Source organism: Cupriavidus taiwanensis, assembly GCF_900250115.1.
Classification (GTDB): domain Bacteria; phylum Pseudomonadota; class Gammaproteobacteria; order Burkholderiales; family Burkholderiaceae; genus Cupriavidus; species Cupriavidus taiwanensis_B.
Genome location: NZ_LT984805.1, coordinates 557,523 through 599,597 on the forward strand (window position 1 = coordinate 557,523; position 42,075 = coordinate 599,597).

A 42,075-nucleotide genomic window follows, 5' to 3' on the forward strand; every position below is an offset into this window, starting at 1 on the left:
CCGACATATTGGCGCGGAAGAACACGCCCAGCGAATCATTGACCTCCTGCAGCAACGTAATGCCCACGCCCACCTTGGCATGTTCCGCGCGCACGTCGGCAACATCGGGCGTCACGTTGTTGGCCTGCCCGAATGCGATGGCATCGCTGAACTTGCCCATCTTCGCTTTATTGCGCCAGAGCAGCAGGCGCGCCGCTCCGGGACGGCCAGCGAGGGTATAGCGCTTTTCAAGCTCCAGGATGTCGCCGTAGTGCTCAAACATCCGTGTGTCGAGCTTCAGTCCGTTGGATTCGAGCGGTTGCAGGAAATGACCAAAGCGCGCCGACCAGCCATCGCCCACGTACTCTAGCGACACGCCCCAGTTGTAGCCGCGCGCATCGGCGGGATAGTCGAACGAGCCATGTGTCAGCGATGACCAGTTCATGAACTGGGTGCGCGGGTCGGAGCCGTAGGGGTTCAGGTCGAAGACGTCGAGCACGCCGAAGTTGCCAGCGGTCAGCACGACGCGCTGTTTGTCGACGGTTCGCGCAAACTGGTTGAAGTCGGCATCAAGCTTCTCCTCGCCACCACCCAGGCCCCAGGTCTGGCGCACGAAGGCGCGGGCCCGGTAGAACGTAGGATTGGTGCCCGACGATTTGGCCAGTTCCCCGTTGGTCAGGCCTCCGAGACCATGCAGGCCAGAGAAGGGCACACCCTGCGAGACTTCAGGATTGAAGTGAAACTCTGCCCCTTGCCATAGGCGCAGGCCCAGGTCGAGCGTGCTGGTGAACGAATAACTCTTGGCCCGTTCCGTGCCGAGGCTGTGCTCGCCGGAATAGGCCGCGCCAAACGAAGGCTTGCGCTGCCAGATGTAGGTGGCTTGCCCGTGGAAGGCAAAACGGTCCTCCATCGGATCTGCCGTCGCATTGCCGGGGGCAGCGCCGGAAGCCGGCTGGCTTTCACCGGCGTTCTGGGCATGCGCCGGTGCGAGACCAATGGCTAGGAGCACCACGGTCAGCGCCGCGAGCGTGCGGGCCGACCAACGAGTGCCCTTCAAAAGGGTGAGGGCGGAGAAGGCAAACTGAAAACAGGTAATGAACGACATGAGACCTCCCTCACGCGCTTCTATGGCGCGTGTAGGCTCGGGGCGACTACCCGAGAGGGCCAAAGAGTGAGCGCAAACGTCACCCGCATCTGCCTACTCGGTAGATCGCTAACAAGAAAAATCGGGAGGTGGCCACACAGGAGAATCTGCATGGTTGCCACTACCCGCCGGTAACGGCTAGGCAGTGGCGAGATGTCGCCTTGACTGACTAGCCGTTCAGTGATCGGCGTGGCGCCGACTAGAACAACAGTCCATGGGGAGAACCCTTAGTGATGACCGGGCGCAGCATACCAAAATGTTTCATGGGACCGCAATGGATTTTCGGAGGCCCATAGAGGCGACTGCGGTGTTTCTGCGACACGTGGTTTTCGTCGGCGGAACCGTCAAAATGCGCCTCACCCGGCGGCGGACCAAATCAGTCACTGACTCTCTCGATGCCGGCGCCTACGCGACGCCAGCGGAAACCCCGGCTAGGCCTTGGCTAGGCCGATCCATTCGAGGCCGATGGAAAGGGCCGAGCGCCTCACAAATGACAGGGGCGATCAGCGCCTACTGTGGCAAAGCGGGCGTGGTGGATGGTTGACACTGTTGCTCGCCCACGGTGTGCGCATGCCGCCGATCGTCCTCGGCGTGCAGGTAGATGCCAGTCGTCTCAATCGAGGCATGCCGCAGGTTCTTCTGGATAAAACGGATATCGGTGCCGGCGTCGGCCTGGTGCGAAGCCGCAGAATGGCGCAGCCAGTGCGTCGAGGCACGCGTCAGCGTCACCGCGCCGGCCGGATCGCTCGCCTCCAACACGGCGGCCGCCCGCCGGAACACCTCCTTCGCGATCAGATAGACCGCCGTCGGCGTGAGGTGCCGCTGCGCGTCGCCGGCGACGCTCAGAATGGCCGGGCTCAGCTCACCGGGCGCGGGCATCGGCGGCAGGCCGTGGAACGCGCGATAGCGAGCAAACTCGGCCATCAACGCGTCGCTCACTGGTACCTCGCCCTCGGCGCCACCCTTGCCGACAACGTACAGCCACCAGCGCCCCCGCCGCTGGACGAAGTCGGCTGCCCTCGCGCGGGCGGCTTCGCTCGCGCGCAGCGCTGTATGGTAGAGAAAGCGCATCACCCAGCGGCTGCGCTCGTAATGCTGGCACTCGCGCGGCGTGCCCTGCGGCCAGCCCTCCATCGACGCGAGCACCACCTGCCACAGCGCATGATCGAGATAACGCTCGACGCGTCGAGCGCGCGAGCCACGCGTTGAGCGGCTGCGGCGCAGGGCAAGCGGATTGCCCGCGAGGTAGCCGGCCGCGACAAGGTAGTCGAGCAGTCCGGAAAGGATGCCGAGCGCCTGACGGCGGCTGCGCTCGGACAGCGGCCCATCGAAAAGCCGCCGCGCGCCGCCGCGGCGCGGCAGGGCCGGGTCGGTCCAGTCGGCCGTCGGCGCGGCCAGAAACTGCTCATAAAGCAGGAAATCCTCGCGCGTGAGGCTCGACATCGGCTTGCCCAGCGTGCGTGTTGCCCAGACGAGCAGCCGCACCACTTCCTTTCGGTAGCTGCGCAGGGTGTGCGGCGAACTGGCGTACTCGGCAAGCCACAAGCGTACGGCCTCAAGGTCGGTATCGGCCGTGACCTGCCGGTTGGCGGCGCGCGCCCGGTTAGTGCCGTCACGGCCGTCCAGTGCAGAGGGCAATACGATCGGCAGGACTGATTCGTGTGCTGGAGCGGGCAAGTTCATGGACTGACACGATTTTGCGGCGGGGTTCCGCATCGTACACCTACGAAGCTTACGATTATGCGCGTTATCGTAAATTTCTGGCGCTTGTGATTACGTATATAACGTAATACGATCATATGCATTATTCAGAATCCAGAAATTCCACCTCTCAGCCGCTTCCGCCCATGAGCCGTATCAGCGATACCCGTCTACGCACCCGTGAAGCAGCCGCGCGCCTGGTTGCCGCGGGCCGACACCCGCATGAGCTCACCGTCGACCTGATCTACGCCGAGATTCGCCAGGGCAGCCGCACCACCATCAATGACGAGCTGAAGCTGTGGAAGGACGAGCAGGCGCGCAACGACGCGCTCTCTGCCGCATTGCCGCCAGCCGTCGCCAACGCCATGCTGTCTGTCTGGGCGTTGGCCGTCGCGCAGGGAGAACAGGTCTTTGCGCAGCGCAGCGGGGAGTTTGAGGCCGAAGCGGCCGCCGCAACCACGCGCGCCGAATCGCTGCAGGTCGCCAATGCGGGATTGCAGGCGGAAGTACAAACGCTTCGCACTCAGGTTGACGACCTGCAGGCGCGGCTCGCCACCGCGCTTGCCGATCACGCCAGGGGCCAGACCCAGCTGGACGCAGCCATCCGCCAGGCCGAAGCAGCCGTGGCTGAGCGCGATGCCGTGCGCGCGCAATCGGACCAGGCCCTGCACGAAGCGCAGTCCACCCATGCCCGCGAACTGGAAGCTGTGCGGGCTGCCCGCGCCGAACACGAGGCCGCCCTGCGGGCGGAGGTCGACCAGGCCACCGCCCGGCTCGAAGGCGTGCAGAAGCTCGTCATGCTGCAGACCGACGAAGCGCGCGAAGCCCAGCGTCGCGCGGAAGCGGCCGTTTCGAAGACCCGGCAACGAAACGAGCAACTTGTGGCCGACGGGCAGCGTCTCTCCGCCGACGCTGCTGAACAGCGGCGGCTGGCCGAACGGCATGAAAAACAGCTCGCCGGTGTCATGGAAGAAACGCGCGAACTGCGGCGCGAGCGCGATTCCCTGACCCAGCAGGTAGCCCTGTTGCAGGGCCAGCTCAAGGGCCGCGACGAATCCGCGCCAGCGCGTACAGCCAGACGTCGCGCCAGTTGAGCCAAACAGCGAACAACGGCTTTCGGAGTACCGCGGAGTGCCTCAGCGCCCGCGCTACAATCGGGCCTTCGGTCCTCGCCTGGCGGCGCTGGACCGATGCAGTGCCATGAGCAACCGCCCGACAGGAAACCGAGCCTCATGAACACGAACGAACCGCAAACACCGGCCTGGCAGCCGATCGCTGCGCTGCCGGTCATTCTTGATCTCGCCGGCGCGCAGATTGAAGAGGTACAGGCTACCTTCGACGCTCTGACCCGGTGCCGGTCGCGACCCCATGTGCTTGACGACGCCACCCTGGCCCGGACGCGCCAGGTCTACGGCGAGCAACGGGATTTTCTGCCGATCCAGCGCGAGCAGGTTACACGGTGGCGATCCGGGCCGCTCACACCGCAGGAGCGCGAAGAACTTGCTCATCTGAGCGCGCGGATCGAGCGGCTGGCGGCGCTGCTCGACGATATTCTCGCGCTGACAGACGAGCTGTCGCACGGCACGATCGACCGGATCCTGGGCATGAGCGATGCGGACCTTGCCGCTGCGGTGTTATCGGGCTCGCTCAGATTGCCGCAACGCTGACACGCGGAAAATGCTGCAACGGTACCGGCTGGCTCGATTCGCGCGGCACCTATGAACCAGATTTCCGAAACCGCGTACCCGTTACTGCCAGCGGAGATTGCGGCAGACGAGTTGCGGGCAGTCTTCACGCCCAGCGCCGCCGAAATCCGCTTCGTGTACGGCCAGTTCCGGCAGGCGCCAACACGCGTGCTGATTCTGACGCAGCTCAAACTGCTCCAGCGTCTGGGATACATGCCGCCAATGTCAGACGTGCCGCCCGAAATCGTCGACCATATTTGCTCGGTGCTCAAGGTCCGATCGCCGCCCCGCGCAACGATCAAGCGCTATGACAGGTCGGGCAGCAAGTCTCGGCACCAGAAGGTACTGCGCGAATTTGTCGGCATCCGCGTTGTTGACGCGCTGACCCATGAATGGCTTGCTGTCGTGGCGGACATCGCCGCGCGCACGAAGGCAGAGTTGCCGGACATCGTCAACGTGCTGCTTGAGGAACTCATCAGGCAGCGCTACGAACTGCCGCCGCTGGCCACACTCTCGCGCATTGCTGCTTCCGCCCGCAGCCGGCTTCACGAGGCCATCTACCAGGCCTACTCGGAGGCGCTGGACGAGCCGCTCAGAGCCCGCCTCGACGCTCTCTTCATCAACCGGGCGGGACGCACGCCCTGGGACGAACTGAAGCGGGAACCAAAACGGCCAAGGCCGCGCGAGGTGGCAAGCTTCCTCAAGCACATCCAGGCCATAACCGAGTTGGCCGACGGCTTGCCGCCCCCGCCGGACATTCTTTCAGTCCCCAAGCGCATGCAGCTCGTCCTGGAAGCACGAGCCCTCGACATCCATGAGATGCGCGTGCTCAAGCCGGCGAAGCGCTACACGCTTGCCGTGCTGTTCATCCTCGCGCAGCTGCAGAAGGCACTTGATGACGTCGCGGAAATCTTCATCAAGACGGTCCGCAACCTGGAAGGCACGGCGGATCTGCGCATGAAACAGTATCGGCTCGCACACGCTGACGAACTCGAATCGCTTGTCAGTCAGTTTCGCGATGTGCTCCACATCCTGCAAGACGATGAGGCTCCAGCCGCCGAGCGCATCGCGCGCATGAGGGCATCCCTCAATGACGATCCCAGCAGTGCCCTGAACCGATGCAACGAGCACATCGCATATACCGGCAATCACGCCATCCCGTTTTTGCTGGCCCCATACAGGAATCTGCGGTCGCTGCTGTTCCAATTCCTCGACATCCTGTCGCTGCGCTCTAGCTCGCAGGACGATACCCTGCTCGACGCGCTCGCTTGGATCCAGCCATACCGGGCGTCACGTCGCGAATACCTGCTGCTGGGCGACGCGGACCTCGCCGAGCTGCCGCTCGACTGGATCCCGGAAAAGTGGGAGAAATTTGTCTTCCCGGACGGGCGGTCCGCTCGACTGCTGCACCGGAAATATTTCGAGTTGTGCGTGTTCAGCCAGCTCAGACGTGAACTGAACTCCGGCGACGTTTATGTCGAGCACAGCGACCAGTATGACGATCCCCGTGAACACCAGATATCGTGGGAGGAGTTCCGCGAGGAACTGCCGCGCTATGCCGAATTCGTCGACTTCCCGGTCGATGGCCGGGCCTTCGTCCAGCAACTGAAGGACAAACTCAGCGCATTGGCAGACGAGGTCGACGCTACCTTTCCGGAGAACGACTACGTCGAGATTGGCGACCAGGGTCTGATTCTCCACAAGCTCGAGAAGAAGCCCGACCCGCCAAACAAGATGTTGATCGACCAGGCCATCACGGCGTCGATGCGGCCGGTGAGCATCCTTGACATCCTGACCGAAACCGAACAGTGGCTCGATTTACACCGACTGTTTGGCCCATTATCCGGCTTCGAGGCAAAGATCGACGAGCCGCGCAAACGCTTCATCACAACGCTGTTCTGCTATGGGTGTAACCTCGGACCGGCACAGACCGCGCGCTCGGTAAAGAACCTCAGCCGCAAGCAGCTTGCCTGGCTGAATCTGCGCCACGTGACCGAGGAGCGCCTGGACAAGGCCATCGTCAGGGTCATCAACGCATACAACCAGTTTGCGCTGCCGAAGTTCTGGGGCTCCGGCAGCCGGGTTTCGGCCGACGGCACGAAATGGAATCTCTATGAGCAGAATCTGCTATCCGAATATCACATCCGGTACGGCGGCTATGGCGGTATCGGCTACTACCACGTGTCGGACAAGTACATCGCGCTGTTCAGCCACTTCATCCCGTGCGGCGTGCATGAAGCCGTCTACATCCTCGACGGGCTGATCAAGAATACCTCCGATGTGCAGCCGGACACGGTTCACGGCGATACGCAGGCGCAGAGCGCGCCGGTCTTCGCACTCGCACACCTGCTCGGCATCAAGCTGATGCCCCGCATTCGCGACATCAAGGAGCTGCGCTTCTACAAGGCGGACCGGCGCCGTCGCTACAGGAACATCGAGCCACTGTTCCGCGGCAACGTCGACTGGGCCCTGATCGAAAGGCATTTTCCGGACATGCTGCGCGTTGCCATCTCGATCAAGGCCGGCCGTATGACGCCATCGACGATCCTGCGCCGCCTCGGCTCCGAGAGTGTCAAGAACAAGCTGTATTTCGCGTTCCGCGAGCTCGGCCGGGTGATCCGCACCCTGTTCCTGCTGCGCTATATCAACGACCCGGAAATGCGCCGGACGATCCATGCCGCGACGAACAAGAGCGAGCAGTTCAACGATTTCGCGAAATGGCTGATGTCCGGCGGCGACGTCATCGCGGAAAACGTCCGGCACGAGCAGCGCAAAGTCATCAAGTACAACCAACTCGTCGCGAACATGGTCATCCTCTACAACGTGCAGTGGATGTCGCGCAAACTGAAGGAGCTGCAAGTGAAGGGCCATCCCGTCGACGCCGAGGTGCTCCAGGCGCTGTCGCCTTACCGGAAGGACCACATCAACCGGCTCGGGTCCTATTTGGTGGATCTCCAGCGGAAGGTGCCGCCGCTCGATACGTCGATCGATTTCGTTTTCGGATCGGCGGCGTAGTGGGAGGTTGGCAAGAATGCCCGCGACTTCCGCGAGCGCGGCGCGCCATCGTCGTGCGAGACAGCGCCATCGACGCATGTCGAAGGCTTACCCGTCGTGACCCGCTCCTGCAAGCGGGCAACTGACGCAGACTCTTGGAAAACCACCGACCTGAACACCGTGACGAATCGGCTCGACCTCTTCGAACACAGCCGCGACGTCATGCTACGCAATGACGTGCTGGCGGCGCTTGAGCAACGCGACCACCGGCGGACGTGAGGCGCCGCTTCGGCTGACCTCGGAATATCCGATCGACGCGCTCGCGCCGACCATCGAGATACTGGTCGACATGCCCTCGCTCATGCTCGACATGCTGAGCCTGGAACGCGAAGGCCGGCAGCATGAACTCCTCGAACGACGAAAGACCTTCCGCGACCTGCACCCGGGGCTCTTCAGTGCCTACATCCGTATGCGATAGCGGCAGTCACGCCAAGTGTTGCCCACACAACCGTGGCTGGCTCGACGCAGAGACATTTTTTCTTTACGGATCAGATAGTTAAGCCAACTTTGGCGAAAATTTCACGAATCCCGGCCGACCCTCGTATACCATCACCATCCTCGTGGTCACTGAACCCCCACGGTCGTTCATTGCTGCCCGTCGGACCAAATCAAACCACGTTTAGCCGTGTGGCATCCCCAGTCGGAAGCGGTCCCGGGCACCGACTTCCGGTCAATGCATGTGTGTCTGCGTCAACCACGACGCCTTGGACCGCTCTGACCTTTGGGCCGTGCTTTTGACTTTTTCTTTGACTTTGTCATCGGCCCATGACGCCAACGAAGAAAGGCGGCAAAGGCGCCGAATAGCAATAGCAGCCCGACCGTCAAGACACCGATGGTGACCGCTACCTCATTGGAAACGTGATTGTGGTTCATGGGACGCTATTCCCCTTGCGAAGCGGCAAAACGCACAGGTCGACCCTCAATCCAAGACGCTTCCGAGGGCCATTTCGCGAAGCAACTCGCCTTTTGATCCGTATAACGCTTTAAATCAAAAGGCGATCGGCGTCACCATTGCTCCGTGCCCGCCTCAGCGCACCCCGGTGAACCCGTGGTGGTGGAAGGTTGGGCGCGCGTGACAGAATATTCTGAAGCCGGGCCCGGATGCCGGAACCCGGCTTAGTCACGGCCAGATCAGGCCGGCTGTCTGCCAGGCACTTCGACCACGGCCGCCTCCTCTTCATCGCGGCGATGGACATAGCGATAGAGGGCCGGCAGGACCAGCAGGGTCAGTGCCGTGGAAGACAGGATGCCGCCGATCACCACGGTGGCCAGCGGCCGCTGCACCTCCGCCCCCGTTCCCGTCGCGATTGCCATGGGCACGAAGCCCAGCGAAGCTACCAGCGCCGTCATCAGCACCGGGCGCAGGCGCGTGATGGCACCGACCCGCACCGCCTCGTCCAGCTCCCGGCCTTCCTCGCGCAGCGTGCGGATGAAGGAGAGCATCACCAGGCCATTGAGCACCGCCACGCCGGACAGGGCGATGAAGCCCACTGCCGCCGAGATAGATAGCGGAATCCCGCGCAGCCATAGCGACAGGATGCCGCCGGTCAGCGCGAACGGAATGCCCGTGAAGACGAGCAGGCCGTCCTTGAGATTGCCGAACATCGTAAACAGCAGCAGGAAGACCAGCAGCAGCGCGACCGGCACCACGACCTTCAGCCGCGACGTGGCGGACTGAAGTTGCTCGAAGGTGCCACCCCACGTGGTCCAGTAGCCGGCAGGGATCTGCACCTGCGATGCGATCTTGTCTTCCGCCTCGGCGACGAAAGAGCCGATATCACGTCCGCGTACGTTGGCGCTGATCACCACACGCCGCTTGCCGTTCTCGCGACTGATCTGGTTCGGACCCGGTGCCATGTCAAAGCTTGCCAGCTCGCCGAGTGGCACGTAAGAAGTGGCCTGCGAGGCGACCTCCTTGGGCAACGGCACCGGCAGGCGCTTGAGTGCCTCGATGTCCTGCCGCACCTCGTCTGGCAGCCGGACCAGGATATCGAAGCGGCGGTCCCCTTCGAACAGCAGTCCGGCTTCCCGGCCGCCGATGGCGGTGGAGATCGTCTCCTGCACTTCCGACAGGCTGATGCCATAGCGCGATACCTTCTGGCGGTCGATGTTGATGGTCAGCATCGGCAGGCCGGTAGTCTGCTCCACCTTGACCGATTCGGCGCCGGCCACGCCCTGCAGGGCCTTGGCGATGCCGGCTGCGGCCTTGTTCAACTGGTCCATGTCGTCGCCGAACAGCTTGACGGCCACGTCGCTGCGCACGCCGGAAAGCAGCTCGTTGAATCGCATCTGGATCGGCTGGGTGAACTCATAGTTGTTGCCCGGCACCTTGCTCACGATCTCCTGGATGGCGGCGAGCACCTCGGCCTGGCTGCGGCGCGGGCTCGGCCACTGGTCGGCCGGCTTGAGCATGACAAAGGTATCCGCGACGTTGGGCGGCATGGGATCGGTGGCAATCTCGGCCGTGCCGATCTTGGCGAAGACGCGCTCCACCTCGGGTACCTTCCGGATGTGCTTTTCCAGCTCGCCCTGCATTGCAACCGCCTGGCTCAGGCTGGTGCCGGGGATGCGCAGGGCATGCACGGCGATATCGCCCTCGTTGAGGTTCGGGATGAACTCCGTGCCAAGCCGGCTGGCCACGGCTACGGAGAACAGGACCAGGACCGCGGCGAAGACGGCGACGATCGACGTATTGCGCAGCGCGGCGTCCAGGGCCGGCTCATATTTCTTCCTGGCCCACGCCATCAGCCGGTTCTCCTTCTCGGAGATCCGGTCGCCCATGAAGAGCGCCACGGCCGCGGGAATGAAGGTGACCGACAGGATCATCGCTCCCAACAATGCCAGCACCACCGTGAAGGCCATCGGGTGGAACATCTTGCCTTCCACGCCGCTGAGCGCAAAGATGGGCAGGTACACGATCATGATGATCAGCTGACCGAAGATCAGGGCCCGGCGGGCTTCCTTCGATGCATTGAACACTTCGTGGAAACGTTCGGTCCGGGTCAGCGGCCTGCCATGCAGGGACTGGGCATGCGCCAGGCGCCGCACGCAGTTCTCGACGATGACGACGGCGCCGTCGACGATGATGCCGAAATCGAGCGCGCCCAGGCTCATCAGGTTGGCACTGACCTTGTAGCTCACCATGCCGGTAAAGGTGAACAGCATGGACAGCGGGATGACCAGGGCCGTGATGACGGCCGCCCGCATATTGCCGAGGAAGAGGAACAGCACCGCAATCACCAGGATGGCGCCTTCCAGCAGGTTCTTCTTCACCGTGGCAATGGCCTTGTCCACCAGCGTGGTCCGGTCGTACACCGGTACTGCCTTGACGCCGGCCGGCAGGGTCTTGTTGATCGCGGCGATCTTCTTGTCGACGGCCTGGGAGACCGCGCGGCTGTTCTCGCCGATCAGCATGAAGACCGTGCCCAACACCACTTCCTGGCCGTTCTCGGTCGCCGCACCGGTGCGTAGTTCCTTGCCGATGGCGACATCGGCCACATCCCGGATGCGAATCGGGATGCCTTTATTGGCACCGATGACCACATCACCGATATCCTCGATCGAGCGGACCTGGCCCGGCGCGCGCACCAGGTACTGCTCGCCGCGGCGCTCGATGTAGCCGGCGCCGACATTCATGTTGTTCTTGTCGAGCGCCGCCACCAGCTCGGCCAGGGACAGGCCGTAGCTCGACAACCGCTCCAGGCTGGGTGCTACCACGTACTCCTTGGCGTATCCACCGATGGTGTTGATCTCGGTGACGCCCGGCACGGTGCGCAGCTGCGGCTTGATGACCCAGTCCTGGATCTCGCGCAGGTCGGTAGGCGTATAGGGCTTGCCATCCGGTTTTTTTGCGCCCTCGGTGGCTTCGACCGTCCACATGTAGATCTCGCCGAGGCCGGTGGAAATCGGGCCCATCGTCGGTGTCAGGCCGACCGGCAGGGATTCGCGCGCTTCCTGGATGCGCTGGTTGACCAGCTGCCGCGCAAAGTAGATATCGGTGCCATCCTTGAAGATGACGGTGACCTGGGACAGGCCATAGCGCGACAGCGAGCGGGTCTGTTCCAGCCCGGGCAAGCCCGCCATCGCGGTCTCGATCGGGAAGGTGATGCGCTGCTCCGCCTCGAGCGGCGAATAACCGGGCGCGGCCGTGTTGACCTGTACCTGGACGTTGGTGATATCGGGTACGGCATCGATCGGCAGGCGGGTGTAGTTGTACACGCCCAGCGCGGCCATGCCGAGCACGACCAGCAGCACCAGCCAGCGCTGCTCAATGGCAAAGCGAATGATACGTTCGAACATGCTGGTCTCCGGTATCAGTGCGCGTGTTCCGCGCCCGCCTTGCCGAGTTCGGCCTTGAGCAGGAACGAGTTGGTCGCGGCGTACTTCATGCCGGCGCGCATGCCCTCTCGGATCTCGGTCCGTTTGCCGTCCGAGTGCCCGAGCTTGACCGGTTGCGGCAAGAATCCGCCCGGCACCGCCACGAACACGACGGGCTCATCGCGCACCGTCTGGATCGCTTCCGTAGTCACGGTCACCGGTGCTTCGGCGACGCCAGCCGTCAGCGAAACGGTTACGAACAGGCCGGGACGCCAGCCCATCTTGGGATTGTTCAGGGTCACGCGCGCGCGCGCCGTGCGGGTCTGCTCGCCCAGCAAGGCGCCGACATAGGAAACCTTGCCTTGCGCCTTCTCCTCGAAGGCCGTCGAAGAGATCGTCACCTGTTCGCCAACGCGGACATTGCCAAGGTCCTTGGGGGAGATGACAAACTCGGCCCACACCGTGCTCAGGTCCGAGATGGTGAAAACATTGGCGTCTTCCTTCACGGCCTCGCCCAACGCCAGATGCTTTTCCACGATCACGCCGTCGAACGGCGCGCGCAGCTCGAACCGGTTCAGGCCCTTGGACGCAGCCGAAGCGCCGATGGCACTCAGCTTCTGGCCGGCGTTACGCACCGCGATCTCCGCTTCCTGCAGCGCGGTCCTGGCCTGCAGGTAGTCCTGCTCGGCGGAAATCCGCTCTTCCCAGAGCTTCTTCTCACGCTGGTAGGTGGTCTTGGCCAGTGCAAGACGCTGCTGGGCCGCGAGCAGTTCGCTGCGCTGCTCGGAGAGCTGCGTGCTCGCGATCACGGCCAGCACTTCGCCCTTCTTCACGGTCTGGCCCAGGGATGCCGGCACGGCCTCGGCCACGCCCGCCAGGCGCGGCACCACGTGGGCGGTGCGGTCCTCGTTGAAGCGGATCTCGCCCGGGAACTGCAGGGTCGAGGCAATCTGCGCCGGGCCGGCTGCCTGGATCGCGACGTTCGATGACTTGAGCTGGCTCTCGCTCAGGCGAACGACATCCTCGTCCTTGTTGAGTGCGACGGTCAGCTGAGCACCAGCGGCGCGTACCACGATATCGGCCTGGAAGACATGGGGCTCGCCGATGGCGGTGGTACTTTCCAGATAGCCGTCCTTGGCGACGAACGCCAACGCTTCGGTCTCGCCCGTGGGACGCTTGAGTGTGCCCGTCGCCGCAAGGTCTTTTGCAGCGATAGCCTTGTCCTTGCGCGTGCCCCACAGCCGGAGGCGAGCGTCGTCGCCATCTTCGGCGAGGAGGGTTTCAATGGTCAGGTCCTTCTCGGTCTGCAACTGGCCGCCGTGAGGCCCCTTCGGGCCGGCTTCATGATGCTCTTCGTCGGCATGGCCCTCGGCGTGGTCGTGTCCTGCCTCCTTGCCGCCGTCGTGGTGTTCCGCGTCCGCGTGGCCCTTGGCCTCCGCATGGTCGCCATGGCTGTGCCCATGTTCGTCCGCGCCACTGCCGGACTGGCCGCTCGTCAACAGTACGCCTCCGGTTGCCAGCGCACCAATGACGACGATTGCCGCGATGATGGACTTTTGCTTGGTAGTAATTGACATGCTGCGGTAGTCCCTTTAGCGACCGAGGATGCGGTCAATGTTCGTGGCGGCCTCGTAGGTGCGGGCCAGTACGCCGAGATAACGGATGCGGGCCTGGAACAGGGTGCGTTGGGCGTCCAGTACGTCCAGGAAGTTGAACTTGCCGGCTTCGAATCCCTTGGTGGCCGCGTCGTACGCCTGCTGGGCCCCGGGCAACACGGTCGTCTTCAGCGCCTGGGCGGAAGCCCGTGACACCGACAGCTGGTTTGAAGCCTGTTGCAGGGCGTTGTTCAGGCGGATCTGGCTGGCAAGGTACTCGTCCTGCGCCTTGTCGGCGCGGCGGATGGCCTCGTAGAGATTGCCCTGGTTCCGGTCAAACAGCGGCAACGGGATGGCGACGCCAAGTACGGCCATGTTCCGGTTGGCTTCGTTGTCACGCTTGGCGCCGACACTGAGCGTCAGGTCCGGGTATTGGCGGCTGCGCTCGACCCCGACCAGTGCCTGTCGTCGGTCCAGTTCCAGCCGGTTTGCCAGCAGGGCCGGCGACCTTTCGAGTTCCGCGCGCAGCAAGTCCGGCGCCGGTCGCGTCGGCAGGGCATCGAGGTCACCGACCGCCTCCGTGAATTGCGGGCTGGCGTTCCCCCACAAGGTGGCAAGCGCCTGCCGTGCCGTCTGCAGTTCCGCGGTGGCCTCGGCGACTTCCAGTTCGGCGTTGGCCTGTTCGACACGCGCCTTGGTCTCATCGACTGGCGAGATCTTGCCCGCGGCCACACGCCGGGCAGCGGCCTGGGCACCCTTGGCGGCGATGTCCGCCGAGCCGGTCGCGAGCTTGACCCGCTCCTGCGCAATCAGGACACCGAAGAAGGCCGCGATGACCGATGCGCGCAGGTCGGCGCGGAGACTGCTCAACTGCGCCTGGGCGACGTCCCGCCCGCGTTCGGCGGCCGCAATTCGGGCCGAGCGCTTGCCGCCGAGTTCTAGCGGAATGTTGACCTGTCCGGTCGTGGTGCGCGTCGCCTTGCGCGTGTCTTCCATGACCGCGGCGATTTCCGGGTTGGGAATCACCCGCGACTGCATGATCGCGCCTTCGTTTGCGTCGACCTCCTTGGCCGCCGCGGACAGTGAGAAGTTGCCAGCTGCCGCCAGGGCGAGGGCGGTCTCGAGCGTCAGCGGCCCAGCGTCATCGCGCTGCGCTGCAACGGCACCGGTGGTGGCAGGCAGGGCCTGGCCGAGGGTAAGAGTAGGGCTGAGCGCGCATGCCGCCAGCCCGAGCTGCAGGAAAAGTCTTCGCATCGAATTGCACCACGGAAAGTACCAGGGGAATTCGGCGAGACGAGGATCGTCAGGAAGAGATCGTCTCGCCGGTCAGGCGAGACGGGGCCATTGGGGGCGGTCCGGCGCCCTGGCGTTGTGCGAGGTGAAATGCGCCTGCACGACGACTGGCGCCATTTCGACACGCTGCAGGGATTCCAGGCCAGGATTGGCGGCCCAGGCGAACGGCACGGATGCCATGTGGCAGACGCCACAGTCACTATGTATACCCGTTTTGTTCTGCTTTTCGACCTGTTCAAGGTCCGACTGGCCCTGGTGCTGATGCTCGTGGTGCCCGAAGTGCCAGATGCCCGGCACCGTTGCCTCATGCTGGCAATACGCTGCCGCACCGGCCCAGGCAAACTGGAACGGCAAGACAAGCATGAGGAAGATCAGGAACAACCGGCGCATCGGGGGAGCGGGCTTGGAGACGACGCAAGTTTACCCGAAAACCGCCCCGTCGCTTGTGACGACTTCATTACGTGTGTGTCAGAAAATGACGGCGCACGCCGCTCTGCAGGAGGCAGCCTGCCCTGCGCTCCGCCCCTTGGCAACTGGATCGCCCGTAAGCAAGAATGGGAAAACTTACCGGTGCTGGTCTAGTCGGGGCCGCCGATTCTGTCCACGAATGGCCTACCGCAGCGCCCACAAGGTAGGTGCGGTTCTTGCGTCCTGTTGAAAGGGAATCTGCTTTTCGATGGATCATTATCGCTAGTGGCAACCCGGCCAAGATCCGACCTCGGAATACCCTCGCCCTGCGAGTGGCTCGCGCAAAGACGGCAGGTGATTATGCAGTATGCCGGGTCCGTGATTTTGAAAACAACCGGTGAACGCGCAGAGGAGTGCAGGATGGGCACGGGGCACAATCATAGTCACGCGACGCGCAACGAGCGCGCCTTAAAGGTGGCGCTCGGTCTGACGTCGGCGTTTCTATTGACGGAACTCATCGGGGGCGTACTGACCCAGAGCCTGGCACTCATTTCAGACGCTGCCCACATGTTCACTGATGCAGCGGCGCTCGCAATCGGGCTGGCTGCGATTCAGATCGCCAAGCGTCCGGCGGATGCGCGAAGGACCTTTGGATACTATCGCTTCGAAATTCTGGCTGCAGCATTTAACGCCGTCATGCTGCTTGGCGTAGCACTGTACATTTTGTATGAAGCGTATCGCCGCCTGAGCGATCCTCCGGAAGTGCAATCTTTGGGGATGCTTGCGATTGCCACGGTAGGTCTCGTGATCAATCTAATCAGTATGCGCATGCTTTCTGCCGGAAAGGAGCAGAGTCTGAATATCAAGGGCGCCTACCTTGAGGTTTGGAGCGACTTGCTTGGTTCCCTCGGCGTCATTGCCGGCGCTCTGATTATTTGGCTGACCGGATGGGGATGGGTCGATTCGGCGGTCGCAGTGCTCATCGGACTCTGGGTGCTGCCAAGGACCTGGGTGCTCTTGAAATCGAGTCTCAACATTCTATTGGAAGGGGTTCCGGAAGATATCGAACTCGATGAAGTAAAACAAGTGCTGCTTTCAGTTCAAGGGGTGCACAGCCTTCACGATCTGCATATCTGGGCGCTATCGAGCGGGAAAATCAGTCTAACCGTCCACCTGGTGATTCCACCCGAAACTGATGTGGAACGCAAGATTCTACCTACCGTACGCGAGCTCCTTGCCGAGCGATTCGACATCACCCATATCGCGATCCAATGCGAGCCGACACCCTGTCCTCAGGCGGAAGCCTCGTTCCATTTGGTGGCCGCATCGGACGAGCACGCTGATGCCTCAATCAACAGTAATCACAGTGACCTTGGGCGCCCGCGGGCGGGACAAGCGCATCGAGAACTTTAGCGCCATGGCGGATGCCGTGATCGCGACTTGCGTCCTATGCGACACTCGGTGCTTATTTGGTTTTTGCAAATCTTCAGTAATCGCTTCCATCACCCGCGCAGGCTCGCCCGCCGACGCAAACAGCGGCGCGCTTGCATTTGGGAGAGTGGGCGTCCGCTCTGGCCGGTGCGAAGCCCTGCGAGGCTTTCCCGTTCAGTCGTCGCGCCGAGCAGTCCTGCCAAGTTCAAACCACTTTGGCGACGGACTGCTCCACTTGCTGAATTGCCATGAGAACGACGATGGCTCCTACACCGAGTGCCGACGACAGCCAAAGTGCCTTGGCGTCGAACGCATCAAGGCAAATGCCGAACAGCCATGGCGCCAATGCCTGGGCGACGCGCGCGGGGACCATCAATACACCTTGGCGGTGCCCGTAGCCGCTGGGTCCGAAGATGACCAAAGGCAGTGTTCCTTTAGCGATGGTCAGGATACCGTTGCCAGCGCCATGCAATACGCCGAACAATGCGGCCGCGGGTGCGCCTACGAGTCCAAAGGCCAACGCACCGATAGGGTGTAATGCTGCCGCTATGCGCGCGGAGAGCAAGGGATGGATCTTTCTCAGAAGCCCGAACTCAAGGATTCTTGCCCCGACCTGCGCAGGACCGATCAAGGCACCGACCATCACGGCCGTTGCCACAGTCGCGCCCCCGGCCTGCAGGAGGCGTGGCAAGTGTGCAGCCATCGCGGTGCTGATGAACCAGGTCGCCGCGAACACGAAAGCCAACGCATACGAAGCGAACCGCTGCTTGTCGCGCTCTGCCACGCTTGAAGGATCGCGCTTCGCCGGCACAACCTTATCTTGCTTCGCATCTTCGGAGACAAGTCTCTGCGGCGTGCTGGCATTCAGCAACAAGCCGAGTGTCAGGTGTAATCCCGCCCACGCAAGACATGCCCCGCGCCATCCGATGTGGGCTTCCATGAAGGTCGACAAGGGCCAACCGACCGTACTGGCAAGGCCTGCAATCAGCGTAATACCGGTGATGGCGCCCCGAGAGCGGTTGCCGTATAGGACCACAAGCGTGGCGAATGCGGCTTCATATAGCCCTGCGCCCATCCCCACACCCAGGACCAGCCAGGCAACAAAAAGGCCCATTGCGCCCTGTGCGAAGCCGAGCCCAGTCAGGCCGAGCGCAAACACAATGCTGGTGGCAACCAGCACAGAGCGGCCGCCCGACCGATCGATCATTCTGCCTGCATACGATCCAATTACTGCCGACACGATAAGCGCGGCGCCAAATGCTGCAAACACCGTCGAGGTGGAGACGCCGAGATCCGTCGCCATTGGCGTCGCCAGCATGGCCGGCAGGTAGTAGGTGGATCCCCACGCGAGTGTCTGGGCGATTCCCAGCCTCGCAATCACGCCGGTGCTCGGCTCCATAGCCATTCCTTGGCTTGTTACTCGACTTCGCCGCTGTCGGTATCGCTGACCTGAGCCTCCTGCTCCTGACTCATCGCGGCCGCAACGAGCGTCGTGGCAGTCGCCGGCGCCGCCTCCTTGCGCTCGCTGTAGCGGTCTGTCAGGTAGTCGCTGCGATCGCGCACGAGCAGCGTGAACTTGTATAGCTCCTCCATGACGTCGACCACGCGGTCATAGTAGGAGGATGACCTCATGCGGCCGTTCGCGTCGAACTCCTGGTACGCCTTGGCGACCGACGACTGGTTGGGGATCGTCACCATGCGCATCCAGCGCCCCAGCACGCGCAGAGCATTGACGGCATTGAAAGATTGCGAGCCACCGCAAACCTGCATCACAGCAAGCGTGCGTCCCTGGGTCGGGCGAATCCCGCCCATCTCCAGTGGCAGCCAGTCGATCTGGTTCTTGAAGATCGCGGTCAGCGTGCCATGCCGCTCGGGACTGCACCACACCTGGCCTTCGGACCACTCCGAGAGCTTGCGCAGTTCGGCCACCTTGGGATGGTCGGCAGGGACGCTGTCGCAGATCGGCAGGCCATGCGGGTCAAACACGCGAGTCTGCGCACCGAAGTGCTGCAGGATCCGTTCGGCTTCCTTAACGAGCAGGCGACTGTACGAGGTCTCGCGCAGTGAGCCGTAGAGCAACAGGATGCGCGGTGGGTGGGCATTGACGTGTGCCGGCTCCAGTTTGTGCAGGTCCGGGGTGTCGAGCACAGCCGGGAGGATGTTGGGCAGATCACTTGTCATGGCACCCTCCGTCCTTGCTCGTCGATCACGACCTCGCCATCTTCCTTGGTGAATGCGGCTTGTTGTGGCGAGGGCAGGATGTCGAGTACGACTTCCGAGGGCCGGCACAGCCGCACGCCCAGCTCGGTGATAACAAAGGGCCGGTTGATCAGGATCGGCTGGGCAAGCATCGCATCGAGCAACTGGTCATCCGTCAGCGCCGGATCGGACAGGCCCAGTTCGGCGTAGGGCGTGCCTTTCTCGCGGATGGCCTGGCGCACCGTGAGGCCGGCAAGCCGGATCATCTGCTGCAGCGTCTGCCGGTCCGGCGGCGTATTCAGATATTCGATGACATTCGGCTCGACGCCCGCATTGCGAATCATGGCCAGCGCATTGCGTGACGTACCGCACGCAGGGTTGTGATAGATCGTTACCGACATGCCAACTCCTTAATGTGCCTTCGCCTCATACCAGTGCTGGGACCGGTTGACGATGCTGACGACCAGCAGCATGACCGGCACCTCGATGAGCACCCCTACGACCGTGGCCAGCGCCGCTCCCGACTGGAAGCCAAAGAGGCTGATCGCGGTGGCGACCGCGAGTTCGAAGAAATTGCTGGCGCCGATCAGGCTGGACGGACCCGCCACGCAATGGGCCACGCCAAACTTGCGGTTCAGCAGGTAGGCCAGCCCCGAGTTGAAGAAGACCTGGATCAGGATCGGCACCGCGAGCAGCGCGATCACCAGCGGCTGGTCGATAATGGCCTTGTCCTGGAATGCAAACAAGAGAATCAGCGTAAGAAGCAGCGCGGTGATGGAGTAGGGCCCCAGTCGCTGCACGACACGCTGGAAGTAGGCAACGCCGTGGCCCAGCAACATCTTGCGCAGCAGTTGCGAGATGATGACCGGCACGACGATGTACAGGGCCACCGACGTGAGCAGGGTGTGCCAAGGGACAGTGATCGACGACAGGCCCAGCAGCAGCGCCACCACCGGCGCGAAGGCAACGACCATGATGGCGTCGTTCAGGGCGACCTGGGACAGCGTGAAGTACGGATCGCCCTTGCAAAGCTGGCTCCAGACAAAGACCATGGCCGTGCATGGCGCGGCGGCCAGAAGTATGAGGCCGGCCACATAGCTGTCCAGCTGGTCGGCAGGCAACAGCGGCGCGAAAAGGTGGCGCACAAAGATCCAACCGAGCAGCGCCATGGAGAACGGCTTGACCGCCCAGTTGATGAACAGCGTCACGCCGATGCCTCGCCAGTGCGATTTCACCTGGCCCAGTGCGCCAAAGTCAATCTTGATCAGCATGGGGATGATCATCACCCAGATCAGGATGCCCACTGGCAGATTGACCTGTGCGTATTCCATCCGTCCGATCGCCTGGAAGACATCCGGCAGCATTTGCCCCAGTGCGATACCAGCGACAATGCACAGCGCGACCCAGACGGTCAGATAGCGCTCGAAAAAGCTGATGGCAGGTTTGGCAGCGGGCTGGCTGGTGGCTGCTACGTTTTGGCTACTCATGTTCAGTTCCCCGCCAGACGCTGCAGCGTCCCCTGCAACTCGGCGTTGCTCATGTCCTCGATCGGGAGCAGCAGCAGTTGCAGCATCCGGTAGGCGATCGCCTGCCGGGTCAGCTCGAATGCCTGGCGCTTCTTCTCATCGCCGCCTTCCGCATTGGACGGGTCAGGGTAGCCCCAGTGCACCTTCACCGGGCTACCCGGCCAGTACGGACATTCTTCCTCGGCCGCGCTGTCGCACACCGTGATGACAACGCGCATCTGCGGCGCATCGGGGTTGACGAATTCATCCCAGCTCTTGCTGCGGAAATCGCCGACCTCGACGCCGGCGTTTGCCAGCACCTCGATCGCGAACGGGTTGATACGTCCGCTCGGGGAGCTTCCGGCGCTGTAGGCACGCACATCCCGACCGAACTGCCTGGCCAGGTGATTGAGCATGCCTTCGCTCAGAACGCTACGGGCGGAGTTGTGGGTACAGAGGATCAGTACGTTGGTCGTCATGGGGGCAAAAACTAGTTCTATTGGGAGCGCTTCAGCGCGTGCCGATGTCCCGGATGGCCTTCTGAAGCGCGATGGCGTCAAGCTTCGGCAGGGGCAGGGACAGGAACAGTTCAATACGACGCTTGAGCGAAATGACTGCGTCGTTGATGGCCTGCTGCTTCTGGGCGTCGGTGCCCTCGCAGGCGGCCGGGTCGGGGACGCCCCAATGTGCTGTCATGGGCTGGCCAGGCCAGATCGGGCAGACTTCTCCCGCGGCCTTGTCGCAGACCGTGAAGACGAAATCGAGTGTTGGTGCGCCGTCTCGGGAGAACTCATCCCAGCTCTTGCTGCGAAACCCGTTGGTCTCCATGCCGTGGCGCGCCAGCGCTGCCAGTGCGAGGGGATTGACGACACCCGTGGGGTGACTACCAGCCGAGTAGGCGCAAAAGCGCCCCTGGCCCAAATGATTCATCAGACCTTCTGACAGAATCGAGCGGGCCGAATTGCCAGTGCAGATGAAGAGGACGTGGTAGGTTTTTTCGCTCATGACGCGCCCTCAGCAGCAAGACGGCGTGGCATTGACGGCGATGCCGATCGGCTTCCCCTTCGGAGCACGCGGCGCGCAACAGGCCGATTCCTGACCGTCCGCATCGGGCTTTCGGGATTCTGCGTACACGGGCACATCGCCGAGGGTGTGGAAGTGCTCCCACGCGATGCCCTGCGGGTCCGTCAGCCAGTACTTGTCGCTACGCGCATAGCAGCACGTGGTTTCGCCTTCGTCTTGCATCGCCATGTCCGCGGCTTGGGCCCGCTGCTTCAGCTCCGCGAGTTCTGCGGCGTCGTCAGTCTGGAAGCCCAGGTGGTCAACCCCGGTTTCTGCGCCGCGCGCCGAGATGGCAAAATTCACACGGGGGTCTTCAAGCATCCATTTCGCGTAGTCGTCCTTCACCACCGACGGTTCGGCCGCGAAGAGCGCTGAATAGTAGCGAATGCTCGCAGACAGGTCTGCGACGCTGACATGTACGTGGAAGCGTTTCATGATCGGGACTCGACGGAACAGGTGGACACAGGGGAGCACGGATTGCCGCTGCAGCAGTTCTCCGTGAGGTAACCCAGCAAGGCGTTCATGGTTTCGAAATGAGCCATGTAGATGATCGAGCGGCCGGCCTGCTGGCTGGACAGCAAGCCAGCGCGGTGCAGTTCCTTCAGGTGGAACGACAACGATGACGCCGGCATTTCCATCAGTTCGGCAATCCGGCCAGCCGGCAGCCCGGCGGGCCCGGCTTGCACGAGCATCCGGAAGACAGACAGGCGTATCGGATGCGCGAGCGCGGCAAGCGATTCAAGGGCGTGATTGGTTTCCATCATTCGAATATAGTCGAATGATGGAAACCAATCAAGTGAAGTTTATGTGATGCGTTGCCTCGAATCTATGTGTCCATTAGGCAGTATGCGACCGAGGACACGTCCCGCCAGATCGGTCTCCGCCATGGCGCTGGGTGTATGAATCCACAATCACTCATGCGCGCGCGCTGTCCGAACTCAGGAGCCTATTCCTATGTGCGGATGCACTCATTGTTAGTCGCCGCAGCACAGGCACTGTTCGTCCATCGGTCTACAACTGAAGAAAAAGCGCAGGAGGGCGAGATCATGTCCACACGTGATATTCACGTATTCCACGAAATTGCCGGCTGGGCGCTATACGTTGAAGGCCAACGCGACGCGATTAGCCACTATACAACCCAGCAGAAGGCCGTTGCCGCCGGGACGGCCAAAGCGCAACGTGAACACGTTGATATTTTCGTCCACCCATGCCATGAGAGAAGAGGCACGTGGATTCGCCACATCCACGATTTGCGCGATACCGATTAGTGATCCGGCGGGTGGGGCCGACCACCGGAAGGCTGACGTGCTTCCTCGGTGGGAATTTCCGATCCCGCAGTTCGGGGTAGTCGTCCTTTTTGTGCAAAATCTTACGGTTTCCCCGCAAAGCCTTTCTTTATAAGGCGCTCCGGGCAAAGCAGACAGCTGCCTGCTGCCCTCAAGTGACTTCGGGAGTACCATGTCCGCCCGCGATTTCGGATCGTGTCACCTGGATGGGGGCGGAAGATGCCGGGCTTGGAATTTCGCTATGTGGGAAAAGACAGTTTGCCTTCTCGATTGTCGGAATTCGATGTCGAGTACTATTTCGCGCTGACCGACAGCGACGTTGCCGCAATCAACCAGAAATTTCGGCGTGCCGGCCGTGCCGGAGCCGCCATCCAGCTGGCATTTCTGCGGGCAAGTGGCCGTACCCTTGACCAACTGAACACACTCCCCCGTCAGCTCTTGCGCTACGTGGGCGAAAAGCTGGGGTTACCAACTCCGACGATCGCCTCGCTGCGCACCATCTATCAGCGATATCCGACGCTGTATGAACACCAGGTCTGGGCCTGCCAATACCTCGGCTTGACACGAATCGATGACGATCACTGGAGAGGCCTCGGAGCTTGGATGCGGCAAGATGCCGCCGAATCGCTTTCCCTTGAGGAGTTGATCCAGCACGCCCACTACTGGCTGTATGAGCGACGGATTCTGATTCCTTCGACACGAGCGCTGCTGAGCCTGGCTCGCTCAATTTGGGCGGGCATCGAGCGAGATTTGCTGCTGTCGATTGAGGCGGTCGTCCACCCTGGCGCAGATAGCAGGAGCCGAAGCTGCCGTGTTCGCCCAACATGCAACAGCGGGAACGACCGTGCTGGAATGGCTCAAGACCCCGCCAGCACGGCACAGCCCCTCAACCATGAATGAGACGCTGGCCAAGATCCGCTTCCTGAAGAGCCTCGGCGCGCATACTTGGGCGTTTGATGCCATTCCGATCGAGAAGCAGCGCGCCTGTGGCCAGCGTATCCAGGCTCGCCGTCCCGCCAAAGTCCGCGAACTGAAGACCTCCACGCGTACGATTGAGCTGGTGTTTTTCCTGCGTGTGACCTTGCTGGAGCTGACGGACGCGATGCTCTACCAAACCGGACGGCGCGTCTCCGACCTAGTTCGGCAGGCCTACAACAAGACCACGACGAAGCAAGCGCGCTCGGCGAGCGAATACCGGCAGCAAATGGTCGAGATCAAGGCCCTGGTTGACGATACCCGCCGCTCGGCCGAAGAACGGCTGGCCGACATCGGCAAGCTGCTTGAAGGCCTATCGGCCAAACCGCCGGCAAGCCACGCCGCCAGCGTGCGCGAAACGCTCACGGAAGACCACCACCGTATCCGCAACCTCGTGACTTCCTTGCGGGAGTTGGAATTTGCCAGCAACAGCACCGATCCGGCCCTGCGGCAGCTTGAGTTCATCGGTAGTCTGCACGACCAAGGCGCGACGGAATTGCCGCCCGATTGCAATGTGTCGGTGGGCGCGAGCTGGCGTGACCTGGTCGACGGCGAAGACCGTAAGCGCGCGTTGCGCGCGATGGAAGCCTGCGCGATCACGGGCCTGCGTAAGGGGCTGCGCCGCGGCACCGTGTGGATCAGCCATAGCCTGTCGTTTCGGGAACGCGATCAACTGCTGATCCCGCCCGCTCAGTGGGATTCTGAGCGCGACCGGTATCTGTCCACGCTTGACTTGCCGAACCAGGCGGACACCTACCTCAATCCCCTCATGGATCACCTGAAGGCAGGCCTCGCGGCACTGGACGAGGCCCGTGCGGCAGGCCACGTCACGATCGACACGAACGGCGTGCTGCATCTGTCGCCGCTCGAAGCGGCGGAAAGCGATGGCATCCCCACGCGCACCCGTGATCTGCTCTTCAAGGACATCGGCAGCGCGCAGTTTGCCGACATGATCCTCGAGATGGATGCCCGTACCAATTTCAGCGAAGTGCTGCTGGCACGCAACGGGGACGCGCACGAACTGATCACGCTCTACGCCGCGCTGCTCGCCCATGGCACCGAGCTCGACGCCAAGGGTGTCGCCGCCATGATTCCGAAGCTCGATCCGGCGCACGTCTCCACCGCGATGCGCGCGCTTGAGATGCCCGGGCGGCTGCGCCGAGCGAACGAACGGGTAGTGGAATTCCAGCGCACGCACCCGATCACCGAGTTATGGGGGACCGGTCAACAGGCGTCCAGCGATTCGATGAGCCTGGACACCTCGCGACACTTGTTCTATGCCCGCGCCGATCCTCGACGTCGCACTCATGCCGTCGGGATCTATACGCACGTGCTGGACCAGCACGGAATCGTCTATAACCAGCCCATGGTGCTCAACGAACGCCAGGCCGGCGTGGCCATTGAAGGGGTCATGCGCCACAATGAGACCCGCAGCGACGGCGGGCTGCTCCGGCTCGCGGTCGATACCCATGGATACACGAGCGTTGGGATGGCGGTGTCCAAATTGCTCGGCTTTGATCTATGCCCATGGCTGCGCAATCTGTCGGAGCGCAAGCTGTATTTGCCGCGCGGTCTGCAGGTAACGGATGGACTGTCGGCCGCCGTCTCGCCCGAGATCTCGCTCAAGGCAATCCGCGACGGCTGGGATGGCTTGCTGCGCCTAATCGCCTCCATCCACTCGGGCCGGGTGAGTGCAATCGTCGCGCTGCAGCGGTTCGGCAGCGCCGCCCAAGGCGACCCTATTCATCGGGCAGCTGATCATCTGGGCAAGATGCTGCGCACACTCTTCTTGTGCGATTTTTTCAGCAACATCGAGTTTCGTCGGGAGCTGCGCACGCTGCTCAACCGGGGGGAGTCGGTGCACCAGCTCCAGCGTGCCATTTACTCGAGCAAGGTACACCATGATCGCGGGCGCCGTCAGGACGAAATGATCGCGATTTCCGGATCGCTGACGCTGCTGACGAATCTGGTGATTGCCTGGAACACCCAGCGCATGCAAACGACGGCCGATGCTTGGCGCCGCAAGGGGCAACGGATTGAAGATGACTGGCTGCGCCGCATGGGGCCCGCACATTTCGCGCATGTGAATTTCCGGGGCATCATGAGCTTTCCGATCCACCTGTATCAAGACAGCCTGCTTGAGGTGGCACCGCAGCGGCGTGCGGTGTAGCAAGAAGAACGGACCCTCCGGAGCCAGACTGATCAGCTCCAGTGAGTATCGGTCAGCGGATCGTGCAACGTCACCTCAATGAAGCAATTGCAGAGGTCCGCGTTTTCGTGCATGTCCGCGAGCAGCACCTCGATGGCTTTCTCCAGCTCCGGCCCTGCGGTGAACGGCATGACGATTTCATAGCGGGGGCGGCGCTGCTCGAAGACGCGCATCTGGTACTGGGACAGGCAGAACTGCTCGATCCAGCGGCGCGCCTTCGACTTGCCGCGCACGAATTTGCTGTTGCGCTCGATGTATAGGTCAACCGTCAACCGCGTTTCAGGCACGGGCTTGGGCGGAACCGTGGGACGTCGCTCGGGCGGCGGCGCCGACGGTAGGGTGGCTGGTGGCGGTGCCAGCGCTGCTTCGATACGGTGCTGCGCGAATGGGTCTGCCGCGTCGATGTAGCGCATGGCCGAGCGGACATCCTTCCAGCCGACGTATTCCATCAGCATCTTGAGGTCCCACTGGTTCGCGTTTGCCCAGGTGGCAAAGCCGCGCCGCAGCGAGTGGCTGCTGTAGCGGTCCGCCTGCAGCAGCCCCGCATCCTGGAACAGCTTGCGCAGCAAGGGCACGACGCTGCTGGCTTGCAGCCCCGCTTCGGCGATCCGTCCCAGCGATCGATCCGCCGAAACACAGGGCCCGCTGCCAAGCCTGACGCGGCCAACCAAGCCACATAGGCAGCCACCGGGCAGAGGCGCGACAAGGCAGGCGCCTTGTGCGTCGTGCCGGCGTGGTTGCGGTCCGTCTTGGTGTGCGGCAGGAAGATCGTCATGCCCCGGCCGGGCTCGACGGTGATGTGCTCGATCTGCAGCCGGCTCAATTCGTCCGACCGGAAGCCCCGCCAGAAGCCAATCAGCACCAGGGCCTTGTTGCGCGCCAGGACCTGGAGGTGGTGGTCATTGCCTGTCATCGAGGCCGCAGCAATTTGGGCGTCGAGCCACACCACCAGTTGCTCGAACTGAGCGAGCTGCAGCGGCTTGGCGCGCCGCTCTTGTGCGGGGTGCAATGCCTGGATGCCCTTGAGCACCTTCCGCACGTGTGGCGCCCGGTTCGGATCTGGGAAGCCTTGCGAGACGTGCCATTGTGCGATTGCAGCCAGGCGCTGACGCAGGGTGTTGATAGATAGCGTCTGCGCGTGCTCGGCCAGGTAACGCGCGATGCTGTCGGCGCTAGCCGCAGAAAACCACCCCATTCGACCTCGAAATGACGAATGGCTGCCTGGTAGCTTCGCCGCGTGTTGTCGCGGGTGGCGGCTTCCAGGTATCGGTCGACGTCGTGCATGGCCAAGGGGAGCAAATAGCGATGGTGCGGATGCGTATTGTCGCGCTTGTCTGGCCTCCATGACCATTTCGGAATCCTCTTGTGCGTTTCGCCACCTCGAATCGCTCCACGTCCGGGGCTATTCGTGAGGAGCTGCAGGGCGCTCTGCGCCGCCCAGCTGCCTGAACTTCTCCGTGATCGGGTCCGTATGGCGCCGTAGATCGCGAGCAGGTGTGCGGGCGCACGATCTTGCCGGTAAGGGCATTCGTCAAGAGTTGCCCAGGTGCAACAACGCCCGGGCCGGTCGAGACCGCGGAAGGTTGCCCAGAGGCTGTGAGCCATTTCGTACTAGCGGGCCGGTTGGAGAGCCTCTCGCCAGGGCCTCACACGTGATAATCTGCCATTATCACCTGTCAAAAATCGACGAGAATCCGCTTGCTTGACGGCTCCATTTGGTATGTATATACATAGTACGTAATACGGTATCAAATTATAGGAGCACCATGGCCCGTGCCGGTCTAAGCCGTCTGGATGTCAAACGCGCCCGCGATTCGTTGATGGCCCAGGGGCAGCATCCGTCGATCGATGCAATACGTATCGCGCTGGGCAATACCGGCTCGAAAACGACGATTCACCGCTATCTCAAGGAACTGGAAGAAGAGGAAGGCGGGGCGCTCCAGCGGGCCGGCTCGACCTCCGATGCCATCCTGGATCTGGTAGGCAGGCTGGCGGCACGGCTGCACGAAGAAGCGCAGGCAGTGGTCGACCAGCAGGTCGCGGCCGCCACCGCACAGCGGCAGCAGGTCCGAGCGGAAGCCGACAAGCTGTCCGCTGATCTCGTCGCACTTCGCGCCGAACTGGCGCAGGCGCATGCCACCGTTGCCGAAGTGCGGGCCGCGCACAGCGACACGCAGACGGCGCTGCAGCAGCGGGCCCTGGAGGCCGAACGGCTGGCGCAGCAGGTCCAGGATCTCACCGAACGGCTGGCCGAACACGAAGGCTTCCGGCGCTCGCTGGAGGAGAAGCTGCAGCACGCACACCAAGCACTGGAACACTTCCGCAACGCCAGCAAAGAGCAGCGCGATCAGGAGGCACGCCGGCACGAGCAGCAGGTCCAACAACTGCAGGCAGAAACCCGGCAAGCCAATCAGGCGCTGATCGTCAAGCAGGGGGAGATCACGCAACTGAACAAGGACGGCGCACGGCTGGTCGCGGAGATTGCCGCCTCGGCCAAACGCAGCCGCGGCCTGGAGACGCAGGCGGAACAGGCACATGCCGGGCTGAACCAAGCTCGCGTCGATCAAGCCCGTGCGGAAGCCGAACGCGATGCCCTGCGCTCCGCGGTCCAGCAGCAAGCGGACGAGCTAACCGCCGAGCGTGCCGCGCGCGAGCGCCTGGCCGGCGAGTTGGCCAAGGTCACCGGACGGCTCGACGCCCAGCAGCAGTTGCTGGCCGACTATCGGACACAGCTCGGCGTGGCTGGTCCGGCAGCTTGAATGCGTAAGGTTTTGCACAAAAAGGATGGCTCTTGCGAAATCGGCGGATTTTCAACCCATTGATTCACAAGGAAAATCTGGAGGAAACCGTAAGATTTTGCACGAAAAGGACGACTACCCCGTGCAGGCGGAGCTGGCGGCCGAACGCCAGGCGCACGCTGCCACGCAGGCCCGGCTCGAGGCGGGGCGAACGGAACTGGAGGCGGGCCGACGCCAGCTGGACGCCTTGCGCACCCAATTCTCGACGGAGCTGGAGCGCGCCCGCGAGGCGGTGACGCTCGCGCAGGAACGCGCCGAGGCCAGCGAGCGGCGCAGCTTGCGCGAACTGGACCAGGAGCGCACCGCGCGCCAGAAGAGCGAGCGCACGGCCGAAGACCTGCGCGCGGAACTGGCGGCGGCGCGCAGCGAGGCCCGTGATGTGGCCGTGGCGCAGGCGGAGAGCCGCGCCAAGCTGGAAGCGCAGGCCGCGGCGCTGGCCGACCGACTCGCAGAGGCCGAGCAGGCGCAGCGCCAGGCGGCGGGCGATCTTGATGCCATGCAGGCGGAGCTCGCCGCAGCGCAGCGCCGGGCCGAGCGGGCCGAAGCGGAAGCCGCGCTCGCGCGTCAGTTGCTGGCCACCCTGCGCGTCGCGCCGCGCGAACGCGACGGCGGTGGCGGTGGTGGAAGGCGGCGCAAGGGCGGCCGTTCGGCGGCGACCGCGCCGGAAGCGCAGGGCGACGGTCAGGGGGACGCTCAGCAGGATGAACTGGGCGAAGCGCAGGGTGAAGAGCGGGGCGACGCGCCGGGGGCGGCGCCCCCCAACCATCAGGACGAAGGCAACGACAGCAGTGACGGCAGCGATGACAGCAAAGACTGAGCGGGCGGACGCGAATCCGCTGGATCCAGGCGCAGAGGGGCGTAGGCGAGAAGCGAATGACACGCAAGAGACAAGGTCTCACCGTCCATGGGATTAGGAAGCGTCTGCACGGGCAGTGGCTTCAATGAAGGAGAACAAATTGGCCCCAGAGCAAGAAGTTGAACCCCGTGTCGCGAGCAATGCGACGGACGGACTCGGTCAGATGGAGCTTCCCATCGCTGAGGCGATGCGCGACGCGGATCCCGCCATGGGTGAAGCCAGTGGTGCAGGCGTCGGTCGTGGCAGCGTTGACACGCAGGCCCAACGCTTGGACTTCTGGTCGACAAGCCGGGATAGCGGCCCGACGGCGACCGTGTCCTATCGGCGCCGGCGGTCTTACGCCCCCCCGGACGCTTCAACGGAAGACGTGGCACCGGAAGCATCGAGGGAAGCTGCCGCCTCGGCAGCGTTGACGGAATCCGACGCGCCGGAAGCGCCCATGGAAGCCATGTCCTCGGCAGCGACCACGGAAGCCGTGGCCGAAGCTCCGGTTGAAGTCCTGGCCACGGACGAACCGATGGAAGCTGCCGCCCAGGACGAACTGACCGAAACGGCCGCCCCGGTAGCACCGCTTGACGCCCCAGCTCCGGAAGCTGCGCCGGAAGAGACGCGGGCCCCTAAGCGCGGTCAGAAGCCGAAAGCGCTCACCGAAACTGCCGCTCCGGAAGCTGCGCCGGAAGAGACGCGGGCCCCGAAGCGCGCTCGGAAGCCGAAAGCGCTCACCGAAACTGCCGCTCCGGCAGCTGCGCCGGAAGAGACACGGGCCCCGCAGCGCGCTCGGAAGCCGAAAGCGCTCGCCGAAACTGCCGCTCCGGAAGCAGCGCCGGCAGAGAGGCGGGCCCCGAAGCGCGCTCGGAAGCCGAAAACCCTAGCCGAAGTTGCCGGTCCGGAAGTCACGACTCAAGAGACCCCATCCCGGAAGCGCGGGCCGAAGCAGATAACTCTGCCTGGAGCGCCGACTCAGAAGCCGCAAACCCGGAAGTCGCGACAGGAGCAAAAAACGCCTACCGCAACCCAAAGCCCGTCCCAATCCTCACTGCTCGCTCAACTGGCATCTGTCAATGCGCAACTTGAGCAGTTGCGAGCCACGGAAGTGCCAAAGGTCGTAGAGGAGATTCGGCAGTGGATGCAGGAGTACGACCTCAGCATTGAGGACATTGCGGGCAAGCCCAGTGTTGCGCCCGCTGCCCGCGCTGCTCCGACCAAGACGAAGGCCGCGCCGCCTCCGAGGTACCGCAACCCGAAGACGGGCCAGACCTGGTCGGGGCGCGGTCGGGCTCCCGCGTGGATTGGCAAGAAGCGCGAGCGTTTCCTAATCGATCTCTTGTCCTGAACGACAGGTTGGCGGGCGCGGCCGGTCCGCCCATTCCGACTCGCAAACTCGGCAGGCCGGAAGTTCGGCGGCCACTGTGCAGGAAGCCCAAGGGGAAGAGCCGGGCAACGAGCCAGGGCCGGCGGCGCTGGCCTAACAACCAGGACGATGGCAACGACAGCAGTGACGGCAGCGATGACAGCAAAAACTGAGCGGGCGGACGCGATCCGCTGGATCCAGGCGCAGATGGACGACTACGGGCTCACCCTCGAAGAGCTCGACGCGGCGGGGTGCTTCGCGCCACCGCCCCCGCCACCGGCCGCACCGCCGCCGCCGGTGGTCTGCTACCGCAACGCGGAAGGGCTGACCTGGGATGGGCAGGGCGAGATGCCGTCGTGGCTCAAGCGCGCGGTCAATGCGGGGCAATCGGTGGAGTTTTACCGGGTCGGGTCCTTGTAGCGCCCCATGCAATCGGCCTTGACGCTGCCGGCAGGACGCGTAGAATCTGGACCGTTGGGTGCTGCAAGGTTCCCGATAATGGTTGTGAACCTTCTTCTTGAAGGCCTTCTGGACGGCGGTTCGATTCCGCCCAGGTCCACCAGAAGCGCATTGCACGGATAGTGCGCTTCTGATGGGCCTGACCTGGTTTCGACAGGGGGAGATAGGGTCGTGAGGCAACTCGTCAGAGAAGACGTTAAAACTAAATCGAAGTAAATGCTAACGACGAAAAGTTCGCATTGGCCGCCTAATAGCCGCCTTGGGTTGTAACTGACCTCGAAACAGAAAAGTTACTGACAAGGGCTCCTTCGGGGGCCGTTGTTCATTTGAGGGCTTGGCATCGATGGCAGCATGGGGTCATCGTACTTTCCATGCAAAAAGTGGCGGTAGCAGACAGCAGAGCCGCCCGCAGCAAGGTTTCTCGGCGCAATCAATCACACACCGACCGAGCATTGTAAGTTCTTGATAAGAAAGGGCTTTCTGGAGCATACCGCCAGAAAATGCACGGAAAGTACAACTACCCCATAAGTGGCGATAGACTATCTCGTTGAACGTGCCACATGGGGTGAGGATGAACCAAGGCGAAAACGCGAGCGAACGAGACGTTGAGGGATTGGACGAGGGCTCCGGCGATGGATGGGGCGAATACCCTTTAGATGCGGTATTCGTTCGGACGGAGACTCGCTCCGTTTCCGAGGTCGTCAAGCGCATACAAAATCAACGCTACGTTCTTGATCCGGACTTTCAGCGAGATTTCGTGTGGCCAAATCCGAAGCAGTCCAAGCTAATCGAGAGTTGCGTGATGCGCATCCCTCTCCCCGTTTTCTATGTTGCGGAAGCTCTGGACGGTCGGATAATCGTTGTCGATGGCCTGCAACGTCTGACCACCTTCGCTCGTTTTCTAGGTGACGAGTTGAAGTTGACTGGTTTAGCGAGCGACAACGTAGGACTAGGTGCTCACGTGCTCGAGGGAAAGTACTTCAAAGACTTGCCTCTCAACTTGCAGGAACGTGTTCAGGATACGCAGCTCACTATGTATATCTTGGATGCAAAAGCCCCCGAGCGAGCGCGACTCGACATCTTCGAACGGGTGAACAGTGGTGAACCGCTTACGCGTCAGCAGATGCGAAATGCGCTTTATAACGGACCGGCGACCCAATGGCTTAAGCAAGCGGCCGAAAGCGACGCGTTTCGCTCCGCGACGGGCCAGTCTCTCAATGCGAAAACCATGCGCGATCGGGAGGCTATCAATCGGTTCTGTGCCTTCAAACTTCTTGGCCGGAAACAATACACTGCTGGAGACATGGATCGGTTTCTTGCCGAAGGGCTAAGAGCACTTACACGTCTTAGTCAAGCAGAGAGGGAAGAACTTTTATTCTCCTTCGAGAGAGTCATGGCCTTGAACCGAGCCTTATTCAGCGACCATGCGTTTCGTAAATCCCTCGCGTCGCAAAACCCAGGCGCCGGGCGCAGTGTCATTAATATCTCCCTGTTCGAAGTATGCTCCGTCACGATGTCTGATGATGGCTTTTCGAATCTCGAATCGCGGCACGACGCCCTACGTGAAGCCATCGTTGACCTTGTCCGAGACGAAGAATTTGCACGCGCAATTACCTATTCGACCAACAGCACTGCAGCTGTTCAAAAGCGTTTCGAGGCAATGGAATCCACTCTCTCGAAGGTGGCGCAAAAATGATTAAGACGCTCGATATCGAGAATTTCAAGTGCTTCTCAAGTCTGCGCTTGCGTTTCGGCGCTTTAACTCTGCTGACTGGCTTCAATGCTGGCGGAAAATCAAGTGCCGTCCAGCCGCTGCTCCTCTTGGCGCAAGCTTTGCGGACATCGGCATCAGCACAAAAGTTACCTTTGAATGGTCCAATTGTGCATTTAGGCACCGTTGGTGATGTACTGCCGGCGAATGCTTCTGGATCAAGTTTGGCTTTCAAGGTTGCAGGCGTGGAACACGAGGTCACGTGGACGACCTCGGCTCGCGCGAGTGAAAGACATCTCGAGGTGACTGAATCACGCATTTGCGATGTTGCCGGTTCAACGAATACGCCGCCTACCGAAGCCATTAAGGAGCCCTCGACTGAGGTTTGCCGTTCGATTACAGGGCTTTCCTACCTGAGCGCCGTGCGCGATGGCCTTACCGACGCTTACCCCATGCCCGAATCTGATGAGGAAGTGACAGATGTGGGCGCTGACGGTAGGTTTGCTCCGTACTGGTACGATCGGTATGTTGACGATGAAGTGCAAGTTGCGCGTCGACATCCTGGCGAGCCTGCGAGTTCCCTTCGCAAACAGGTTGACGCTTGGTTAGCTACGCTCTTTCCTCACGCACAAGCTAATGTCCATCACGTCCCCCAGGTATCACTGGAAAGCCTGCAGTTTCGCATTTCCGATTTTGGAGCCTGGCGGAGACCCGCCAACGTCGGCTACGGATTTACCTACGCTTTCCCTATTCTCATTGCTCTGCTAGCAGCTAACGATGGGCAAATGATAGTGATTGACAGTCCGGAGGCTCACCTGCATCCATTTGCCCAGTCGCAAATGGGCCGACTGCTCGCCCACTTCGCAGCTGCCGGCTTACAAGTTGTAGTAGAGACCCACAGCGACCACCTGCTGAACGGTGTGCGCCTCGCCGTGAAAGAAGGCCTGCTTCCACCGGATGAATTATGCGTCCACTTTTTTAGTGGAACGACAGAGACCGGACACGGGGTACTAACGCTAGCTGTCGATAATGAAGGTCGCATCGCCAGTTGGCCAGAAGGATTTTTTGACCAGTCTGAAAAAGACTTGGCTCGGCTCTCAGGTTGGGAGTGAGGATGCGCTGGTATATCAATGATGCTTCTTTGCAAGGCCAATACAATGACGTACCTGAATTCCTCGCACTGCTACAGGGTCTCTTATCCTCAAGAAGCAGATTCGCTGTACTGAAGTCCGCCCTACACACTACACGAGCTCTCCCCCATCGAAATGTGACGGTCAGCCAGACACTTCGTGAAGTCTTGGCGGCGACAAACCTAGCCGATCTGCGCAGGGCCGTGTTGATATGGCTTGATCGGACAGGGCCGTTCTTGGATGACGATCGCCAGCCTGAACCGGAAGATTATTTTGAGTGTCTGGGTGTCGACGTTACTAACACCGGCTTGGGGGAAGCGACGAGGCGCATCAAAGCAGGTAATGAAGCTACTGCGTTTAGTTTTCCGGGTGGTGTGATCGAGTTTGGGAGATCACCGCTTCCAGTGGATCATGGCATTGCGGAAGACCGTCGAGGGACTTACGAAGTCGAAAACCTCTGGGCGCTTGATAGCCTCGCGACTTCCGCCATGAACGCTGGAGTGGAGCCGACCAACTGGCAACAGCTTGTAGTGGCTGCGCGCGAGAGATTTCCCAGACTGCACATTCCCAATAGTCTCTATGAGAATAGTGTACTTGCCAAGGAACCCTTTGAGGCACCGATACGGGACCGAGCAATGGCACTCTTCAAACACCTTGATGACTATATGGCCGGGCGTATGCCTGATGGCTCAGAAGGCCCCAACGCTCGCGCTATTGTCGATCAGTTCTTCACTGGGGATAGAGCTCTATTCTCGGGGGAATCACCTACAAATAAACGCACATTCAAGCAAGAGATGACCTTTCCCGATCCGGACGATGCAAGCAAGGAGATATTTGCACACTGGCATGGGAAAATCAGCCACCGCTATTTCCGATTGCATTTCGAATGGCCGGTTGCAGTCGATGCAACGAGGCTGAAAATCCTCTATCTGGGGCCCAAGATCACGAAGGACTGACCCCCTTACAGCCATTTCGATCTGGCAGGCCGCGAACGAGGCCGCCACCGGGGAGCTCGCCACGCTGCGCGCCGAGGCGCGGCAATCCATCGAGGTAACCCAGGCGGCGCTGGCGGCGGAGCGGCAGGCGCACGCCGCGACCCAGGCCTGGCTCGAGGCCGGCCGCACGGAACTGGAGGCGGGCCGGCGGCAGCTGGAGGCATTGCGCACCCAATTCTCGACGGTGCTGGAGCGGGCGCGCGAGCAGGTGACCATTGCCCAGGAACGCGCGGCAGAAGAGCGAGCGCGCGACGGAGGAGTTGCGCACAGAACTGGCGGCGGCGCGCCACGAGGCGCGCGACGCCGCGGTGGCGCAGGCCGCGGCGCTGGCCGACCGGCTCGCGGCCACCGAGCAGGCGCAGCGCCAGTCAGCCGGCGACCTGGACACCGGTGCAGGCGGCGCTGGCCGCAGCACGGGGCCGGGCCGAGCGCGCCGAAGCCGAGGCGGCGCTCGCGCGCCAGCTGCTGGCAGAATTGCGCCTGGCGCCGCGCGAGCGCGACTGCGGGGTTGGACGGCGGCGCAAGACCGGCGGCGCGCGGCGCCGACCACGACGGAAGCACAGGGCGAAGAGCAGGGGGCGCCGGCGCGGCCCGGCCACCCGGATGACGGCAGCGACAGTACCGATAGCAGCGATGACCACGAAAACTGAGCGGGCGGAGGCGATCTGCTGGATCCAGGCGCAGATGGCCGACTACGGCTTGACCATGGAGGAACTGGGGGCGGCGGGGTGCTTTGATCCGCCGCCGCCCCCTCCGTCCCCTGCGGCGGCGCCGGTCTGCTACCGCAACGCGGAAGGGCTGACCTGGGACGGGCAGGGCGAGATGCCGTCGTGGCTAAAGCGGGCGGTCAATGCCGGGCAGAGCGTGGAGTTTTTCCGGGTAGGATAAGGCGCGCCTCTTGTTGATGCGGTTAGACAGCACGAAGCTCAACGCCATGATCGAGGAGGGGGAGCGCTTGATCAACCCAGACGAAATACACGCGCCCGGGTCGGGCGACGAGCTTGTTTATCCGCCCGCATTGACGTTGCATGGCGGTACCGAAGCGATGCTGACTTTCGCCCTGGACGGCATGGGCGTCCTGCGCCACGTCGATGCGGTACCAAACGGCAAGCAATGTGGTTGCGTCTGCCCCGCCTGCAACGAGCCACTGATCGCCCGCCATGGGGCCGTGCGGGCTCACTCGTTCGCGCACGACTCCGGTGCGGAATGTCGGTGGGCACACGAGACTGTGCTTCATCACCTGGCCAAGGTACTGATTGCACAACGAGGGGAGTTTGCGGTACCGGGCGTTGACGTGGTGGTTGAGCGCCAGGGCCCGGTGATTCCGATTCGGGCCAGGGGATCACTGCCGGGACGGACTATCTATCCGCAATCGGTCGCCTTGGAGCACTTGCTCTTTGACGTGCGGCCCGACGTGGTGATCACCTATGGTGACCGGCTGCTGCTCGTCGAGATTGCCGTGACCCATAAGGTTGGGCAGTCGAAGCTCGCCCGCCTGCAAGAACTCGGTCATGCCGCGGTCGAGATCGATCTGAGTCGCCAGCGACCGTCGACGGTTGGCGAACTGGCGGCGGTGCTATTCCGGAATGATCCTCGCAAGAAGTGGCTGGTGAATCGAAAGCAGGACGAGCTCCGCGCACGTCTGGAAGCCCAATGCGAAGCAGATTATCAGAAGCACCTCGAGGAGACGCGGGCTTTCGAGGCAAGAGTCGCAGCGTGGCGGTCCAAAGAAGACTGTGTTGCCAATAGCTTCAAGGAGCAGACTGCCGAGCCGCTGCGCGTAGCAGAACCATCATTGGCAGCGCGTACCTCTTTGCCGGGCGTGCGGTACGCGGTTAGCGGAGGCGCGCTCGTCTTGTACAACGGGGCTGACAATTGTCTCCGGATCGCTATCGAGGGACAGCCGGAGGCGTTACGCGATGCCGTTGAACAGTTGAGCTTTGGTTCCGACGCAGTCGGCTATGCCATGACGAAATCGGCATGGGCTCGCCTGATGAGCGAGCAAGGTCATCGGTTTGGCACCATTACCAACGACTATGAACCACCCAGTGAGGGGACGGCGTGAATGAGATGCCAGTGGCATAGGGCTTCGTCGGCGAGGTTAAGGTCATAATCCTTGGTCTGGCCCGCCAAGGGCCCAACGTGCATGCGGTGGGCCTTGTGGCCTGTTCGGGCACGCCGCAGTCCTAGTCATTCACCAACAGCTCCGGGGAGTGTTCCGCGGGTGGGGGCCCGGCGTGATGAAGTCATAGACCAACGCCTGACCACGACGCCGCGCTGCAGGCTGACCTGGCCGCTGATGTGGCGGAACTGCGCAGCCGCTTTCCCGAGACCCGCGCGCTGTACCGCGAGGTCTGCGGGCTGCTGTTCTTCCGTTATGGCGTCACGCCCACCGCCAACAAGCCCTACAGCCTGGTACGCAAGGGCAGCATGGGCACGCCGGCCGAGGTGCTGCAGGCGTTCTGGCAGGAGCTGCGCGGGCGCACGCGCGTGACCATCGACCACCCCGACCTGCCGGATGCATTGAAGGACATCGCGGCCGGGGCGGTCCGGACCATCTGGCAGGCGGCCAACGAGGCCGCCACCGGGGAGCTCGCCACGCTGCGCGCCGAGGCGCGCGCGGCCGCCAGCGCCGCCGAGGCCGAGCGCGCCGCGGCGCGGCAATCCATCGAGGAAACCCAGGCGGCACTGGCCGCCGAGCGGCAGGCGCACGCCGCGACGCAGGCCCGGCTCGACGCGGGCCGCGCCGAACTGGAGGTTGGCCGGCGTCAGCTGGAGGCATTGCGCACCCAATTCTCGACCGAGCTCGAGCGCGCCCGCGAACAGGTGGCCATCGCGCAGGAACGGGCCGAGGCCAGCGAGCGGCGCGCGTTGCGCGCGAACTGGACCAGGAGCGCCGCACGGCAGAAGAGCGAGCGCGCGGCCGAAGACCTGCGTACGGAACTGGCAGCGGCGCGCCACGAGGCGCGCGACGCCGCGGTGGCGCAGGCCGAGGCCCGCGCCCGGCTCGAGGCCCAGGCCGCGGCGCTCACCGACCGGCTCGCGGCCGCCGAGCAGGCGCAGCGCCAGTCAGCCGGCGAGCGGGACACCGTGCAGGCGAAACTGGCCGCGGTGCAGCGCCGGGCCGAGCGCGCCGAAGCCGAAGCGGCGCTCGCGCGCCAGCTGCTGGCAGAATTGCGCCCGGCGCCGCGCGAGCGCGACGGCGGTGGGGGACGGCGGCGCAAGACCGGCGGCCCGGCGCCGACCGCGCCGGAAGCCCAGAACGAAGAGCAGGGGGCGCCGGCGCGGCCCGGCCACCCGGATGACGGTAACGACAGCAGCGACGGCAACGATGGCAACGAACACTGAGCGGGCGGCCGCGATCCGCTGGATCCAGGCGCAGATGGCCGACTATGGGCTGACCCTGGAGGCACTGCAGGCGGCGGGGTGCTTTGAACCGCCGCCGCCCCCTCCGCCACCTGCGGCGCCGCCGGTCTGCTACCGCAATGCCGAAGGGCTGACCTGGGACGGGCAGGGCGAGATGCCGTCGTGGCTCAAGCGGGCGGTCAATGCCGGGCAGAGCGTGGAGTTTTTCAGGGTCGGATAAGAGCCATCAAGGACAAAGCTGGGTACCGGAGTGCTGAAATATTTCAGCAAAATCAGAGGCTTGCCCAGGATGTGGCGGCTTTTTACGAATCCCGGGCGACCCTCAAGTACGCAACCGGTCGTTTTCGGACAGTCGTTCCCCCGTCACGTCAGGATCGTTGGGACAAGCATAAGCAGGCGGTATGGGCTCGATACCGCAGAAGGCAATGCTTAGGGCAATGGCGTGTCGTGATGTATCCTCTTGAACTTTATCGACATTCTTAGGGTACCGGCGATGGGGGGGAGTCTTTCTACGGATGACGTACTGACAGTTTCGGAAGTGGCTGAGTACCTCAAAGTCAACGAACGCACCGTCTATCGCCTCGCTGCGGCAAAGAAGATCCCGGCATTCAAGGTCGGGACCGCCTGGCGATTTAAGCGCGCGGAGCTGGATGCCTGGATTACGGCTCAGAGCCAGCCCCCAACAAAAGAGTAACGCCCGTGATTACTGCCTATCACGCCAAGTACTTCGCCAGCGAGCTGAGCCGCCGCTACTCCGCGGCGGACTCTGAGAAGCTCGCCGGAACGCTTCTTGACGCCCAGGTCGACCTTAACCCGCACCAGCTCGAGGCGGCGCTTTTCGCGTTCAGGTCCCCCCTCTCGAAGGGCGCGATTCTTGCGGACGAAGTCGGCCTTGGAAAAACAATAGAAGCGGGGCTCGTGCTTGCCCAGAAATGGGCAGAAGGCAAGCGACGGATCTTAATCGTAACGCCCGCGAATCTTCGCAAGCAGTGGACGCAGGAGATGGCGGAAAAGTTCTTCCTGCCTACAGTGATCCTCGAGGCAAAGAACTACCTTCAGCTCCAAAAGTCCGGGGTACGACGCCCGTTCGAGCAGCCTTCGATGGTGGTCTGTTCATACCAGTTCGCAGCGAAGCACGCCGAGGAACTAATGACGACCCGGTGGGACTTGGTGATCATGGACGAGGCCCACCGACTTCGGAATGTCTACCGACCCGACAACAAGATCGGCAATACCCTGAAGCGGGCATTGGCTAACGCACCGAAGCTCCTGCTCACCGCGACTCCGCTCCAGAACTCTCTCCTCGAGCTTTATGGACTTGTGAGCATCATTGACGACTACGCCTTCGGCGACGCAAGGAGCTTCAGGACTCAGTTTGCCCGGCTTAACGGCGACGGGAATTTCAACGAGCTGAAGGCGAGGCTTAAGCCCGTCTGCCACCGTACTCTCCGCCGGCAGGTACTCGAGTACATCCGGTACACGAACCGGATTCCGATCACAGAGGAGTTCGTCCCGTCCGACGTCGAACACACCCTCTACGAGATGGTTTCAGACTACCTACGGCGCCCCTCCCTATACGCTCTTCCGAGTTCGCAGCGACAACTGATGACGCTGATCCTCCGCAAGCTGCTCGCGTCGTCGACCTTCGCCATTGCTGGCGCCTTGGAGTCCCTCGCCAACAAACTCCGCAAACAGCTCCCTGGCAACGCGTCCGCCGCCCGGTCCGGCGACGGCATTGAGGACGACTTCGAGGAGTTCGAGGAATATGCCGACGAATGGGGTGCGGACGCCCAGCCAGAACCGCTTACCGCGGAAGACGTGGCATCAATTGACGAGGAGATAGCGTCGCTCGAGGAGTTTCGGGCCCTCGCGGTCTCAATCTCGGAGAATGCGAAGGGCATGGCGCTTCTGAAAGCGCTCCGCGCAGGCTTCGAGAAAGCTAGAGAGCTCGGGGCGGCCGAGAAGACCATCGTTTTCACGGAGTCGCGGCGAACGCAGGACTACCTGGTGTGCCTGCTTACGGAGAATGGGTACGCCGGTAAGCTGGTGCTGTTCAACGGGTCGAACTCCGACAAGAAGTCGAAAGCCATCTATGCCGAATGGGTGGAGGCGAATAAAGGGACTGACAAGGTCACCGGCTCCCGCACCGCTGACATTCGTGCAGCGCTTGTGGACTATTTCCGCGATCACGCGACAGTCATGATCGCGACGGAGGCAGCGGCCGAAGGCATCAACCTACAGTTCTGCTCGATGGTGGTGAACTACGACCTCCCTTGGAACCCTCAGCGGATTGAGCAGCGAATCGGCCGATGTCACCGGTACGGGCAGCGTTACGACGTCGTAGTGGTCAATTTTCTGAACAGGAAGAACGAAGCCGACCGGCGGGTCTTTGAGCTCCTCTCTGAGAAGTTTCGGCTGTTCTCCGGCGTCTTCGGTGCAAGCGACGAGGTTCTCGGCGCAATTGAATCGGGAGTCGAATTCGAGAAGCGCATCGTCGCTATCTACCAGAACTGCCGTACCCCCGCGGAGATCGAAGGCAATTTCCGACAGCTCCAGGAAGAAATGGATGCGCACATCATCTCGACGATGGAGGACACACGGCAGAAGCTCCTCGAGAACTTCGACGCGGAGGTCCATGACCGCCTGAGGGTCAACTTGGACGAAAGCCGGTCTTACATCAATAGGCATGAATCGATGCTCTGGGCGCTAACGCGCCGCGAGCTCGAGGACAAGGCTGACTTCGACGCGGAAGAGCTCCGTTTCCGGCTTCTGGCCAACCCATTTCCAGAGCAAGAGATCCCCGTCGGCGCATATGCACTCGCAAAGGACCCGGGGAAAGCACACCGGTACCGGATCGGGCATCCGTTGGCCCAGGCGGTGATTGCCTCCGCGGCCGGGCGCCCCCTTCCTGAGGCCACGATCGAGTTCGTCTATTCGGACCAAGCGAGGAAAGCGGCCAGCATCGAGCCTTTTGTCGGGATGTCCGGCTACCTCCTCGCGACGAAGCTATCAATCTATGGGGCGGACGCCCAAGACCATATCATCTTGACGGCCATGACTGACGGCGGATTGGCTGTCCCGGAAGACACAGTCCGAAGGTTTCTTGAAATCCCCGCGGAGATCGTCCGAACCGTAGAGATCGACGGCGACGCAACGGTTCGCGACGCTGCCAATCGCCGGAAGAATGAGATCCTCGAAGGGCTCGCGGCCCAGCAGGCGGTCTGGTTCGATGAGGAAATGGAGAAGCTCAACGGCTGGGCAGAGGACAAGCGCCGAGGGCTCAAGGCGGAGCTCAAGGACTATGACGACCGGATCAACGAGCTCAAGAAGCAGGCGCGCTGTGCCCCGACGCTTCCTGAGAAGCTCGAGGTCCAGAAGAAACTGCGAGACCTCGACAAGAAGCGCGACGAAGCCTGGCGCGAATATGACGGTGCTGCCAAAGACGTCGAGTGGCACAAGGACGAACTTCTCGACCAAATCGAGGATCAGCTCCGGCAGACGGCGGCGGAAGAGGTCCTTTTCTGCGTGCGTTGGACGGTCAGGTGATCCGCCCTCCGAATTGAAGA

General features: G+C 62.5%; 34 protein-coding genes, 1 other RNA gene and 3 pseudogenes (1 of these 38 cut by a window edge). 23 read left to right on the forward strand and 15 right to left on the reverse strand.

Annotated elements, in window-relative coordinates:
• Nucleotides 1-1,084, reverse strand: partial view of a carbohydrate porin gene (locus CBM2586_RS31750; protein ID WP_081479558.1) — the 5' portion only. 353 nt of this gene lie to the left of the window's left edge; only the first 1,084 of its 1,437 coding nucleotides appear in the window; it begins with the start codon at nt 1,082-1,084; its stop codon lies beyond the left edge, outside the window.
• Nucleotides 1,085-1,633: 549 nt separating this feature from the next.
• Nucleotides 1,634-2,806, reverse strand: a complete 1,173-nt coding sequence (locus CBM2586_RS31755; protein WP_012354833.1) for a tyrosine-type recombinase/integrase — start codon at nt 2,804-2,806, stop codon at nt 1,634-1,636.
• 164 nt (nt 2,807-2,970) lie between these two features.
• Here CBM2586_RS31755 and CBM2586_RS31760 point away from each other — a divergent pair, with 164 nt between their 5' ends.
• The 4 genes from CBM2586_RS31760 (at nt 2,971) to CBM2586_RS31775 (ending at nt 7,981) form a co-directional block, all read left to right on the forward strand.
• Nucleotides 2,971-3,918 (forward strand): DNA-binding protein, encoded by a 948-nt coding sequence (locus CBM2586_RS31760; RefSeq protein WP_012354834.1) that lies wholly within the window; start codon nt 2,971-2,973, stop codon nt 3,916-3,918.
• 138 nt (nt 3,919-4,056) lie between these two features.
• A complete protein-coding gene (locus CBM2586_RS31765) occupies nt 4,057-4,491 on the forward strand; it encodes a hypothetical protein (protein WP_012354835.1) in 435 nt (144 codons plus the stop codon).
• 51 nt (nt 4,492-4,542) lie between these two features.
• Complete coding sequence (locus tag CBM2586_RS31770) at nt 4,543-7,524, forward strand: Tn3 family transposase (RefSeq protein WP_012354836.1); 2,982 nt, start codon at nt 4,543-4,545, stop codon at nt 7,522-7,524.
• 229 nt (nt 7,525-7,753) lie between these two features.
• A complete protein-coding gene (locus CBM2586_RS31775; RefSeq protein WP_012354837.1) occupies nt 7,754-7,981 on the forward strand; it encodes a hypothetical protein in 228 nt (75 codons plus the stop codon).
• Between the two features lie 713 nt (nt 7,982-8,694).
• Here CBM2586_RS31775 and CBM2586_RS31780 read toward each other — a convergent pair.
• The 4 genes from CBM2586_RS31780 to czcI form a co-directional block, all read right to left on the reverse strand.
• Entirely contained in the window at nt 8,695-11,862 is a 3,168-nt protein-coding gene (locus CBM2586_RS31780) for an efflux RND transporter permease subunit (protein ID WP_012354839.1), read from the reverse strand.
• Between the two features lie 14 nt (nt 11,863-11,876).
• The gene (locus CBM2586_RS31785; protein WP_012354840.1) at nt 11,877-13,457 is read right to left on the reverse strand and encodes an efflux RND transporter periplasmic adaptor subunit; all 1,581 of its coding nucleotides are present in this window, start codon (nt 13,455-13,457) and stop codon (nt 11,877-11,879) included.
• Nucleotides 13,458-13,472: 15 nt separating this feature from the next.
• Nucleotides 13,473-14,729: a TolC family protein gene (locus CBM2586_RS31790; protein WP_012354841.1), complete on the reverse strand. Its 1,257-nt coding sequence runs from the start codon at nt 14,727-14,729 to the stop codon at nt 13,473-13,475.
• A gap of 72 nt (nt 14,730-14,801) precedes the next feature.
• Nucleotides 14,802-15,158: a cation efflux protein, CzcI family gene (gene czcI / locus CBM2586_RS32610; protein WP_012354842.1), complete on the reverse strand. Its 357-nt coding sequence runs from the start codon at nt 15,156-15,158 to the stop codon at nt 14,802-14,804.
• Nucleotides 15,159-15,596: 438 nt separating this feature from the next.
• On the opposite strand from czcI, the gene CBM2586_RS31800 reads away from it, so the two are divergent.
• Entirely contained in the window at nt 15,597-16,589 is a 993-nt protein-coding gene (locus CBM2586_RS31800) for a cation diffusion facilitator family transporter (RefSeq protein ID WP_012354843.1), read from the forward strand.
• A 223-nt stretch (nt 16,590-16,812) separates the two neighbouring features.
• On the opposite strand, the gene CBM2586_RS31805 is transcribed toward CBM2586_RS31800, so the two are convergent.
• The 8 genes from CBM2586_RS31805 to CBM2586_RS31840 are packed head-to-tail and all read right to left on the reverse strand — an operon-like array spanning nt 16,813 to nt 22,134.
• On the reverse strand, nt 16,813-18,006 hold the full coding sequence (locus CBM2586_RS31805) for an MFS transporter (RefSeq protein WP_012354844.1): 1,194 nt from the start codon (nt 18,004-18,006) through the stop codon (nt 16,813-16,815).
• 17 nt (nt 18,007-18,023) lie between these two features.
• The gene (arsH, locus tag CBM2586_RS31810) at nt 18,024-18,788 is read right to left on the reverse strand and encodes an arsenical resistance protein ArsH (protein ID WP_012354845.1); all 765 of its coding nucleotides are present in this window, start codon (nt 18,786-18,788) and stop codon (nt 18,024-18,026) included.
• Nucleotides 18,785-19,207: an arsenate reductase (glutaredoxin) gene (gene arsC, locus CBM2586_RS31815; RefSeq protein ID WP_012354846.1), complete on the reverse strand. Its 423-nt coding sequence runs from the start codon at nt 19,205-19,207 to the stop codon at nt 18,785-18,787. Before arsC ends, arsH begins: the two co-directional genes overlap by 4 nt.
• 9 nt (nt 19,208-19,216) lie before the next feature.
• Entirely contained in the window at nt 19,217-20,293 is a 1,077-nt protein-coding gene (gene arsB / locus CBM2586_RS31820; RefSeq protein ID WP_012354847.1) for an ACR3 family arsenite efflux transporter, read from the reverse strand.
• Between the two features lie 2 nt (nt 20,294-20,295).
• Nucleotides 20,296-20,790 carry an arsenate reductase ArsC gene (locus CBM2586_RS31825; RefSeq protein ID WP_012354848.1) on the reverse strand — a complete coding sequence of 165 codons (495 nt, stop codon included), beginning with the start codon at nt 20,788-20,790 and terminating at the stop codon, nt 20,296-20,298.
• Between the two features lie 31 nt (nt 20,791-20,821).
• Nucleotides 20,822-21,316, reverse strand: a complete 495-nt coding sequence (locus CBM2586_RS31830; protein WP_012354849.1) for an arsenate reductase ArsC — start codon at nt 21,314-21,316, stop codon at nt 20,822-20,824.
• A 9-nt stretch (nt 21,317-21,325) separates the two neighbouring features.
• Nucleotides 21,326-21,808 (reverse strand): ArsI/CadI family heavy metal resistance metalloenzyme, encoded by a 483-nt coding sequence (locus CBM2586_RS31835; protein ID WP_012354850.1) that lies wholly within the window; start codon nt 21,806-21,808, stop codon nt 21,326-21,328.
• Nucleotides 21,805-22,134, reverse strand: coding sequence for an ArsR/SmtB family transcription factor (locus tag CBM2586_RS31840; RefSeq protein ID WP_012354851.1), 330 nt, complete (start codon nt 22,132-22,134; stop codon nt 21,805-21,807). Before CBM2586_RS31840 ends, CBM2586_RS31835 begins: the two co-directional genes overlap by 4 nt.
• A gap of 138 nt (nt 22,135-22,272) precedes the next feature.
• Between CBM2586_RS31840 and CBM2586_RS31845 the strand changes: the two genes are divergently transcribed.
• Nucleotides 22,273-22,641 (forward strand): DUF2188 domain-containing protein, encoded by a 369-nt coding sequence (locus CBM2586_RS31845; RefSeq protein WP_116311654.1) that lies wholly within the window; start codon nt 22,273-22,275, stop codon nt 22,639-22,641.
• 237 nt (nt 22,642-22,878) lie between these two features.
• Nucleotides 22,879-25,804: pseudogene (locus CBM2586_RS31850) on the forward strand (Tn3 family transposase).
• A 32-nt stretch (nt 25,805-25,836) separates the two neighbouring features.
• On the opposite strand, the gene CBM2586_RS32760 reads toward CBM2586_RS31850, so the two are convergent.
• On the reverse strand, nt 25,837-26,412 hold the full coding sequence (locus CBM2586_RS32760; protein WP_431194962.1) for a tyrosine-type recombinase/integrase: 576 nt from the start codon (nt 26,410-26,412) through the stop codon (nt 25,837-25,839).
• 149 nt (nt 26,413-26,561) lie between these two features.
• On the opposite strand from CBM2586_RS32760, the gene CBM2586_RS32765 reads away from it, so the two are divergent.
• From CBM2586_RS32765 to CBM2586_RS31930, 16 genes and pseudogenes are all read left to right on the forward strand, one after another.
• Nucleotides 26,562-26,972 (forward strand): hypothetical protein, encoded by a 411-nt coding sequence (locus CBM2586_RS32765; protein WP_431194963.1) that lies wholly within the window; start codon nt 26,562-26,564, stop codon nt 26,970-26,972.
• A 637-nt stretch (nt 26,973-27,609) separates the two neighbouring features.
• Nucleotides 27,610-28,602: a DNA-binding protein gene (locus tag CBM2586_RS31860; protein ID WP_012354504.1), complete on the forward strand. Its 993-nt coding sequence runs from the start codon at nt 27,610-27,612 to the stop codon at nt 28,600-28,602.
• 121 nt (nt 28,603-28,723) lie between these two features.
• Nucleotides 28,724-29,458, forward strand: a pseudogene (locus tag CBM2586_RS31865) (hypothetical protein); the annotation flags it as partial.
• A gap of 124 nt (nt 29,459-29,582) precedes the next feature.
• A complete protein-coding gene (locus CBM2586_RS31870) occupies nt 29,583-30,830 on the forward strand; it encodes an H-NS family nucleoid-associated regulatory protein (protein WP_012354854.1) in 1,248 nt (415 codons plus the stop codon).
• Nucleotides 30,831-31,004: 174 nt separating this feature from the next.
• Nucleotides 31,005-31,268, forward strand: coding sequence for an H-NS histone family protein (locus CBM2586_RS31875; protein ID WP_018003838.1), 264 nt, complete (start codon nt 31,005-31,007; stop codon nt 31,266-31,268).
• 4 nt (nt 31,269-31,272) lie between these two features.
• Nucleotides 31,273-31,632: a transfer-messenger RNA gene (gene ssrA / locus CBM2586_RS31880) on the forward strand.
• Between the two features lie 246 nt (nt 31,633-31,878).
• Nucleotides 31,879-33,003 carry a DUF262 domain-containing protein gene (locus tag CBM2586_RS31885; RefSeq protein ID WP_012354856.1) on the forward strand — a complete coding sequence of 375 codons (1,125 nt, stop codon included), beginning with the start codon at nt 31,879-31,881 and terminating at the stop codon, nt 33,001-33,003.
• Nucleotides 33,000-34,130: an AAA family ATPase gene (locus CBM2586_RS32395; protein WP_012354857.1), complete on the forward strand. Its 1,131-nt coding sequence runs from the start codon at nt 33,000-33,002 to the stop codon at nt 34,128-34,130. The genes CBM2586_RS31885 and CBM2586_RS32395 overlap by 4 nt, the downstream gene beginning before the upstream one ends.
• A 254-nt stretch (nt 34,131-34,384) precedes the next feature.
• On the forward strand, nt 34,385-35,104 hold the full coding sequence (locus CBM2586_RS31895; RefSeq protein ID WP_145987457.1) for a hypothetical protein: 720 nt from the start codon (nt 34,385-34,387) through the stop codon (nt 35,102-35,104).
• A gap of 16 nt (nt 35,105-35,120) precedes the next feature.
• A pseudogene (locus tag CBM2586_RS31900) lies at nt 35,121-35,793 on the forward strand (DNA-binding protein); the annotation flags it as partial.
• The gene (locus CBM2586_RS31905; protein ID WP_012354860.1) at nt 35,777-36,031 is read left to right on the forward strand and encodes an H-NS family nucleoid-associated regulatory protein; all 255 of its coding nucleotides are present in this window, start codon (nt 35,777-35,779) and stop codon (nt 36,029-36,031) included. The pseudogene CBM2586_RS31900 and the gene CBM2586_RS31905, both read left to right, overlap by 17 nt.
• A 67-nt stretch (nt 36,032-36,098) precedes the next feature.
• Nucleotides 36,099-37,208 (forward strand): competence protein CoiA family protein, encoded by a 1,110-nt coding sequence (locus CBM2586_RS31910; protein WP_240074691.1) that lies wholly within the window; start codon nt 36,099-36,101, stop codon nt 37,206-37,208.
• A 236-nt stretch (nt 37,209-37,444) separates the two neighbouring features.
• Nucleotides 37,445-38,491, forward strand: coding sequence for a DNA-binding protein (locus CBM2586_RS31915; protein WP_012354862.1), 1,047 nt, complete (start codon nt 37,445-37,447; stop codon nt 38,489-38,491).
• A complete protein-coding gene (locus CBM2586_RS31920) occupies nt 38,475-38,729 on the forward strand; it encodes an H-NS family nucleoid-associated regulatory protein (RefSeq protein ID WP_012354863.1) in 255 nt (84 codons plus the stop codon). The genes CBM2586_RS31915 and CBM2586_RS31920 overlap by 17 nt, the downstream gene beginning before the upstream one ends.
• Nucleotides 38,730-39,002: 273 nt before the next feature.
• Entirely contained in the window at nt 39,003-39,203 is a 201-nt protein-coding gene (gene mads1 / locus CBM2586_RS31925; RefSeq protein ID WP_012354864.1) for a methylation-associated defense system helix-turn-helix domain-containing protein MAD1, read from the forward strand.
• Between the two features lie 5 nt (nt 39,204-39,208).
• Complete coding sequence (locus tag CBM2586_RS31930) at nt 39,209-42,055, forward strand: SNF2-related protein (RefSeq protein ID WP_025586729.1); 2,847 nt, start codon at nt 39,209-39,211, stop codon at nt 42,053-42,055.
• The last annotated feature ends 20 nt before the right edge of the window (nt 42,056-42,075 follow it).

What these genes read in the sequence shown, in the direction of transcription:
- CBM2586_RS31755 (WP_012354833.1), bottom strand. Translation starts at nt 2,806, where the DNA reads ATGAACTTGCCCGCTCCAGCACACGAATCAGTCCTGCCGATCGTATTG.
- CBM2586_RS31760 (WP_012354834.1), top strand. Translation starts at nt 2,971, where the DNA reads ATGAGCCGTATCAGCGATACCCGTCTACGCACCCGTGAAGCAGCCGCG.
- CBM2586_RS31765 (WP_012354835.1), top strand. Translation starts at nt 4,057, where the DNA reads ATGAACACGAACGAACCGCAAACACCGGCCTGGCAGCCGATCGCTGCG.
- CBM2586_RS31770 (WP_012354836.1), top strand. Translation starts at nt 4,543, where the DNA reads ATGAACCAGATTTCCGAAACCGCGTACCCGTTACTGCCAGCGGAGATT.
- CBM2586_RS31780 (WP_012354839.1), bottom strand. Translation starts at nt 11,862, where the DNA reads ATGTTCGAACGTATCATTCGCTTTGCCATTGAGCAGCGCTGGCTGGTG.
- CBM2586_RS31785 (WP_012354840.1), bottom strand. Translation starts at nt 13,457, where the DNA reads ATGTCAATTACTACCAAGCAAAAGTCCATCATCGCGGCAATCGTCGTC.
- CBM2586_RS31790 (WP_012354841.1), bottom strand. Translation starts at nt 14,729, where the DNA reads ATGCGAAGACTTTTCCTGCAGCTCGGGCTGGCGGCATGCGCGCTCAGC.
- czcI (WP_012354842.1), bottom strand. Translation starts at nt 15,158, where the DNA reads ATGCGCCGGTTGTTCCTGATCTTCCTCATGCTTGTCTTGCCGTTCCAG.
- CBM2586_RS31800 (WP_012354843.1), top strand. Translation starts at nt 15,597, where the DNA reads ATGGGCACGGGGCACAATCATAGTCACGCGACGCGCAACGAGCGCGCC.
- CBM2586_RS31805 (WP_012354844.1), bottom strand. Translation starts at nt 18,006, where the DNA reads ATGGAGCCGAGCACCGGCGTGATTGCGAGGCTGGGAATCGCCCAGACA.
- arsH (WP_012354845.1), bottom strand. Translation starts at nt 18,788, where the DNA reads ATGACAAGTGATCTGCCCAACATCCTCCCGGCTGTGCTCGACACCCCG.
- arsC (WP_012354846.1), bottom strand. Translation starts at nt 19,207, where the DNA reads ATGTCGGTAACGATCTATCACAACCCTGCGTGCGGTACGTCACGCAAT.
- arsB (WP_012354847.1), bottom strand. Translation starts at nt 20,293, where the DNA reads ATGAGTAGCCAAAACGTAGCAGCCACCAGCCAGCCCGCTGCCAAACCT.
- CBM2586_RS31825 (WP_012354848.1), bottom strand. Translation starts at nt 20,790, where the DNA reads ATGACGACCAACGTACTGATCCTCTGTACCCACAACTCCGCCCGTAGC.
- CBM2586_RS31830 (WP_012354849.1), bottom strand. Translation starts at nt 21,316, where the DNA reads ATGAGCGAAAAAACCTACCACGTCCTCTTCATCTGCACTGGCAATTCG.
- CBM2586_RS31835 (WP_012354850.1), bottom strand. Translation starts at nt 21,808, where the DNA reads ATGAAACGCTTCCACGTACATGTCAGCGTCGCAGACCTGTCTGCGAGC.
- CBM2586_RS31840 (WP_012354851.1), bottom strand. Translation starts at nt 22,134, where the DNA reads ATGGAAACCAATCACGCCCTTGAATCGCTTGCCGCGCTCGCGCATCCG.
- CBM2586_RS31845 (WP_116311654.1), top strand. Translation starts at nt 22,273, where the DNA reads ATGAATCCACAATCACTCATGCGCGCGCGCTGTCCGAACTCAGGAGCC.
- CBM2586_RS31860 (WP_012354504.1), top strand. Translation starts at nt 27,610, where the DNA reads ATGGCCCGTGCCGGTCTAAGCCGTCTGGATGTCAAACGCGCCCGCGAT.
- CBM2586_RS31870 (WP_012354854.1), top strand. Translation starts at nt 29,583, where the DNA reads ATGAAGGAGAACAAATTGGCCCCAGAGCAAGAAGTTGAACCCCGTGTC.
- CBM2586_RS31875 (WP_018003838.1), top strand. Translation starts at nt 31,005, where the DNA reads ATGACAGCAAAAACTGAGCGGGCGGACGCGATCCGCTGGATCCAGGCG.
- CBM2586_RS31885 (WP_012354856.1), top strand. Translation starts at nt 31,879, where the DNA reads ATGAACCAAGGCGAAAACGCGAGCGAACGAGACGTTGAGGGATTGGAC.
- CBM2586_RS32395 (WP_012354857.1), top strand. Translation starts at nt 33,000, where the DNA reads ATGATTAAGACGCTCGATATCGAGAATTTCAAGTGCTTCTCAAGTCTG.
- CBM2586_RS31905 (WP_012354860.1), top strand. Translation starts at nt 35,777, where the DNA reads ATGACCACGAAAACTGAGCGGGCGGAGGCGATCTGCTGGATCCAGGCG.
- CBM2586_RS31920 (WP_012354863.1), top strand. Translation starts at nt 38,475, where the DNA reads ATGGCAACGAACACTGAGCGGGCGGCCGCGATCCGCTGGATCCAGGCG.
- mads1 (WP_012354864.1), top strand. Translation starts at nt 39,003, where the DNA reads ATGGGGGGGAGTCTTTCTACGGATGACGTACTGACAGTTTCGGAAGTG.